This window comes from Nonomuraea turcica (assembly GCF_030718205.1).
Lineage (GTDB): Bacteria > Actinomycetota > Actinomycetes > Streptosporangiales > Streptosporangiaceae > Nonomuraea.
This window is the reverse complement of the sequence record NZ_JAUZQF010000024.1, coordinates 55,643-109,772: the sequence shown is the minus strand read 5'-3', so window position 1 is coordinate 109,772 and position 54,130 is coordinate 55,643. Positions and strand designations below refer to the sequence as shown.

Genomic DNA, 54,130 nt, shown 5'->3' with positions numbered 1-54,130 from the left:
ACTCCGCTGCCTCCTGGGTGATCGTTCACAGGCGTGTCAGTACGGTGTCCTCGGCGAGGAAGAGGCGGCCGTCGGGGTGGACGACCAGATGCTGGGCCGGCCGGTCGACAAGCAGCCGGCTGGTGCGGGTCCTCCCTAGACACACGACTTCGGTCAGGACCGAATCGGGAACTTGGAACGATGGAATGGCCGTCACGAGCCTGAATTCGAGGGGAAAGGCGGTCGTTCTAAGGCGTCCTGTCAAATATCGGTCCACTGACCTGCGAGAACGACTTGACGTTGAGCGCGGTAGAGGGCCGTTGGGTGGTCTCTCGGGAGGATGCGGTACGGCTCCGCGCCGGCGGCCTCGCGGCCGTGCGGGAGTGAACGTCAGGCGGCGGGCTCGGTGAGCCGGAAGGTCCGGCGGTACATCGTTGGGAACACGCCCAGGGCGGCGGTCAGGTGCCGGCGGAGCCTACATCGAAGTGTTTACGGGTCGTCCCTCCTCCGGTCCGATGCCGAAAATTCCGGAAACGGGCAAGATCGAACCCATGGTGACAACCGACGCCCGCTCACGCGGCCGCATGATCGTGACCGGGGTAGGTCTCGCGATCTTCGTCCTGGCGTACGGATGGTTTCTGGTCACGGGTACCACGGAGATCAGGTCCTCAGCCGACCCCGGCGCGCCCGGCGAGAGCCTGTGGGCGGCCCTGCTGCCGGCCCTGGCGGTGATGGCGCTCGCCCGCCTGATCCCGTCCGCGACCGCACCGTCCCCGCCCCTGACCGGTCTGCCCCGGCCTCGGCTCCGGCGTGAGACATGGCTGCTGGTCGCGGCGGCGGTCGCGTTCGCGCTGCTCGTCGCCGGGCGGGCGCGCGGCGACTGGTACCCGCTGCTCAAAGTCCTGCTGCTGCTCGTCTTCCCGCTCGTGATGTTCCGCCTGTCACGCGGCGGCGGCCCTCGGGCGCGTGCGATCCCGCGGCCGGTCGTCTGGCTGGCTCCGCTGCCCGCCGTGGCGGCATGGTTCGCGCTCACCGAGATCGGGCCGTTCGACCCGCCCCTGACCCAGGCACTGCCCGATCCGGTGACCCTCGCCATCACCTCCCTGGTGACCCTGCTGACGGCGAGCGTCCTCGAGGAGATCTTCTACCGCGGCTGGCTCCAGACCCGGCTGGAAGTCCTCTACGGCCGGTGGCCGGCGATAACCTTCTCGGCACTGTTGTTCGCCGCCATGCACGCAGGCCGGGTCGACCTCACCGATCCCCTCCCCGGGCTCTCCTCGATCGTCGCCGTCCAAGGCGTGTTCGGCCTCATGACCGGCTACCTCTGGGCCCGCTACCGCAACATCTGGATTCCCATCCTGATTCATGTGGTGACCAACCTGGTCTATGTGGACCTGCTGCTCGACGGTATCTAAGGGGTGTTTGATTCGAGTAGATTGCGGCTTATGCGACGGGTCACGTGCTGCGCATGTGTACCAGGTTCGCCAGCGGGGCAGGGCTATTCCCAACGATGGCGCGCTTGCGACGGAAGGTGGCGATCGACGTGGCCTCGGGGTTCCGGTTGGAATGGCCGATCACGGAGGACCTCGTCACGTTGCGAGCGGCTGTGCGGGCGTTCGGCACTGGTGCCGGTCTGGCCGACCGGCGGCTGACGGATCTGGTGATCGCGGCGAGTGAGGCCGCCGCCAAGGTGCTGGAACACGGCGGACATGGCTTTTTGATCGCCTGGAGTGACCCGGGCGGGGTGAGCTTGGAGATCGTGGACGCGACTGGCGTGTTGACCATGGCGTATCTGACCGTCGATCCCGATCCCGATCCGGATCCGCTCGCCGGCCGGGGAGTGGCGTTCTGGCTGATGCGCCAGTTGTGTGACGAGATCAGTCTCGACGGCAGCGACGGCATCACCCGTTTGCACCTGCGTTTTCACTATCGAGTCCGGCGAAACGGTGATCGCCGCTTGCCGGTGTGAGGGCGAAGCGCGCAACGTTTTGCCCGGCCGATGTCGTTCGGCCGGGGCTGTGGTTGGGGCGTTGTGTGGCGTCAGCGGTGTCAGTGGGTTGTGGACTTGCAGAACTCGGCCTCGACCGCCTTGGTGAGGGCGGTGATCGGGTCGTTCCAGTCGCCGTTCATGTTGGTGACGATGGTGTGCGTGCCGTCGCGGCTGCCCATGGCGTAGGTGTAGGAGCCGTTGATGGCGCCGCCCATGCCCCAGACGGTTTCACCGCAGGACAGTTGCTGCTGCCAGGTGCCCATGCCGTACCGGGCGCCGGGGATCCAGCCCGAGCCCTCGGTCGAGATGCTGGTGTTCCATATCTCCTTCTGCTGGGCCGGTGGCAGCAGCGTGCCGTCGTGCAGTGCGGTCAGGAAGCGGCTCAGGTCCCCGGTGGTGGAGACGACGCCGCCGGCCGCCCAGGCGTAGGAGGCGTTCTGCTCGGTGACGTCGTAAGTCGTGGCGTCGGGGTCGGCTGACCACAGCTTGGAGTAGTGCCGCGGGTGCGGTCCGCGGATCCTGATCTCCTTGCCCGGCAGGTACGTCCCGGATAGGCCGAGCGGGCGGGCGATCCGCCGGGCGAGCTGCTCGGCGTAGGTTTGGCCGGTCGCCTTCTCGGTGATCATTCCGGCGAGGTCGTAGTTGGCGTTGGAGTAGCGGAAGGCGGTGCCGGGCTCGAAATAGGGCGGGTACGCCATCGCGACCTCGATCAACTCTTCCGGCTTGACCTTGTCGAAGCGATGCTCAAGGAAGCCTGGTCCTGAGTACTTGTAGAGCATCTTCTCGTCCAGATACATGTTGTAGAGCCCGCTGGTCTGGTTGAGCAGCTGCCGGATGGTGATCTTGCTGCCGTCGTTCCCGTTGCCCGTGACCAGGCCGGGCAGCCATTTGTGCACCGTGTCGTCCAGGCTCAGCTTGCGCTCGGCCGCCAGTTGCAGCACCAACGTGGCGGTGAATGCCTTGGTGATGCTGCCGACGCGGAAGCGTTCGGCCGGCATGCGCCGGCGACCGGTGGCGGTGTCGGCCACTCCCGCCGCGGCGAACGTACGCCTGCCGCTGTCGCGCACCTCGGCGACCATGCCCGGTATCCCGGCGGCCACCGTCTGCTCGAGCACGGCCTGGACCGCCGGACGGGTCACGGCGCTCGCCGGGGCGACCGCCACGGTGGTGGCTCCCACCAACGTCACCGCGGCCACGAGCGTTCGCAAGGTCATCAAAGAGGGCATCAGAAACTCCTACTGATCGAAAGGGGGAGGGTCAGGCGGCGGGGCGGAAGGCGGCGTCGAGGACCCCGATGAACAGGTCCATGGGCGGCATGCCCCAGTCGCCGTTGACGTTCTGGGTGACGATGCGCTTGCCGTCGCGCGTGCCGTACAGGTACGACCAGGTGCCGGTGATCATGCCGCCGTGACCGTACACGGTGGTGCCGCAGGGCAGGGTGACCGAGGAGATGCCGAGGCCGTAGCTGTAGCCGTCCAGCCATTTGCCGTCGGGGACTGGGGTCATGGTGAACATCTCGGTCTGCTGGGCGGCGGGTAGCAGCCAGCCGCTGAGCAGGGCGTTGAGGAAGGTGTTGAGGTCTGCGGCGGTGGAGATGATCTCGCCGACGCCGAAGGCCCAGCTGGGGTTCTGCTCGGTGACGTCGTGGATGGGGGCGTCGGCGTCGGGCAGCATGAGCTTGGAGTAGCTGCTGTGTGCGGGCCGCGGAAGCCGGTCTCGCCGCCGGGAGCGTAGGTGCCGGTCAGCTTGAGCGGGCGGGCGATGCGGTAGGCGACGGCGTCGGCGTACGACATGCCGGCCGCCTTTTCGATGATCATGGCGGCGAGAACGAAGTTGGTGTTGAAGTAGCCCCAGTCCTGGCCCGGCTGGAAGTCGGCCGGGTGGGAGACGGCGATCTTCACCAGGTCCTCAGGGGTCAGCTTGTCGAAGCGGTGCTCCAGCAGCTTGGGCGTCCAGTAGCGCTCGAGCATGCCCTCATCCAGGGTGTAGGCGAAGATGCCGCTGGTGTGGTTGAGCAGCTGCCGGATGGTGATCTTGCTTCCGTCGTGGCCGTTGCCACGCCCGCTGAACCGAACCACTGCTGTGCGCCGTTGCGGATCTCAGTGATCATGCCGGGGTAGCCCTGCTCGGTCACGGCGGCGTCCAGCAGGCGCTCGATCTCGGCCTGGCCGGGGACGATCCCGTTCGCGGGGGTGGTGGCCTGGCTGTTCATGGGGTCTCCTTCGGGCTTGTGGGGGCTGATCGGGGCCCCCGTTCTGTTGTCGATCTTCGCGACAAACGAAAAACTACGTTGCATACTCGGGATCGTCAATCACGAATACGCGAAGCAACAGAGAATTAGCAGCTCAGCTGCCAGTATTCGTTGCATGACGGTTGCCGATTGATGCAATACGGGTCATCGCGAGTTGCATGTCGTCGCCCGCTGGATGCACACTGTGCGTCAACCGAGATCCCCTCGGCCGCGCGCGGGCGGTCGAGCGAGCAGGAGGCGGACGCCGTGCCCGGAGACAGGCTCACTCAGCAGGACCGCCGTCAGATCGCCGACGGGCTGGCCGGCGGTCTCACCTACGCCGAGATCGCCCGCCGCCTCAAACGGCCCACCTCGACCGTCACGCGCGAAGTGATGCGCAACGGCGGCCCCGGCGCCTACCGCCCCGACCAAGCCCAGCGCGCCGCCGACCGGCGCGTCCACCGCCGCAGGACCACCCCCGCGACCGCACGCGGCGATGCCAACGCAGGCGAGCGCGACCTGCAAACCGTGCGCGAGGTGGCCGACCAGCTCACCGACCTGCTGGTGCAGGGAGGTATTCCGCAGATGATGGCCAAAGTGCTAGGGGCGTTGTACACCATCGACAGCGGCAGCCTCACCTCCGCCGAACTCGTCCAGCGCCTGCAGGTCAGCCCCGCCTCGATCTCCAAAGCCGTCGGCTACCTCGAAGCACAGGAGCTCATCCGCCGCGAACGCGACCCCCGCAGCCGGGCCGAGCGGTACGTCATCGACGACGACGTCTGGTACCAGGCCATGCTGGCCAGTGCCCGCGCCAATGCCCTGCTCGCCGACACCGCCCGGCAAAGCGCCCACACCCTCGGCCCGACCACCCCCGCCGGGGTCCGGCTGGAGAACATGAGCCAGTTCCTCACCAGCGTCGGCGAGGACCTGGTCCGCTCGGCCGAGCACTGGCGCCAGGTCTACGCCACCCCAAAGACGAGCGAGCACGGGTAAGCCCGGCGCGTGCGGCGCCGGGGCAGAGCTTCTTCGAGCCGGATGGGTCAAAGTCAGTCACGAGAGCACGATTCATCGACGGGAATCGACGTACTGGTCGGCGTACTCCGCCGATGGTGCGATGGGGGTGATGACGTCGATCAGGACCCCGTTGGGATCGGCCACGATGAAGTGCCGCTGCCCGAAGTCCTCGCTGCGCAGTTCGAGTTCGGCGGTCAGTCCCGCGCCGACGACGAGCCGCTCCCATTCGGCGTCCACATCCTCCACCTCGAAGTTCAGCAGCAGCCCGCGCACAGGAAGGCGATACGCCTCGGGCAGCGTCGGGTGGGCGTGGTCGAGCAGCGCGAGCTCATAGGACGGTGTCCCCGGACGCCGCAGGCTGACGTACCAGTCGGCTTCGAATGTCGTCTCGAACCCGAGCAGCCCGGTGTAGAAGTCGCGGGACTCCTCGATCCGGGTGGTGCAGATCACCGGATAGAAGCTGGTCAGTTCCACATGAACCCCTTTCGCGTACCATCGGTACGCCAATATGTATTTGACGTACCATCGGTATGTCAAGGGAGGGAAGCATGGAGACACGCGGCGTCAGAGCACAGCAGCGGGAGCAGACCAGGCAGGCCCTCCTGCGGGAGAGCAGGCGCCTGTTCGCAGCCCAGGGGTATGGCGCGGTGAGCCTGTCAGAGATCGTCGCCGAGGCCGGGGTGACCAAGGGCGCGCTCTACCATCTCTTCGACAGCAAGGCCGCGTTGTTCCGTGCCGTCCTGGAGCAGGTGCAGCAAGAGGTGGCCGAGACGGTGGCGCAGACCGCCGACGTCCACGACGACCTCTGGACGCGTCTGACCGCCGGCTGCCAGGCGTTCCTGACCGCCAGTACCACCCCCGGCATTCAGCGGATCATGCTCATCGACGGCCCCGCCGTACTCGGCTGGAACGAATGGCGCGCGATGGACGAGGCCGCCTCGGCCCGCCACCTGGCCGACGTGCTCACCGTCCTGATCGAACAGGGGACGATCGCGCCTCAGCCGGTCGCACCACTGACCCACCTGCTGTCGGGCGCGATGAACGAGGCAGCGCTGTGGCTCGCCGAGTCGGACGACCCCGCCGATCTGCCGGCCACGCAGGCCGCCCTGGCTCAGCTATTGGACGCACTACGCATCAGATGAGGTGGCCGGCACCGAACGGCCGAACACGCAGCGCAGCGTGTAGTTGAGCGACGGTCCGCGGATTTTGGGAAGGGAGGGCTGACGGTGACCCGCGCGACGGGTTCAGGTAGTCGGGCGTTGGGGGTGGGTCATCCGTGTTCGGCATGCTGCCCGTGGTCGGTGACCTGGGCGTCGAACCAGGCGTGCAGCGCCTTGATGAGAGCCGGGTCGGAGGTGGTGTAGGTGATCTGCGCCCCGGCGGGAGCCTCCGCGTAGCGAATGTCGATCCGGTCATGGCCCGCCTCGAGCTCCTGCAGGCCTGGCATCTTGCCGCCATGGATGGACGCGGGGTCGACGTAGTCGCCCTTGCTGAAGCCCACGGCCTCCTCGGTCAGGTGCTCGCGGATGAGCGTGACCTGCTGGGCGTCGGCGGGGTCGTCCGCGGTGACGGTCTGCAGGCCGCCGGTGGCCCACTTGGTGAAGCGGTGCGTGGTGCGCTCCAGGTCGAACGGCATCACCCGCCGGCTCTTGGCCGCGACCTCCGCCTGGCGGGCGCCCAGCGCCTGAGCCTCATTGCCGCCGTTCTGGCCGCCCAGCGCGTACCCGGCCGACGCGGCGGCGATCACCGCCAGGCCGGCCAGTAGCAGCGGGATACGTCGCTTCTTAAGGATCATCTATGGCCTCCGTGAGGATTTCCAGGGCATGCAGGACGCCGGCGCGTTCGTTCTCCGGCACACGGTCCAAGATCGAGGAAAAGCGGGCCGCTCTGGCCTTGGCCAGTTGCTCGGCGGCGTTCCTTCCGGCGGAGGTGAGCTGGACGAGGACACCGCGCCCGTCGTCCGGGGCCGGGATGCGCTCGGCCCAGCCCCGGTTGATGAGCTGGGTGACCAGGCGGCTGGTGGTGCTCTTCTCCAGGCGCAGCCGGTGCGTCAGCTCGCTTTGCCGCAGGGCGCCGTCCCTGGCCAGCTCGCCCAGCGCGTGCGCCTCCGACACCGGGATGGGCCGCCCGCAGGGGGTCTGGTCGGGCTGATGCAGGCCGAAGGCGCGGACGAACCGGCCCACGGCTTCCTGAAGGTCACGCTCATCCGCCATGGTTCGACCGTACAACCATCTCGTTGTACGGTGCAACTAGATGACGGCGATCACCTTCGCCGTCAAGGAAGGGATGGTTGGCGGCGCCGGCGTGCCGGTCGGCCAGGCGGCGCAGCTCCGCTTCGTCTTCGAAGCCGACCCGCCACGCGAGGGGAATCAGGGGCTCGGGATACCGGTCGAGGTCCTCGGAACTCTGATCATCGCCTCCATCCGCGAAGGCGAAGGCAGCCGAAGCGGCGCCGTATCAGCCGTTCGACGGTGGCGGCGCGGGCCATGCCGTACAGGCTCGCGATGAGGACGACGGGGGTTGGCACTGAGCCTCCAGATGCGCGGACGTCGAAGGCGATGAAAACCGTTATCGTTAGCATGGCATAGGTACGCCAGTAGAAAGGAACCGCTTTGGCGAGAAACGAGGTGCGCCCCGTGATCAAGCTTCGATCGACGGCCGGCACCGGCTACACCTACGTGACCAGAAAGAACCGCCGGAACGACCCCGACCGGCTCACCCTTCGCAAATACGACCCGACGATCCGTCAGCACGTGCTCTTCCGGGAGGAGCGATGAAAAAGGGCATCCACCCCGACTATCGGCCGGTGGTCTTCCGCGATCCCGGCGCGGACTTCGCCTTCCTCACGAGCTCCACGATGACGAGCGACAAGACGATCGTGTGGACCGACGGCAACACCTACCCGGTGGTGGATGTCGATGTGTCCTCGGCGAGTCACCCGTTCTACACCGGCCGCAGCCGCGTCCTGGACACCGCTGGGCGCGTCGAGCGGTTCAACCAGCGCTACGGAAGGACCTGATGTCCGCTCAGTGCCAGCTCACCGGCGTCAAACCGGTCTTCGGCAACAACGTCTCCCACTCCCACCGGCGCACCCGGCGCCGCTGGAACCCCAACATCCAGAGCCGCCGCTACTGGCTGCCCAGCGAGGGCCGCTACGTCCGGCTGACGCTCAGCGCCCGCGCGATCAAGACCGTCGACAAGATCGGCATCGAGCAGGCCGTCGCCCGCATCCGGGCCCGGGGAGAGAAGGTCTGATGGCCAAGAAGAGCAAGATCGCCGCGAACGAGCGGCGCAAGGCCGTGGTCCAGCGTTATGCGGAACGGCGGGCCGAGCTGAAGGAGATCATCCGCGTCGGCACCCCGCAGGAACGGGCGGACGCCGCACGGGAGCTGGCGCGCCAGCCGCGTGATGCCAGCGCCACCCGCGTGCGCAACCGCGACTCCGTCGACGGCCGCCCCCGCGGCCACCTCACCAAGTTCGGGCTCTCACGGGTGCGCTTCCGCGAGATGGCGCACCGCGGCGAGCTTCCCGGCATCACGAAGGCGAGCTGGTAGCTGTGGCCGTACCCAAGCGCAAGACCTCGCGCAGCAACACCCGCCACCGGCGCAGCCAGTGGAAGGCCACCGCGCCCGACCTGGTCCCGATCACCGTGAACGGACGGCAGTTGCTCGTGCCCCGCCGTCTCGTCCGCGCTTACCAGCGCGGATTGATCAGGATCGAATGAGGTACCCGGTCACCGGGCCGCCTCCCGTGCATGACACCATCCGAGTGCGGCAGCATGATGGGGCATCCCGGTGGCCGAGCCACCCCCCGCGGCGACCCGGCATGGCCAACCGGAATGACCTGGCGGTCTCCGAGGTGCCGACGGAAGGGCCTGGACATCCCGGCTACACGTTGGCTCGGTCGCTCACGCCGAGCACCTTCGCACCTGCCGCCTCCACTTCGGCGCGGCCGGCCAGGCCGCGCGAGGCGTCGAGGTCGTCATCTCCCCACACGGCCATGACCAGGTTCGGCTTGGCGGCGAGGGTGGCTCCCTTGGGCGCGACCTTGTCTTCGGCGAGTGCGGGGAGCTTGTCGTAGGCCGCTTTGAGGTCGGCGGGCGGGTCGTTGAACGTCCGCGAGATGCCGACGATCCGGTCGGCCAGGCCGAGGGCGAGCAGGCGGTCGGCATCTGGAGTGCCACACCGTAGTTAATTATGGACAACGATAATGATTTTCATTAGAGTCGTTGTCCATATCGCTGGCGTGGTGGGAGGAATCATGACCGACCAGCCCTTCACCGTGGCGGTCTGCCAGGCGGATCCTTGTCGCCCTCATGACCCCGGCTTCGCGCTCCTGCCACAGCTCGCCGCCATCGTCCGGCAGCGCCCTCAAAGCGTCCTTGTCCGCACCGGATGCCTGCTTCGTGCGCCGCGCTGCCAGCCGGGCGCGGCGCACGACCGCGGGTGTTATCTAGTGGTGCAACCCTGCGACGCCCGTCGACGGCCCAGCGGTGCGGCGATCCCCATCGGACCGGTTCTCACCCGAGCGGACGCCGAGGCCGTGGCGGCCTGGCTGGCAGACGCTGATCTGGACGCCGACCGGCTCAATCCGCGGCTTCGCCTCGGGCGGCAGGCCGCCTAACACTCTGACCGAACACTCGACGGCCTACGGATGCCGTCCTTGCCCGTCGACGGCGACAATGGCCCGTGCCGCGAGCTGAGCGGGAACGGCACGCAGGGCGCTCTCGTCCAGGTCGCACCGCGCGGCAAGCTCAGCGACGGCGTCGGGCACACAGGGCACTGCCGACCGTCTCGACCCGGTCCATCGCCTCGCACATCGCCGTTGAGGACCAGGTCGAGTGCGCGCCCCGCAACTTTCAGTGGTCGTCCCAATGCCCTTCGTGCGAGGCGTGACGGTGTCCGTCGTGAACGTAGTCGACGTGATCGCCGTGCGGCACGGCCACGTGCCCGCACTCGGGCCCGTGCTGGTGGTCATGCGCATCGTGCGCGACGTGCGACTTCGGCTCACACTCGTCCACATGATCCTCATGGACGCGGTGCAGGCAACCGTCGTGGACATAGTCGACATGCTGGCCATGCGGGACGGCCACATGGCCGCAGCCGAGTCCGTGCTCGTGAGTGTGCTCGACGTGCTGGCGGTGTTCGGCAGTCACTGACATGCCCAAACTCCCTATCGGTTCGTCACCGAAGATGCCTCATAGGGCTTTTCTGCCTCTTTTCAGGTTACGCCGGAAGCAGGGTATGGGACAGGTTCGTACTCGGCCCCCGTCCGCTTGATCGCGTGAACCGGAGCCCGGACGCCGACTCTGAGTGCGCTTTCCACTCCCTTCGGAGTTGACGCAGCATACGATGACATCGACAATGATTTTCATTTCGTGCCAAGGAGGCCCTGTGCCCACCCCTGTCGCCCTGGTCGCGGGTCTGCACCGCAGTGCCCGGGCTGCCGCCGTCGAACGGCTGCTGCGCCGTCATCCGGGAGCCGTCGCGATCCATCACGACCTGCGCACCATCGGCGCGGGCCGGGTCGAGCGCGTGGTCCGTGACGTCTCCGGCGTCCTGGACGTTGCCGAGGTACGCCTGGCGCACGGCTGCGTGACCTGCACCGTCCGCGAGGACCTCCTTCCCGAGCTGCTGCGCCGCGCCGGCACGGCGTCCCTGCTGATCGTCGACCTGTGGGACTCGGTCGAGCCGCGCCCGGTGGCCGAGGCCCTGGCCGCTGCGGAGACGGTCCGGCTGGTGTGCGTGCATACCGCGTTGGACGCCGAGCACATGCCCGTGGACATCTGCCGGGGTGACCGTCTGAGCGAGACCGGCCAGGCGGCGGCCGGCGACCAGCGCTATCTGGCCGAGGTACTGGCCCGGCAGATCGAGTACGCCGCCACTCTGTCCCTGCACGGCGGCGACGCCGAGGACACCGAGCTGTCGACTGCCGTGCTGGGCCATCTGGCGCCGCACACGCCGATCGTCACCAGACCGGAGATCGCCGGCGCCGCGTTGTGCGTGCACGAGCTGGCCGAGCGCGTCGACCCGGCCACCGCCCAGCTCCCCGCCGACGCCCAGACGGGCGAGATCACCACACTCGTCTGGCACCGCCTGCGCCCGCTGCACCCGAGCCGGTTGTTCGAGGCCATGGACGAGCTGGTCACCACCACGGTCCGCTCCCGCGGCCGGTTCTGGCTGGCCAACCGGCACGAGCGCATGCTGGCCTGGGATGCGGTGGCCGGGGCGGTCTCCGTGGAGGACGCCGGGCCGTGGCTGGCGGCGCTGCCCGAGGCGGCCTGGGATCTGGTCGCCCCGGCCCGGCGTGCCGCCGCCGCTTTGGACTGGAACCCGATCGTCGGCGACCGCGTCCAGCATCTCGTCTTCACCGGCCCCGACCTGGACCGCGACCGCATTATCTCGCTGCTCGACTCGTGCCTGATCGACCACGACGATGCCCTGCCCGGCGCCGCGGAGTGGGCCGGGCACGATGACCCGTTCGCCCCGATGCTGGATCTCAAGGAGAGTGCATGAAGCCCCGCCGTCCACCCAGGAAGAAGACCAACCCGCTGATCGGGATCGGCTACATCGACTACAAGGACACCGGCCTGCTGCGGAAGTTCGTCTCCGACCGCGGCAAGATCCGCAGCCGCCGGGTGACCGGCGTGACCGTGCAGCAGCAGCGGCAGATCGCCCGCGCCATCAAGAACGCCCGGGAGATGGCCCTGCTGCCCTATTCCTCCCGCGAGGCCAGGTGATCGCATGACGGATCAGTACGAGCGGTCCGCCGAGTTCGTGGACGTGATGCTCGCGCCCCACTGGACGGTCCTGGGTCCGGCGCTCTCCGAGGCGCTTCGCGGAGCCCCTGAGCCGGTCGTAGATGTCGGAGCAGGAGGCGGGCACGGCACGCGGGCGATCACGCGGGCTCTCCCCGACGTGCCTTGGTCGCCATGAACGTCATCGGCCACTTCGACCCCGCCGACCGCCACACGATCTGGAAACTGCTCGACCAACGCCTCCTGCCCGGCGGCAGGGCCGTGCTCAACCTGCAGCCCCCGGCCGAACCAACGACCGTGCCGCAGACCCGCTTCTCCGAACTTCGCATCGGACGCCGCCGCTACGAAGGCTGGGGCCGCGCCGAGCCCGCCGGCCCCGGCCTGATCACCTGGCACATGACCTACCGCGCCATCCAGGACGGCGAGCCGGACGAGGAGGTGGAGGTCTCCTACACCTGGTGGGTCCTTGACCAGGACCAGCTCCAGGCCGAGCTCACCGAGCACGGACTGCAGGCAGCGCCCACCGGCCCCGCCGACCTCGGACTATGGCTCATCACCAGAGCCGTCTGAACGCGGGGCGGCCCGGCCGCCGCTCTTCGGCGAGGAGAGGCAAGGTGGAGAGAGCTCGGTGGGGTCCGATGCTGGAAGCCGCCGGCATCCGGGCGACCAGTCAACGGTTTCTCGTCCTCGACGTCCTGGCGGCCCACCGACTGCCCGTCTCGGCCCAGCGTCTGCACGCAGAACTGCACGACCGCGGCGAGAACATCGGCCTCACCACCGTCTACCGCGCCCTCTCCTCGATGACCGAGGCGGGGATCGTGCACGTCTTCACACACGCGGGCGAGGCCGTCTACCGGCTCTGCGGAACCGCTGGACACCACCATCTCGTCTGCCGCGTCTGCGGGCTCGTGGCTGAACGGCAAGAGGAGAACGTCGTCGACGGCTTCAGAGCCGAAGAGGTGTACGGCGTATGTGCGGCCTGCGAGGGCGGCCAGCGATCAGCTCGTGCGACGGATCCTATCGATACATAATGGAGCCCCCATGTCCGTACGACGGTTCGACACCCGCGCGATCATGACCTGCGCAAGGGCCGGACCGTGGTCATCGTCACCCAGGACCTGCAGCTCGTGGCCGAGCACGCCAGGCACGTCGCGCTGCTGGCTGGGGGACAGCGCATGACAGTACGCGACCCCGCGGCTGAGCAGCATCAGCGCTTTGAGGAGCCGCTGGTCCGCGACCCGTGGACGCCAGGCCTGTTCGCCGTTCGCGGCGCCTGGTCCTCGCCCTGCTCGCGGCCGAGCACGTCGCGGCGGGCACCCCGGTGGTGGCTGGGGCTACGGGCGGGCGCACTGGACATGCGGGTGGGCCAGCCTTCATGACTCTCGCGCGAACAGGTGGGACAGCCGCTCGCTGAGCTCGTCGTAAGTGCCTTCGGCGGCCACGCGTCCTTCCTCCAGGAGCACGATGTGGTCCGCTCTGCGGATGGTGGACAGGCGGTGCGCGATGACGAGCGTGGCCCGGCCGGCGGCGGCCTCCTCGAGCGCCTCGGCCAGGCGGGCCTCGTTGTCGGTGTCGAGGTTGGCCACCGCCTCGTCGAGCACGAGCACCGGCGCGCCCGTGGCGAGCGCCCGGGCGACGGCCACTCTGGCGCGCTGGCCGCCGGAGAGCGTGACGCCCCGCTCGCCCACCGGCACTTCCGGGTCGATGGCGAGCTGGGCGGTACGCAGGGCGCTCGCCACGTCGGCGTCCGGGGCGCAAGCCGAAGGACGTGATCACGCCGGAGCTGCTGGCAAAGGTGTTCGGGGTGGCCGGTCGCGTGGTCACCGACGAGTTGCACGGGACTTCTCGCTGCCTGCTCGACTCGCCCCTTTGACCGCTCGACGGCAGCGGTGCCTGATTGGCGGTACCACGGACACGTGGTGAGACCTCGTCGCTGCCGCCCGCAGGACGAGCGGCAGAAGGTGGGCGGTGTCGATCGTCAAATGTGCCGGATTGCCGACGGGATTCTGGCAAGTCAGTAGGGCTCCCGGTCACACCGCAGGTCCGTGGGATCACCGTCGAAGTGGACAAGATAACCGTCCAATGATCTGACCGCGGCCGCGGGCGGCACAACCGCCCGCGGCTACCAAACGAGATGATAATCATTTCTACACAGAAGGGACGTACTTCACCAACGGGAGAACCTCTATGACACAGGCCGGCATAGGCGCCGTCTTCGACCGTGCCGCCGCCGAGTACGCCGAGGTCTCACCGGTGCTGTGGGATCGCATCGGCGAGGCGACGGTCACGGCGGCCCGGATCCAGCCGGGCGAACGCGTGCTGGACGTCTGCTGCGGCGCGGGCGCCTCAGCCGTACCGGCGGCGAAAGCGACCGGGCCGCAGGGGCACGTCGACGCCATCGACCTCGCCCCAGGGCTACTGACCCACGCCCGCCGCCGCGCGGCGCTCGAAGGGCTGGAGAACGCACACTTCGTCCAGGCCGACGCCACCACTTGGGAGCCTCCCGAAGGCCGCCCTTATGACGTGGTGCAATGCGTCCACGGCGTCTTCTTCCTGCCCGGCATGGACGCGTCAGTCTCCCGCCTGGCCAGGTTGCTCCGGCCTGGCGGACGGCTCGTCATCACCACATGGGCCGAGGGCGCGATGGAGGGTTTCGGCCGGGTGCTCGCCGACGCCGTCGAGCACGTACGGGGAACCCCGCCAGGATCGCCCTCCAGCAGGCAGGCGGCGTCGAGGATCGACACCGAGCCGGAGCTGACAACCTGGCTGACCGCCCGCGGCCTGACAAAGGTCACCGTGACCCGCTCACCCCTGCACATCCCCCTGGACCCACCGCTCGCCTGGCGGTTCGTGCTCGGCAGCGGCTTTCGCGGCATGCTCGCCGGCTTGGAGGAATCCGCCGTCGAACGGGTGCGCACGACCCTCTGGCGCCTCCTCGACGAGCGCAAGCTGAGCGAACTGGACGCCACCTCACTCATCGGAACGGGGACCCGCCACGATCCCCGTTGACCGGCTCCGCGGGGTGGGCACCACCGGCGCCCACCCCGCGGACCTCATCATCGTCCGGTCAAGCCATAGGCGCGGATGATGGTCTGCTCCACGGTGTTGCCTGCCGCGTCACTCCCCTGAACGCGCAGCGAGACGAACCCGCCCCGGCTCGGGTGGTGGGGCCGCACGGTGTAGGAGCCGTTCGCACCGGAGACGTCGGCCGGTTTCCAGGTGGTCCCGTCGTCCATGGAGGTCCACACCTTGGCCTGCGTGATCCGTGGACCCTGCGGGTCGGTCTGGCGCAGGGAGATCCCGAACGAGTACGGCCGGCCACGCGGGGCCCGGTTGTACAGGTCGAGGTCGAGGGCGTAGTCCACCATGACGAGCGGGAGCATGCGTTGCTCATCCGAGGCGGGCTTCTCGGTCGTGAACGTCCACGCGGTGCTGGTCTTCGTCGACAAAGCCCACGAGGCGGGGTCGCGGGCCTGGGTCATCTCCGCCCGGTAGGTGGCCCGTTCCGGCTGCGCCGGGACGTACGTCCCGTTCAGGCCGGACTCCTCGGCGATCAGTTGGCCGTTGCGGTAGACACGTGCCTTCACTTCGCTTTCGTCCACTCCCAAGCTGTGATCCAGATAGTTCGTGGAGTGGTTGGCGTCTCCGTCGAGCGCGGGGGCGATGGTGAAGAACAGGCCGTCGCCGTCCCAGTACGCGCCGGTGCAGTTGCAGAAGGAATGGCCGCTGCCGCGGGTCGTGCCGGGGTGCAGCACGGCGCCGAAGAAGGTCTGGCTGAGCTCCTGGCCTGGCTGGTAGACGCGGTCGACCTCGTACATCGGAGAGAAGTCGATCAGGTCGCCGCCTTCGACGGCGTCGTGCTGCCAGCTGGTGTCGCCGGCGGAGACCCACTCCTCCCTGACGAAGGGCGCCGGGAACTGATCGGCGGTGTCCACGGACAACGGGAAGTCCCACGGGCGGAAGAAGAAGCGGGTGGAGGTGTAGGTGTCGTTGCCCGTGCCGGACGCGGTGTAGCGGCTGATCGTCCTGGCCGCGTTGGTGCGGTCGACGGTGAAGCCGAGGTTTTCGGGGATGCCGCCTTGCATCGGGGTGATCACGTCGTAGGAGTACGGACTGTACATCGTGCCCCGCAACTCCAGCCGCAGTTCCCCAGACCTGGCGCGTTCGAGCAGGCGTTCTCCTTCCTCCTGGCTGGTATAGAAGGCCGGCAGCGCGGCGTCCTCAACTGTCTGCACCAGCCGCCCGGGGCGGTCGTCGTAGACCAGCGCGACCGCCGCCCCGGCCTTCTTGGCACCCGCGATCTGGTCGGCGTACTCCACGCCGTCGGTGCGTTTGATCAGCGCGATGGCACCTTTGATCTTCCTGCTGGGGAAGTCCTGGGGCCGGCCCGATCCGGCGTCCACGACCCTCAGCAGATGCCGCCCATCGAACCCGGCGTGCTCGCCCAGGCCCATGACCCACATCGGAATCGCACGGCCTGCGTCGGTGGCCCGAATCCTCGGGGCCAGCAGGTCGACCTGGGTGAAGAACTCGAAGAAACCCTCGGTGACCTTGGGCGTCGGGGTGGCGTAAACCCGCTCAGTGGAGCCGAGGGGCGCGGCCAGGCGGGTCAGCGTCCGACCACCTGCCTCACGCCGGTAGCCCAGCACGGAATCCTGCACCGTGCTCTCCCGCGGAGTGGAGATCCTGATCTCCTTGGCCTGGCGGGCATCCAGCGTCACGGTGGCGTCGCCGGTGACGCCGAGCTCCGGGTTGCCCAATGCGGACACCTCGAGATCCCACTTACCTGAGGAGTCCAGTGTCGAGACCATCGCCATCAGGCTGTAGCGGCCCGGTGGGACGCGGAAGACCGGCTCCGGGTCGTCGGCCAGCCGTACCTCCTTGGAGAAGCGGGCGTCGACGCCCCACAGCGTCACCGACCCCGAGACGGCCGGCTTTCCGTCCCTGCCGAGCACGGGGACGCGCAGGTCGTACATCTCCTGCTCCTTGGCGGCGCCGATGGCGGTGCGCAGCTCGGTGCCGTCGCCCGCGGTCGCCCTCACCCACCCGCCGAGGGTCCCCGGGCCACTGCCCGCCGGGGTGTAGGTGACCGTCACCTCCGCCGATCCCTGCGCCGGCACCTCAAGAGACGACGCCGACAGGGCGAAGGGCCCGGTGACCTTGTCCAGCGCCAGCGTGAGCGTCACGGGCTGGGCGCCGGTGTTGGTGTACGTGAGCGTCTTGTCGACCGGCTGCTGGGCCGCATCGTACGGCCACGGCAGGAATCCGAAGTCCACCACCCCATGTGACGCGTGCACGCTCTGCCGGTGCGCCCTCTCCGCATCGAGGCGGCCGGCGCCCTGCTCGTAGACCGAGTTCGCGGGGTTGGGCCGGGCGGTGCTCACCAGGGCGGCCTTGAGTCGCTCGCCGCTCCAGTCCGGGTGCTGCTGTTTCAGCAGCGCCGCGGCACCGGCGACGTGCGGGCTGGCCATCGAGGTCCCCCTGGACCTGCGGTAGGGGTTCCACGGCAGGCTCGGGTCGCGGGGATGCGGGTTGGCCGCGTCGATGTCCACGCCCGGTGCCGTGATCTCGGGCTTGATCGCGTAGTCGCCGAGCCTGGGGCCGCGGCTGGAGAAGGAGGCCAGCGCGTCGGCACCGTCGACGGCGCCCACGCTGAGCGCGGCCGAGGCGGAGGCGGGTGAGGTGACGGTCTGGCTCCTGCCGTTGTTGCCCGCCGCGATGACGAACAGCGTGCCGGAGGCCGACAGCCGGTTCACGGCCTGCGCCAAGGGGTCGGTCCCGTCGGTCGGGTCGCCGCCGAGGCTCATGTTCACGATGTCGGCGCCCTCGGCAACCGCCCACTCCATGCCGGCGATGATGTCCGACTCGGTACCGTCTCCGTCGTGGTTGAGCACCTTGCCGATGAACAGGTCCGCTGCCGGCGCCACGCCCTTGTGCCTGTCGCCGTTCCCGGCGATCGTCGAGGCGACGTGCGTGCCGTGGGAGTGATCGTCGTAGACGTCCGGGTCCTCGGTGAAGTTCTTGCTCTTCTTCACCCGTCCGGCCAGATCCGGATGGGTGTCGTCGATGCCGGTGTCCAGGACCGCGACCTGCACACCCGCGCCGTTGAAGCCGGCGGCCCAGACCTGCGGCGCCCCGATCTGCGGCACGCTCTGGTCCAGGACCGCGCTGACCTTGCTGTCCAGCCAGATCCCCGACAGGCCGCCATCCAGCTTGGCGCTGCCCTCACGCACGATCGAGTCCCAGAAGTCATCGGCCTTGTTCTTGGCCACCTCCAGGGCCGCGCCGTTGACGCTGGGCAGACTCTGCTCCTTGACCGCACCCGTGGGCTCGTCCGCCGAGGCGGCCTTGACGCTCCTGCCGTACGTCACCAGGACCGGCAGGCTCGGCCGGGAGGCGTCGTCGTAGCGGGATGCGGCGAGCTCGGTGAGGTTGAACAACTCCTCGTCCAGCACCCCGGCCGCCAGGTACGGCTCGGCCTTGGCCGGAATCGCGTAGACCGCGCCGTCCTGCTCGGTGATCTGCCAGCTGTCGGTGTCATTGTCGACCACCGCGCCCTGCCGGCCGTCGGCGAAAGTCGTCAACCGCACCACGTCACCGGTGACCAGGGTGATCGTGCGCGTTGAGGGCGGTGCGGCCTGACTGCTCGCGGGAGCCGCCGGGTCCTCGGCGGCCGCGGGGCTGACGAGTATTGCGGCGAGGACGGTACCTGCCAGCACTAAGTGAGCCGCTCTCGCGACTGGCTTCACGGGTGTTCCTCTCCATGGATGCTTGCGAAGCCGTCCAAATCCCCCACCACGGACAGCACGGATCATCCTGGACGAAACGATAACGATATTCAAATCGTCCTGCCCGCTTCAGAAGAGGCCAGTGCGGCTGTTGGGCTCATTCGTTCTGACCTTGGAGTCTTTCGGCGTCATCCCGTGTGAGGTCCTGCCTGAACGGGAGGAGCCCTCGAGCAGTGCGGACCATGAGGCCGGGCCGGCGGGCGCTCACATGGTGGCCATTGGAAACGATTATCGTTACTATTTCTTTGTTAGGTCGCTTGGTTTGATCCGGTTCTGTCGCGAAGGGTGCCGTATGTCCACTTCCACGGTCTTATCGACGCAGGGGGCGCCTTCCGTGCTGGCTCCTGCGCGTGCCACCCTGATCGGCTGCGCCGTCCTGACCGCCGTCAGCGCTCTGGCCGGGATAGCGCCGCTGGTGGCCGTCGTGGAGATCAGCCGGCGGCTGTTGCATGGAGACACGGATGTGTGGCCGATCATCGTCGTCGCGCTCGTGGCCCTGGCGGTCAAGCAGCTCGGCACGTTCGGCGCGGGCGTGCTGACGCACCTCGCCGACATCCGGGTGTCGTTCGGCATCCGCCGGGACCTGCTGGCCAAGTTGCGCAGGCTTCCCCTCGGCTGGTTCACCGACCGCAACTCCGGCACCGTGAAGAAGACGGTCGAGGACGACGTCGCGGCGCTGCACCAGCTCATCGCTCATTCCGTGGTGGAGGTCACGGCCGCCGCGGTCCCGCCGCTGGTGGCGATCGCCTACCTCTTCGCCGTCGACTGGCGGATGGCGCTGATCAGCCTGCTTCCACTGGCCGTCGGCCTGATCGTGTACCAGCGGGCGATGGCGGGGGCGAACACGAAATACCCCGAGTTCATAGAGTGGCTCACCCGGTTGAGCGGCGCCGCGGTCGAGTTCGTCAACGGCATCGGGGTCGTCAAGGCGTTCGGGACCCCGGGGGTGGCGAGCCGCCGCTTCCAGGAGGTGTCGCGCAGCTTCGCACGTTTCTTCCTGGACTGGGCCAGGGCGACGACCGCGGCGAGCGTCATCGCGGAGATCCTCCTCTCGCCGCCGAGCGTGCTCGTCGTCATGGCTGCCGCAGGAGGAGCGCTCACCGCGACGGGCGCGCTGCCAGTGGCGAGCCTCATCGCGTTCCTCGTGTTCGGTACTGTCACGACGGCGGGCTTCATGACGATCATGATGTCGGTGCACCCGCTGGTCACGGCTCTGGGCGTGGCGCGCGGCATCCGTGAGGTGCTCTCCAGCCCGGAGTTGCCCGTCCCGGCCCAACCCGTCGTGCCCGACCCGAACGCGCCCGGTCCGGTGGTCAGGATGCGCGGCGTCCGCTTCACCTACGGCGACACGGTCGCGCTGGACGACGTCGACCTCGACCTCGAACGCGGCACGGTGACCGCACTGGTCGGCCCGTCCGGGTCCGGCAAGTCCACTCTCGCCAAGTTGCTGCCCCGGTTCGACGACCCGCAGCAGGGCTCGGTCCAGCTGTACGGCGTCGACCTGCGCCACATCGACCCCGCCGAGCTGTATCGGCACGTGGCCTTCGTGTTCCAGGACTCCGCGCTGCTGCGCATGAGCATCCGGGACAACATCCGCCTCGCGCGCCCGGACGCCGACGACGCGGCCGTCCGCGCGGCGGCCGCCAAAGCGCGGATCCTCGACCGGCTCGAGGAGCTCCCGCGCGGACTGGACTCCGTGGCCGGCGAGGACGCCGAGTTGTCCGGGGGCGAGCGGCAGCGGGTGTGCATCGCCCGCGCGATCCTCGCCGACCGGCCGGTGCTCGTGCTGGATGAGGCGACAGCGAGCGCCGACCCGGAGAACGAGGCGCACATTCAGGACGCGCTGAGCGAGGTCACACGCGATCGCACCGTGCTGGTCATCGCGCACCGGTTGAGCACCATCCGGGGCGTGGACCGGATCGTCGTGCTGGACGCCGGCCGCGTGGTCGAGCAAGGCAGGCACGAGGAGCTACTTGCCCGCGACGGCCTCTACGCGCGGCTGTGGGAACACGACCAGCGCATCCGTGAGGACGCCGTGACCGGGATGGAGACACGCTGATGATCGCCATGATCCGATACCTGTTCGAGCTCCTCGACGAGCGCGGCCGCCGGCATCTGCGCGTCATGCTCGTGGTGCAGGCGGCGCAAGGAGTCCTGCAGGGTCTCGGATTCCTGTTCGTGGCCCCGCTCATCGCCACTCTGACGAGCCCGCCCGTGGACTGGGGCCGGTTCTGGCTCTGGCTGGGGGCGATCGTCGCCGCGGTCGCCGCCCATCACGTGCTGCTGGCCTGGAGCACGTCGCTGGGCTACCTCGTCGGTACGGACGTACTCACCAGCTTCCATGAGCGGATCGGCAACCACCTCGCCACGCTGCCGATCGGCTGGTTCCACGGCGACCGGACCGGGCCGATCGGGCGGATGCTCGGCAAGGGCACGATGGATGTGGCCAACATCCCCGCGCATCTGCTGCGTCACGTCATCGTCGGCCTGGCGGCGCCGGCCACCATGATCGTCGGCAGCTTCCTGCTCGACTGGCGGATCGGCGTCGCCTTCACCGCCGGGGCGGTGTTGTGCGCGCTGGCGCTGCGGCTGCTCATGGTGATCGTGCGCCGCAACGACGACGACTACGAGCACGACATCGGCGTGACCGCATCCCGCATCGTCGAGTACGCCCGCCAGCAGCCGACGCTGCGCGCCTACGGCGTGCTCGACCGGCCGGAGCTCAGCACGCTGGAGGAGTCCCTGGTCCGCCAGCACGGGTCCCAGTCGCGGCTCACGATCCGCGGAGCCTGGGGAATGATCGCGTTCTTCGGCACCCTGCAACTGGTCGTCACGGCCGTCATCGCACTCACGGCCGCCCTCACTCTGCAGAGCACCATCACGGTCCCGGTCATGATCGGCGTGCTGATCGTCACCCTCCGCATGCTCGACCCGATCTCCCAACTCGGCGGGCTCGCCGGTCACGTACAGATCAACGCCGACGCCATCGGCCGGGTGCGAGCGCTGCTCGCGGTGCCGCCGCTGCCCGAACCGGAACATCCCGCCGAACCCGCAGGTGCCGACCTCGAGCTGCGTGGGGTGCGCTTCGGCTACGACGGCCCTGCGGTCATCGACGGGGTCGACGTGAAGATCGCCTCCGGCAGCTTCACGGCCATTGTGGGCCCGTCGGGCTCGGGCAAGAGCACCCTGCTCAAGCTCATCGGCCGCTTCTTCGACGTGGACGAGGGCGCGATCCTCATCGGCGGCCGCGACGTCCGCGAGCTCGGCAGCGCCGGTGTCTCCCGGCTGACAGCGCAGGTGTTCCAGGACGTCTACCTGTTCGAGGGCACGATCGCCGACAACCTCCGCATGGCCGCCCCGGACGCGAGCGACGCCGACCTCGACCGGGTGGCTCGCATCGCCCGGCTCGACGAGGTCGTCGAGCGCCTCCCGGACGGCTGGCACACCCGGGTCGGCGAGGCGGGATCCACTCTGTCCGGCGGGGAGAAGCAGCGGGTCTCGATCGCGCGTGCCCTGCTCAAGGACGCCCCCATCGTGCTGTTCGACGAGGCCACGGCCGCGCTCGACCCGGCCAACGAGGCCGCCGTCGCCGACGCGATCGCCGAGCTCGCCCGCGACCGCACCGTCATCGTCGTGGCCCACCGCCTGTCCACCGTGGTGGCCGCGGAGCGCATTTTCGTCCTCGACCGGGGACGGATCACAGAGCACGGCGATCATGACGCCCTGCTCACCTCCGGGGGCACGTACGCGCGCTTCTGGAACGAGCGCCTCCGCGCCCGCGGCTGGCAACTCGCCTCGAAAGGAACCCCGTGACCGCAATCACCCCGGCCGAGCGCCGCTTCGACGTGCGTATGAGCCCGAAGGACCTCATCAACATCGGCGTCTTCGGCGCCCTCTATCTCGTCGTCGTGTTCGGGATCAACATGCTCGGGTTCATCAACCCGGCCGTCATGCTGGTCTCCCTCGTCGCGAGCATCGTCGCGGGAGGGATCCCGTTCATGCTGTTCCTCACCCGGGTGCGGCACGCGGGCATGGTCACGATCTTCGCGATCGTCACCGCGGGGCTCCTCATGCTCAGCGGGCACCCGCTGATCAGTTTCCTGATCAGCGTCGGCTGCGCGCTGGTCGCCGAGGCGATCATCTGGGCGGGCCGGTACCGTTCCCGCCGCCTGGGAGTACTCGCCTACGGCGTCTACTCCGCCTGGTACGTCGGGCCGATGATGCCGATCTTCTTTGACCGTGAGGCCTACTTCTCCGGCCCCTCGATGCAGATGATGGGAGCCGACTACGTCAGCCAGATGCAGGCCCTGCTCTCCCCTGGGGTGCTCGTCGCGTTCGACCTCTCCACGATCGTCTTCGGCCTGCTCGGCGGGCTTCTCGGCCTGCGGCTGATGCGCAAGCACTTCGAGAAGGCCGGGCTGGCGTGACCGCAACCCCGGTGGCGGTCGGGGAGCGGGCCGCCGCGGCGGCCCGTGCCCGCCCGGTGCTCGGGCTGGACCCCCGGACGAAGGCGCTGCTCGTGCTCGCGACGAGCCTGGTCGTCATGGCGCCGGACGGAGCGTCGTTCATCCCCGCGGCTCTCGTCCTCGGAGTGCTGCTCGCACTCAACGAAGGCGCCTGGGCCCGCGCCGTCGCCCTGCCGGTCGGCGCCGCCGGCATCGCGGCCGTCGCCTATCTGCTGCCGCCGGCCATGCCGCATCCCGCCGTCGGCGTCGTCGCCACCATGGCCGCGTACCTGGTCCGCTTCGTCGCCATCGGCGGCATCGCCCTGCACCTGATGAGCACCACCTCGCCCACCGAGCTCACCGCCGCGCTGCGTGCCGCCCGCGTCCCCCGCGCCATCACCGTGTCTGCGGCCGTGATGCTGCGGTTCCTCCCCACGATCATCGCCGAGGCCCGCGCCGTGCACGACGCCATGCGGCTGCGCGGGATCGGCGGTTGGGGCGGCCTGCTCCGCCACCCGGTGCTGAGCATCGAGCGCTTCACGGTTCCGCTCATCTCCTCCAGCCTGCGCGTGGCCGAGGACCTCTCCGCCGCGGCCCTGCTCCGTGGGCTCGGCTCGACGTCGCGGCCCACCGCCATGCACCCGCCGCGCCTCGGCGTCGCCGACCTCGCCGCCGCGCTCGTCGCGGCGGCCCTGGCCGCGGCCACGGTGCTGTGGTGATCCGCGCCAAAGGGGTGCGCTGGACCTACTCCGGCGCGGACACCCCCACTCTCGACGGGTTCACTTTGCACGTGCGGCGCGGAGAGACGCTCGTGCTGTGCGGTCCGAGTGGCTCCGGCAAGAGCACCGCGCTCAGGCTCATGAACGGCCTCATCCCCCACTTCCACGAGGGCAAGCTCGAAGGCTCCGTCCTCCTCGACGGGCAGGTCGTCGCCGACCTGTCACTCGACCGGCTCGGCCACCGCACAGGGACCGTCCTGCAACATCCCCGCCGCCAGTTCTTCACCGACACGACCGAGACCGAACTCGCCTTCGCGCTGGAGAACTTCGGCGAACCGGCTGAACGCATCCGGGACCGCGTGGCCACGGGGATCGACGAACACGGGCTACGCGACCTCACCGACCGGCGACTGCAGGACCTCTCCGGCGGCCAGCAGCAACAGGTCGCCTGCGCCGCCGCGACCGCCCACCACCCGTCACTGCTGCTGTTCGACGAGCCCACCTCGAACCTCTCCGCCGCCGCGATCGAACGTTTCACCGCCACACTCGCCCGGCTCCGGGCCGGTGGAGCGACCATCGTCATCGCCGAGCACCGGCTGCACTACCTGCGCGGCATCGCCGACCGGGTCGTCGTCATGCGTGACGGCCGTATCGACGCCGAATGGTTCGGCGAGGAGTTCGCCGCCCTCGACGACGACACCGTCCGCGCGAAAGGACTCCGCAGCCTCAGCCCTCCCCCACGCCCAACAACCCTCCAGGTACAGGCGTACGGGCCCAGCATCGACCGCGACGCCGTCCCCACGAGCATCACGACCGGTGTGAACCTACGCAACATCCGCTGCGCCTTCCATGGCCGCCGCGTGCTCGACATCGACGAGGCCCGTCTCCCTGCCGGAGCGATCACCGCCGTCACCGGCCCGAACGGCGCCGGCAAGAGCACGCTCGCCCGCATCCTCACCGGCCTGCAACGTCACGAAGGCGAGGTACTCCTCGACGGGCGCCGGCTCAGCCGGGCACAACGGCAGCGGGCCAGCGCGATCGTCATGCAGGACGTGCAACGACAGCTATTCACCGACAGCGTCGACGCCGAACTCCGGCTCGGCGTGTCCCTCACCAATGAGCGCTCCGGCGCGCTCCTGCACGACCTCGACCTCGCCGCCTTGACGGACCGCCACCCGCTCTCCCTCTCCGGGGGCCAGCAGCAGCGACTCGTCGTCGCCGCGGCCCGGCTCAGCGCCCGCCGGATCGTCGTGTTCGATGAGCCCAGCTCCGGCGTCGACCGCCGCCACCTCCACTCCATCACCCAGGTCATGCGCGATCTCGCCGACGACGGCGCGGTCGTCCTCCTCATCAGCCACGACGACGAACTCCTCGCACTCGCCGCCGACCAAGAACTCAGACTGCGTCCCATCGACGCGTAAAGCACAGCGCCGATGCTCATGGCGAAGTCATGCCGTCGCGCGGGCGGCGCCGGCGTGCCGGTCGGCCAGGCGGCGGCCGACGCGCTGCAAGGGCTGCTCGACCAATCGATGGGTCAGCCAACTGCTCGGCAGCAGCACGCTGAGGAAGGCGACGCTGATGCCGATCTGCAGGGGCATGGGTGACCAGCGCATCTCTCCCGTCAGCTGCATGACGATGAGGAGGATCGGCAGGTGTACCAGGTAGAGGGAGTAGCTGATAGTGCCGAGCCAGGCGAGGAAGGCGGGAACGCGGCGGCCCCGCCAGGCCATCGCGCCGGCGAAGGTGGTGCCGGCAAGGACGATGGTCAGGCCCCACACGTCCGGCTGGACCCACCACCAGCCGGCGTTGGTCGCCCAGACAGGCGTCGACGTCACTAGTAAGGCGGCGATGGCCACCGGCCACAGCCGGCCCTGGCCATGCTCCCACCGGCGGATCGCGGTGCCGGTGAACATGATGGCGAGCATCGCCGCGGCGAACCATGGCACGCGGCTGCTCAGGATCAATGTCAGCGCCATGACGCCCAGGACGCAGGCTCCGGCGGTACCCGCGCGCCCGGAGATCACACAGGTCAGGCCAATGACAAACGCGGCCAGCGACAGCCAGGCCAGCCAGGTGCCCGACAGCGGCGGCCCGGATAGCACGAGGCCTGCGATGAGAGCGATCAAGGCGAACAGAACCGGGAGCGCACCGCGTCTGCCGCGCCAGCCGGTCACGAACAGCGCGACGACCAGCAGATAGAAGAGCATCTCGTACGACAGCGTCCACATGGTGTTCAGCACACCGGCCGCTCCTACCGCGTCCATCAGCATCGTGGCGTGCGCGGCCACCGAAGAAGCGTCGCGGGCCACCTCCGGACGGATCGGGATCCACCACGCCAGGGCCAGGACCAGGCCGATGACCGTGAGGTAGAGCGGGTAGAGGCGGAAAAGGCGGCCGATCCAGAAGGCCCGCACGTCGCCGTGTCGTTCCAGCGAGGTCGGGATGATGTATCCGCTGACCAGGAAGAACACCAGCACGCCGTACATGCCCAGGTTGAACGCGGTGGGCCGTAGCCAGGGCATGGCCCAGGTCGTCAGGTGTTCGCCGACGACCGCGAGCGCACCGATACCGCGCAGCGCATCCAGCCACGCGAGCCTGGAAGGCGCCGCCTGCACGGTTTGGGGGGCTTTAAGGTGGGCGGTCGCCATATGCCCAACGTATCGGAGCGGTGATCCGAAGGCGGACACATCGACCATTGGGGCAAGTATCGACATTACGCAGCGTTCCCAGGGACAACACGACGTCCGATCGCGCCCTCGAAGGACCGGGCGGCTCAGCCCCGCGCCTGGTCAGGCATCGTAGAAGTTTGCTACCCATGAGGGATGGGTGACATGGGGCTGACCGTGGGTGACGTGGTCGGTGAGGTCGGTCTGCGGCTCTGATGGGCAAAGAGCAGTGGAGCCGGCCGCTGGTCCGCCGGGAGCTTAGCGAACTGCTAGGCGGTCAGCAGAGGCAGAGCCGCGAAGTCGTGGTCCCCCCAGTGGTCCGGACCTCGGGTTCGGCGGACTGACGGGATTGTCCTGCGGTCATCGGAGTGCTCCTTGCTGATCAGGCTTGTGGTGTCGGGGGAATCAGATGCCGGGAATCGCGCCGTCCCGGGCGTCCCTTCAGCTCGCCGGAAGCGCGCTGCCAAGCGGTCTTGGAGGCGGTGCCGGGGGCGGGCTCCGGCACCCTCAGCGGAGGGCTACTCGGTGGACGTTCGAATCTGAGGCAGAGCCGGGAAACCGGTGACCGACGCGGCCTTGATGAGGAGGGGCCAGATGGCGGCGGCCAACTCCTCGGGGGTGCCGGGACAGTCGCGGCGGAGCCAGCCGATGACGGCGCCGAGCACGGCGCCGGCGATGAACGCGGCCTCCGGATCGTGGGAAATGTCAGCGGGGTCGTCGGCGTGGGTGGATGGTCCGGTGTGAGTGAGTCTGCGGTTGACGTGGGAGGCAACCGCGATGCGCTGGAGCAGGTGATTGATCACCCGGGCGCTGCCGTCGGCGCCGAGCAGGGTCCGGTAGAGGTGGGCGTGCTCGGCGACGTGGGAGAACATCGGCGTCAGCGGGTTGTCCGCGGGCTCGGTGCTGGATATGAGGTGCAGGCCGAACATGGGGGTGGCGGCGACCAGTTCGTCGAACGTCGCGGTGCACGCGGAGGCGGCCAGGTCGTGCACGTCGGTGTAGTGCTCATAGAACGTTGATCGGTTGACGCCTGCGCGTTTGGTGATGTCGGCGATCGCAATCTGGGTCAGCTCGCGTTCCGCGATGAGCTCCCACAACGCGGCCTCCAGGGCCGATCGGGAGCGACGGGTGCGTGGATCCGAGGGTTGCGCAGGCATGGCGCCATCGTATTACTATCCAACGCATGTTGGACAACCAACGAGTGTTGGAGATTGGTGATTCATTGTGCGCCCGGCGAGGGGAGTGATCATGTCGCGGATCGTTGCGCGGCGAGGGCTACCAGGTCACGCCCCTTGTGGTCGATGTGTCCTCGCGTGAGGAGGTGGCCGCGCCGACGAGGGAGCCGACCTCGGGCCTTCTCAGCATCCGTACCGCGAGCGAACGGGTGGCGACCCGGTCGTCCAGGGTCGCCTCCGTTCTGCCCGGCTCTGTTGCCGCAGCAGTCATGTCACCTCACCTCGTGCCGCCCGCGGCGAACTGCTCCACCGCGGTGACGTTGGTCTTGTCGATGAACGCCGGCCCGGTCAGGGTCGCCTGGCCGCCGCCGATGACGTTGCCGTTGGTCTTGTAGAGCCACAGGCTGTCCACCGCGAGGTAGCCCTGCAGGAAGGGCTGCTGGTCGACCGCCCACTCCACCTGGCCGTTCTTGATGGCGGTCACGAGCTCCTTGTTGGTGTCGAAGGTGACGACCTTGGCCGAGCTGCTGGCGTCCTTGACGGACTTGGCGGCGGTCAGCGCGAACGGCGCGCCGAGGGTCAGCACCCGGTCGATGCCAGGGTCCTGCTGGAGCTTGGAGGTGATGGCCGCCTGCACGCTCGGCATGTCGGTGCCGGTGACGTAGATCTTCTCGGTGTCGGGGAAGGACGCCTTCGTGCCGTCGCAGCGGGCTTCCAAGCCGACGTGGCCCTGCTCCTGGATGACGCACAGCGCCTTCTTCGCGCCGTCGGTCTTCAGCCGCGCGCCGGCCGCCTCACCGGCGATCTTCTCGTCCTGGCCGAAGTATTCGAGCACGCCCATGCTCTTCCACTGGTCGATGCCGCCGTTCAGCGCGACGACCGGGATGCCGCCCGCCAGCGCCTTCTCCACGTTGGCCTTCATGGCGTCGGGCTTGGCCAGGGTGACCGCGATGCCGTCGACCTTCTTGTCGATGGCCGTCTGAACGAGGTTGGCCTGGTTCGCGCCGTCCGGATCCGACTGGTACTCCAGTTTGATGTTGCCCTTGGCCGCCGCGGCCTCGGCGCCCTTGCGCACCAAATCCCAGAAGGTGTCACCGGGAGCCGCGTGCGTGATGAAGGCGACCGTCATCGTCGGCGCGCCGGAGGCGGAGGCGGGCGCGGAGGCCGCTTCGGTGCTCTGCTTGCCTCCGCTGGAACTGCACGCCGCCAACGCGAGCGCCATCATGCCGCTGGTCACCGCTATGGCGATGCTTGATGTGCGGGCCATTGTTCTCTGCCTTTCTGTCCGCCCCGGGGAGTTGAGGGCGGGTCGGGGGTGGGTCATGCTCTCTAGCTGTCAGGTGCTGCCGGCGCCGTGTGCGTCGGCGACGCCTCGTCCCCGCACCCCCCAGTGCGGGATCGTCAGTGGGAGACCGTGGATGATCGGCTGCCGCGGTCACAGGTGTTCGCGATCGCCGACGCGGACGGGGCCGCCGGCGGTGATCGACTCGATGGCTGCGAGGGCGATGGTCAGGGCGGCGCGGGCGTCCTCGCCGGTGACCGCGGGAGTGCGGCCGGTGCGGACGCAGTCGGCGAAGTCGGCGAGTTCGGCCACGTACGCGTCGTGGAAGAGGTCCTGGTCGTAGGTGACGCACTCGGCGGCGGCGCCGTCCGGGCCGTACGCGGTGAGGTGGGTCCTGCGGAGGTCGCCCATGGTGAGCATGCCCGCCGATCCGAAGACCTCGCCGCGTACGTCGTAGCCGTAGACGGCCTGGAAGCTGGCCTCGGCCGTGGCGATGGCGCCGTTGTCGAAGCGGACGGTGACCACGGCGGTGTCGAGCAGGCCGCCGGCTTTGAAGTCGGGGCGGACCAGGGCGTCGGCCATGGCGAAGACCTCGACGGCTTCGGCGCCGGGGTTGAGGTAGCGCAGGGTGTCGAAGTCGTGGATGAGGGTCTCCAGGAAAATCGTCCACGGCGGCACGCGAGCGGGGTCGGCCAGTTTCGGGTCGCGAGTGAGGGAGCGCAGGAGTTGAGGTGTGCCGATGGCGTCGGCGGCGATCTTGTCGTGGGCCGCGCGGAAGCCGGTGTCGTACCGCCGGTTGAAGCCCACCTGGAGAGGCACGCCCGCTTTGGCTGCGGCGGTGATGGCGCGGTCGGCCTCGGCGAGCGTGACGGCCATGGGCTTTTCGCAATAGACGGCCTTGCCTGCTTGGGCGGCCGCTTCGACGAGGTCGGCGTGGGTGCGCGCCGGGGTGACGATCACCACGGCGTCGATGTCCGGATCGTCGAACAACTCGCCGACGTCGGTCGTCACCTTGGGGCAGCCGAGCCGGTCGGCCAGGCGCTGCGCGGCGCCGGGGACCGGGTCGGCCAGCGCGGCGAGCCGGACACCGGGAAGGCGGCGGGCCAGGGTCTCGGCATGAAGGGCGCCCATCCGTCCGGCTCCGGCGAGGCCGATGGCGAGGGGCTGCTGGTTGGTCATGCGCGGTCTCCGTATGTCGGGTTTCAGAGGGTGAAGGCGGAGCGGAAACGCTCCAGGGCCAGGGCGCTGTCGCGGGAGGCCCACGCCTCCATCGCGACCGTGCCGTCATAGCCGAGGTCGGCCAGAGCACGGGCGACGGCCGGGTAGTTGATCTCCCCCGTCCCCGGTTCGCGGCGGCCGGGCACGTCGGCCACCTGGATCTCACCGATCAGGCCCGCGGCATGGGCCCGGCGGACCAGCTCGATCAGGTTTCCCTCGCCGATCTGCGCGTGGTAGAGGTCGAGGTTCATCCGCAGGCCTGGCCTGTCCACGGCGGCGACCAGGGCCAGGGTGTCAGCGGCCGTGGCGAACGGCACGCCGGGGTGGTCGACGGCGGTGTTGAGATTCTCCAGGGTGAACATCACACCGGCCCGTTCGCCCAGCTCGGCGAGGCGGGTGAGCGTGCGGTGGGCGGCCATCCACATCGGTCCGGTGGCCTCGCCGGTCACCGGCGTCACCGGCAGGCCTTTGTCGTCGAGGCCGGTGCCGTGCAGGTTGAGCCGGTGGCAGCCCAGCCGCTCGGCGGCCTTGACCGACTCCTCGGCGGTGCGCAGCAGCTCCGCCGCACCCTCCTCATCGGTAAGGCTGCCGCGCAGGTAGCCGGTCATCGAGGAGAAGACGGCGCCCGTACGCGCCAGCGTGGCCAGGTCGTGCCGGCTCCAGTCCCAGATCTCGACCTGGAACCCGGCGTCATGGATGCGCCGCGCGCGCTCCTGAATCGACACGTCCGTGAAGACCATCTCGGCGCAGACCGCCAACGTGTACATCGTCACCCATCCGTCTATAACGTTCTAGTCTTTTAGCAGTAGGCCAGCAGGCGGACGGCCTTGTCAAGGGTTCGCGGTGCCGGTGACTAGAACGTTGCAGTATGGTGGAGCAGCGTCTTCACAGGACGGTTCCATCGAGGAGGGCAGCAAGTGCCACGAAGCCCCGCGGGCTCGGAGGGGAGACGACCGACCCTGGCCGACGTCGCGGCACGGGCGGGCGTGTCCACGGCGCTGGTCTCCATCGTCATGCGAGGGGCCAAGGGCGCCAGTGCCGACACACGTGAGCGGGTGCAGCAGGCCGCGAAGGAGATCGGCTACCGGCCGGACGCCCGGGCGCGGCTGCTGCGCAGCAACCGCTCACGGCTGCTCGGGGTGCAGTTCGGGCTCCAGCATCCGTTCCACACCGATCTGGTGGAGGGCATCTACGCCGCGGCCGAGCCGGCCGGCTACCAGGTCGCCCTCAGCGCCGTCACGGCCGGCCGCAGCGAGCGGCACGCCGTCGAGACCTTGCTCGCCGATCGGTGCGAGGCCCTGATCCTGCTCGGCCCGCAGGCCCCGGCCGCCCAGCTGGCCGAGCTCGCGACCCAGTTGCCGGTCGTCTCCGTGGCCCGCCGGCTGCGCGGGACGACGGCCGGGGTGGACGTCGTACGGACCGCCGACGACGAAGGCGCCCGCCAGGCCGTCGACCACCTGGTGGCGGCCGGCCATCGCGACATCGCCCACATCGACGGCGGCCGGGCGCCGGGCGCCGCGGACCGGCGCCGAGGCTATCGGACCGCCATGAGCCGGCACGATTTGAACCGCTATATCCGGATCGTGCCCGGTGGGCTGACCGAGGACGATGGGGCGGCGGCCGCGCGCGCCCTCCTCAGCGGCGATCCCCGGCCGACCGCCATCCTGGTTTTCAACGACCGCTGCGCCACTGGCGTCCTGGACACGTTCCTGCGCGCCGGCCTGGCCGTTCCTGGCGAGATCTCGGTCGTGGGCTTCGACAACAGCCACCTGGCCCGCCTGGCCCACATCGACCTCACCACCGTCGGGCAGGACATCCCGCGCCTGGCGCGCCTGGCGGTGGAGCGAGCCATCGCACGACTGGAGGGCAAGCCGGTGGCCGAGAAGGAGATCGTTATCGCGCCGCATCTCATCATCCGCGGCACCACAGCCTCCGCTCCCGCATAACCGCGCCGCAAACTCCGCAGGAGCAGGCCGAACGAGCCGGCCATCCATTCTCCTCGACAGCGCCTACCGGGTCTGGTCGGTGGGGCGGATGAGGATCTCGTTGACCGCGACGTGCTGCGGCTGGGTGACCGCGTACACGACAGCATTGGCGATGTCCTCGGGCTGCAGGGTGCGCATAGAGGTGGCCATCTGCTGCGCGGCGGCCCGCATCGTGGGGTCGGTGATGTGGTCGGCCAGTTCGGTGGCGACGAAGCCGGGCTCGACGACCACGACCCGCACGCCCTGGGCGGTGACCTCCTGTCGCAGCGCCTCGGAGAAGGCGGTGATGCCGAACTTCGTCGCCGCGTAGACGCCGCTGGCGGCCGACGCGATCCGGCCCGAGGTCGAGGAGACCTGCACGACGGCGCCCTTGCCCTCCAGCAGGTGCGGCAATGCCGCGTGGACCGTGTACATCGACCCGAGCAGGTTGGTCTCGACCATGCGCGTCCATTCCGTGGTGTCCGCTCCCGCGATGGGGCCGGCGAGCATCACCCCGGCGTTGTTCACCAGGATGTCCAGGGCGCCGAAGCGCTCGACGGTCTTCGCGACCGCGGCCCGCACCGATTCCTGGTCGGTCACGTCGAGTTCGAGGGCCAGCATCTCGCCGGCCGCCTTGTGCACCAGGGTGTCCAGCCGGTCGGCGCGCCGTGCCCCGACTGCGACTCGGGCCCCTTCCGCTGAGAGGGCCAGCGCAGTGGCCTCGCCGATGCCCGACGACGCTCCAGTGACGAGGGCGACCTTTCCGGCCAACGTGTTGTTCATGTTCTTCCTTTCCGAAGAGGCTCACGTGTTCCGCAGCCCGCTAAGCGGACCAGCCGGTCACCTTAGTTTAGCACCAAACCGGACCGGTTGGTCATCTTAGGAAGTACACTGATGAACGGGAGGGAGAGGCATGACTGGAACGACGTCCGCTGTCCCGTCGCGCAGTGACGCGGTGCGCAACCGTCGGCTGCTTCTGGACGCCGCGGCCGAAGCGTTCGCCGAGTGCGGAGCCGAGGTGTCCATCGGTGAGATCGCGCAACGTGCCGGAGTGGGGAAGGGGACGGTCTTCCGCCACTTCTCCTCCAAGGAGGAGCTACTGGCGGCGATCATGCTCGGCATGCTCGACGAGCTCGTGGACACCGCCACCGCGCTGCTCACGGCCGACGATCCCGGCCTGGCGCTGCGCGAGTTCATGACCGCCGGCGTGGAGACCTTCGTCAGAGATCGGGCGTTCTGCGAGGTCATCGGGCGCCCGTCCCTGCAGAACGCGCAGGTACGTGACGCGATCGATCGCCTGTGCGAGGCCGCGGAAGCGCTCACCGATCGCGCCCGCCAACAGGGCGTCGTCCGCCCTGACCTCACCGGCACCGATGTCGCCCTCCTGCTGGCCGGCATCCAGCACACGGCGGCGCCGCTGCTGACCACCGAGCCGCAGGCGTGGCGCCGGTACCTGGAGCTGATCCTCGACGGCATCACCACCTCAACGGGGCGAAGCCTTCCGCATCCACCGCCACACCGCCTGCCCCTCGCGAACCCCGACCCCGATCGGGGGCGCTGATCAGCTAGATCAAGCGCCCGCGTCGGGTTCGGCTCCTGCGTGCTGCGCCTGACCCTCCCAAGATCGTGGGCAGCCGCAACCGTGGACCAGGGTACGGACTAGGGTCTCCCCAGGGCGCGATGGACAGGCCCAAAGAGCGACTGTGATCGCAGTGGCATCAGCCGGGATGCCGTGTGCGCATGGAGTCGCGAGTGACCACGAAGGTGTTGGAGTCGCACAGAGACGACGCGGCGCAGACCAGTCCGACGGTCTCCGCAGTCGTTGACCAGTTGATCAGCGAGTTTGACACTGCCGCTTCGGTGTTCGTCACCACAGGGCCTCAGGTATTAGCGGTCGCGTGCCGCGTCCTCGGAGAAGCGATCGAGGCCGAGGATCGGAGGGCGGCATGAACGCGCGTGAAGCGGAGGTCGGCGCCGCCGCCGAGTTCGGCCGTTACAGGCTGCGCGGACGACAGCCCGAGGTCGCCACTCTGCGGACCCACTTGGCCGCGCTGTCCTCCGGCAGGGGCGCGACGGTGCTCATCCAAGGCAGTCCCGGCATCGGCAAGACCCGCATGCTCACCGAGGCGCGCCACATGGCCGAGGAGACAGGACTCCGCGTGATGTACGGCGGAGGTGACCCGGACGGGCAGATGATCCCCTTCGGCGCGCTGCTCGGAGCCCTGCACTCCAGCCCCGACCCGATTCTCCCGGCCGACGAGGTCCAGGCCGCGCAGGCGACCGCAAAACGCTACTGGTTGCTGCAGGAGCTCCACGAGCACCTGGAACGCGCTGCCCTGACCGCACCGCTGGTGATCGCCATCGACGATCTCCAATGGTGCGACGAGGGCACCCTCCTGGCACTGCGAACCCTGCCGCAGCGCCTGTCCATGCATCCCATCGCCTGGATTCTCGCCGCACGAACGGGCCCGCTCACCCCGGACGTACGCACCACGATCTCCGCACTGAGTCTGCCGGGCGGCCACCTGCTCACCTTGGCCCCCTTATCGGACAAGGCGGTCGAGGCGATGACCGGCGACCTGCTGACGGCCACCCCGGAGCCAGGCATCCTCCACCTGGCGCAGCGAGCAGAGGGACGCCCGCTCCTGCTCACCGAACTCATCAACGGCATGCTCGATGAGGGGGTGGTCACCATCTCCGATGGCGTCGCGCGGTTGACTCAGCGGCGTCTGCCCCTGCGTTTCCATGTCTCCGTCCAGCACCGCCTGGAACAGGTCTCCCCGCTGGCCAAGAAGGCCGCGCAGATCGCGTCGGTTCTGGGCCGGACCGTCTCCCTCGAGCAGCTTGCCGAACTCACCGGAGAGTCCGCCGTCACGCTGCTTGAGCCGCTGGAGGAACTGCTGTCGGCCGACCTCCTGGCCGAGAGCGACGGCACGCTGCTGTTCAGCCATGACCTGATCCGCGAGGCCATCCAGGCGGCTTTGCCGGCGACGCTCCGCAAGGCGCTCCGCCGCCAGGCCGTGGACCTTCGACTGGCGCACGGCATCCCGGTCACGCAGATCGCCGCCGACCTCGCGGAGACCGCCGAGCCCGGCGACGACACGGCCACCGCACTGCTTCGCCAGGCCGCCCGCGACCTGGCGGTCACCGCGCCGTCGGCCGCCGTGGAGATGAGCCGCCGCGCGATCGAACTTGCCGCCCTTGACCCGCTGCGGCAAGCCGGCTTCATCGCCGAGGCCCTGCCTCTGTTCAGCCAGACGGGCCGCGCCGGCGAAGCCCTTGCACTGGCCGAGACCGCGCTGCGCCGGCCACTGCCGGTCGATGTCGAGGCAGGCATCAGGCTGGGGCTGACGCTCGCGGCCAACCAGTATTCCCTCACCGAGGCCATACGGCAGAGCCGCGCCGGAGTCGCACTGCCCGGCCTGCCGCTCCGCATCCGCGCTCAGTTGATGGCCATGCTGGCCTTCAACCTCGCCCTCGTCGGCGCTGAGGAGATCGTCGAGGCCGAACGACTGCTCCCGGCCGCGCTGGCCGCCGCTGATCAGGCGGACGACCAGGCTTCGCGTGCCACTCTGCTGAGCGTGGGCTCGATCATCGCCAACCATCGGCTCGACGTCCGCCGTGCGCTCGACCTCGCCGACCAGGCGGGCGCCGCGTTGCGCGACGTCCCCCACACCGACGTGCTGTGGATGCCCGGCGTCTGGAAGGCCGGCTTGCTCAGCATGCTGGGGCGCGTGGAGGAGGCGCTGGCCGAGGCCGATGACGGCGTACGTAAGGCCCAGCATCACGGCCAGGCCAACCTGCTGCGGCTGTGGGGCATCGCGCGCTGCCGGGTGTATCTGGACGCCGGCCGGCTGGCCGACGCCCGAGCCGAGGCCGAAGCGGTTCTGGCCATGTCCGACGAACTCGGTCCCCGTTCGTTCGACGACGCCACGGTCCGATACGTGCTCGGCCGCGTCGCCCTGCACACCGGCGACCCGCGGGAACTGGCGCGCGGCCGTGAATTCGCCGACGCCCTCATGCAGGTCGAAGCCGGGCAGACCCGGCGGGCAGGAGCGTGGCTGGCCGCCCAGGCCGCCGCCGACGACGGCGACCACGCCCGGGCCATGGAGCTGACCGCCGAGGGCGGCCGTTCCTACTATCGGCCCACCTCATCACTGTCCCACCCTGCCGACCCGGCCGACGAGCCTGTCCTCGTCCGGATGGCGTTGCGGGCCGGAGACCGCGCCCGCGCCACCCTGGTCACCGAGTTCGCCGAGACGCGTCACCACCACAACCCCGACATCCCGATCTACGCGGCCACGGCCTTGCACGCACGTGCCCTGGTGGACGGCGACGCCGGCCTGCTGGCTCGCGCCGTTGAGCTGTATCAGGACATCCCCCGGCCACTGGCTCTGGCGGGAGCCCTGGAGGACACCGGCACGATCCCCCACCTGGATACGGCACTGCAGTTGTACGAGCAGTCGGAGGCCGAACGCGACGCGGTCCGCGTACGCGATCGTCTCAAAGGCATGGGTGAGCGCCGATCACGCGCCGTTTCCAGCAGGCCGACCGAGGGCTGGGGCAGTCTCACCGCCTCTGAGCTGCAGATCGTCAGGCTGGTCGCGGGCGGCGCGACCAACAAGCAGGTCGCCGACCGGCTCTTTCTGTCCCCTCACACGGTCAGCACACATCTGTGGCATGCCTTCACCAAGCTCGGGATCAGCTCACGCGTCGAGCTGACCCGGCTCGTCCTCGAACACGACGCGGCCATGCAGTGATCGGACCGCTGCCGGCTGTGCCTAAGATCGGGAACTGCCGGAAGCCCTTGCGATCCGGGTTCTTCTCCGCCGCGGTGCCCGGCCCTGCCGAACGGACCCGAGATAGCGCAGGTCGGCATAGCACCATCCCCACAGGTCGCCGGGCTCCAAGGACGCGGTTGCCGGATGGGCGGTGGTCGCCCAGTGCGCGGCGGCGTGTCGGCCGGGCGAGGTGTCACAACAGCCGACATGGCCGCAGGTCAGGCATTCACGCAGTTCCACCCATTGGCCACCCGTCTGCAGGCACTCCTCACAGCCGTCGGCATGACCGGCCGGAACGGGCGGATGTGTCCCCTGCACATGGGGACACGAACCTGGGAGCTCCATGATCATGTTGCGCCTTTCCACGAAGTACGGCCCTGCGGATGAAACGCTCTCTTGCCGCATCGCCGCGCACATCGCACGAAGGCGTGAGTTCTGTGCCTGCCGACCGCTGCCTGGGTGGTCTCAAAAGAATTTCGCGGTAGCTGTCACGAGTCTGGAGGGCTGTCTTGTCTTAGCTACGTCCGGGTAGCAGCACGTGCCCCGGTGGACAGAGAGGATTGGCCATGAGGATTGTGGTAGTCGGCGGGACCGGGCTGATCGGTTCGAAGCTGGTGACGAAGCTGGGCGAGCACGGTCACGAGGCGGTGGCGGCGGCGCCTGACACCGGCGTGAACACCCTCACCGGTGAAGGACTGGCCGAGGTGCTGAAAGGCGCGTCGGTGGTGATCGACGTGTCGAACTCCCCGTCCTTCGAGGAGAAGGCCGTGCTGGAGTTCTTCGAGACCTCCACCCGCAACCTGCTCGCCGCCGAAGCCGCGGCCGGTGTCGGCCACCACGTCGCGCTGTCGGTGGTGGGTACGGAGCGCCCGCCCGGCAACCCCTACTTCCGCGCGAAGATCGCCCAGGAGAAGCTGATCGAGAACTCGTCGATCCCGTTCTCCCTTGTGCACGCCACCCAGTTCTTCGAGTTCGTCCGGCGCATCGCCGACGAGGCCACCGAAGGCGACAAGGTGCGGATGGCGCCCGTGCTCTTCCAGCCCATGGCGGGCGACGACGTGGCGCAGGCGGTCGGAAGGGTCTCGGTGGGCACGCCGCTGAACGGCCGCATCGAGATCGGCGGACCCGAGCAGTCCCGGATGGACGAGTTCTTCCGCGACACGCTGGCGTCCTGGGGCGATCCGCGCGAAGTGGTCACCGACCCGCACGCGCTCTACTTCGGGCAAGAGCTGCTGGAGCGGTCGCTGGTGCCGAATGACGGCGCCGCCCTCGGCACGATCCGCTACCGCGACTGGTCTGCCCAGAACGCCGGGAAGTAGCCCACGCGATGACCGTGGTCATCGCGGCCCCGGCACGCCATGCCGGCCGGACCTGTCTGGGGCCCGGAATCACGTGCCGCCTGGCGGCCGGTGACCGTTCTGCCCTGGCAGGTCGTGGTCGGAGGCGGTGCTGAGCGAGACCGGCCGCCACAGGTCGAGCTCCTGAGCCACGTGCTCGAGGTGGGCTTCGACATGGGCGACGGCGTCGGCGCCGAGCTGCAACCGCAGCGGAGGATCGTCGACGGCCAGGAGGTCGAGGATCGCGGCGGCTGCCTTGCCAGGATCCCCTGGCAGGAAGGGGCCGCGATCGAAGGCCGTCGGCAAGGTGGCGAATCGGCCGAGCTCGACGACGGTCACGCAGACGCCGAGCTCGTCCAGTTCAGCGCGGAGCGTCTCGCACAGCGCCTCGACGGCCGCCAGGGACGCGCCGTACAGACCCGAACCGGCCGGGGCAGCGAACCCGGCGGCCGAGCCGACGGCGATGACCCGCCCGGCCTGCTGCGCGGTCAGCACCGGCAGCACCGCGCGGGTCACCGCGAGCATCCCGAGGACGTTGACGTCGAACAGAGCGTGCGCCTGCGCGTGGGTCGCCTCCCGAAGAGGACCGCGGACGGTCCTGGCCGCGTCGTGGACCAGCACGTCGATCCGGCCGAAGCGGCGCATCGCCTGCTCGACCGCCGCCGCCGGCGCCTCCGGCACCAGCAGATCCAGCTCCAAGGGCAGCACTTCGCCGCCGACCCCGGCGAAGGCGTCCGTGACCGCGGCCAGGTCGCGGCCGGTGGCGACCACCCGGTGTCCTCGCCGCAGCGCTTCACGGGCGACACGGTGCCCGATGCCTCGTGCCGCGCCCGTAACGAACCAAACAGCCATGCATACCCGCCCCGATGTCGGCCTCCCCTGCTGGGAGACGGTGAGGACACCGTGTCAGCGGGCGCGACAGGCCACATCGCACGAATCTGCGATGTTTCGTCAGCGGCTCGCGTCGTCAGCTCGTCAGTGCCTCAAGCTCACGGCGCGCCTCGGCGGCCGGCTCGGTGTCACCGGATGCCTCGAACAGGCGTACCGCCTCCGTCAACGCGTGGCGGGCCTCCTCGACCCGGCCCACCTGCCGCAGTGCGGTGCCCAGGCCGCGCTGGGTGCCGCCCAAGGCCAAGGCAATCGGGTGGGCGCGCAGCTCGGGCAGTGCCTGCTGGAAGGCGTCGACCGCCTCCTCCCAGCGTTCCAGCGCGAGGTAGGCCGAGCCGAGCCTGCCCAGGGCGGTCCCCAGACTGAAGCTGACGATGGCTGGGGAACCGCCGTAGCCGGGGTCACGCAGCATGGTCACCAGTTCCAGGCAGCGCTCCACGGCCTCCTCCACCCGGCCCGCCCGCCGCAGGGCGCTGGTATAGGCCGTCATGGCTTGGGGATAGCCCTCCAGATCCCCGGCCTGCAGCAGGAGATCAGCGGCGCGCCGAATGTAGTCCAACTCACGCTCCAGGTTCGCCGGATCATCCCGGATGGCCCAGGTGGCATACACCAGCGCCCACCCTTGCTGGCGTACGTCGCCGACCTCGCGGGCCAGGTCCAAGGCCCGCAACGCGGCCGCCTCCGCATCCTCTGCACGGCCCTCACACCGATGCAGCGCCCAGGACAGATAGTTGAGATGCACCGCCTCCTGCAGCCGGTCGCCCATGGCTCGCGCCGCGCTGGAGGACAGATCGAACACCTCGCGCCAGTGCCCCCACGGGATCCACTGGTCGGAGAACCAGTGCATGGACTCGGCCACCTCGACCACCGTCGCGTGCTCGCCTTGACGAGCCACCGAGCGCAACGCCTCCAGCCAGGCCGTCCCCTCCGCCTGCAGCCAATCGCTCGCCTCCTGCCGGCTGCGGAGCGTGACCAGCGATCGCCAATCCGGTGCCGGCGCGCCGTACCCCGGCTCGAACCAGCGCCCGGCGACAACTGCCACCTCCAGCAGCCAGGCCTCCATGCGCCGGCGTGCCTCCTGCTGCGCCTCGACCGGCTCCTCCTTCGACAGCTGGGCGCGCGCATACAGCCGGACCAGGTCGTGGAAGCGATAGCGGGCAGGGTAGGGAGACTGCAGCAGGCCGAGCTCGACCAGTTCCTCCAGCGCGTCCTCGGCGTCGTCCAGGTCGAGTTGGGTGAGCACCGCGGCCAGGGGCGCGCCGAAGTCCGGCGCGGCGGCCAGCACGAGCCAGCGGAAGGTCTGCCGGGCGGTCGGGGTGAGCTGGTCGTACGAGAGCGCGAAAGCGGCGGCGACGTGCAGGTCCCCGGCTGCCAGGGCGTCAAGGCGGCGCTCCTCGTCACTGAGCCGTCCGGTGAGCTGTTTGATGGTCCAGCCCGGCCGGCTCTGCAGCCGGTTGCCCGCGATGCGCATGGCCAGTGGCAGATGGCCGCACAGCCGGGCGAGTTCATCGACCGCGTCCGGTTCGGCCGCCGAGCGGATGTCGCCCACGATGGCCCGCAACAGATCGGCGGCCTCCACGTCGGCGAGCTGGGCGAGTGGGACCTGGTGAACGCCCTCCAGCCCGGCCAGCGGGCGACGGCTGGTGATCAAGGTCATGCTGGGTCCGCCGCCTGGCAGCAGGGGGCGTACCTGGCTTTCGCTGGCCGCATTGTCGAGCACGATGAGGCAGCGCCGCTCGTTCAGCAGGGCCCGGTAGTGCCCCGCGCGTTCCTGCTCGTCGGCGGGGATGCTCGGCTCGGGCACGCCCAGCGCCTTCAGCAGCCGTGCCAGACCGTTCCCGCTCTCCAGTGGTGTGGCGTCCATGCCGCGCAGGTCGAGGAAGAACCGGCCGTCGGGGAACAGGTCAGCCAGCCGGCCGGCGGCGTGTACGGCCAGCGCGGTCTTGCCCATCCCCGCTGTCCCCCAGAGGGTCGCGGTGACGGCTGGACCGTCGTCACCGGTGTGCCGGGCGGCCAGCTCGCGCAACAGGCCGAGCTCATGCTCGCGGCCGGTGAAGTCGCCGATGCCCCGGGGCAGCTCACAGACCCCGGCGGTGGAGGGGGCAGGGCGCGGCCGTCCGGCCCGGGCGGCCGCGATGAGGGCGTCGTGGTCATCCGGTGGCAGACGCAACACCTCGGCCAGCGCGGCGACGGTACGGCGTTGCGGGCCGCGGCTGACGCCTCGCTCCATGTCGCCGATCGCCCGCACGCTCACCCCGGAGGCATGCGAAAGCTCCTCGATCGTCAGGTCCGCCGCCTGCCGGTGGGCTCTCAGCAGCGCTCCGAAGGACGCTTCCTCGCTCAACCCCTTGTCCTCCTCATCCCGGAGAGAGGCGGAATCTGCCGGCTACTTCTGCCTGTTGTTCTGCCTCGCCCCAGCGCCACCACGCTTGCTTCCATTGTCCTGTGCACCCAAGCGGATCAGGAAGCCATGACGTCTTCCCTGTCATCCGCCGAGCGGCAATCCACGGAAGGGATGAGCACATGAGCTGCAACGGTACGGCCGCGACGGCCTTCTCCGCGCCTTCCGCGTACATGCGGCACCGGACCCCAGACGCCGCGCCCACGCTGCCGCTACGCGGCCGGGAAGCCGAGATGCTGCTCCTGCGTGACCGGCTACGCACCCTGGCACAAGGGCAGGGCGGGGCTGTCCTGATCGAGGGACCGCCGGGAGCGGGCAAGTCGCGGCTGCTCGCCGAGGTTTCCGGCCTCGCCTTGACCGCCGGTCTACGCGTCCATGCGGGCGCCGGCGTGCCGGGCGGCCACGCCGTCCCCTTCGCCCCTCTGCTGGACGCGTTGCTGTCCGGCTCCGCCCCGCTTATGACACGCGATCGGCTCCTGACGTTGAGCGAAGCGGCGGATCAGCGCTTCTGGCTGTTGCAGGAGCTCCAGCACGAGCTGGAGCAAGCCGCGTCAGCCGCTCCTGTAGTGATCGTCATGGACGACCTGCAGTGGTGCGACGAAGCCACCCACAGCGCGCTGCGCACGCTGCCGACCCGCCTGTCCGGCCGGCCCATCCTGTGGGTGATGGCCACCCGCGAGCACCCCCATACCGGTCGGGCACGCGCATGGCCCATGGACAGAATCATCCTGCGGCCTCTGTCCGCGGCTGCCGTCGCGCTCTTGGCCCAGGACGTCCTCCAGGCCGTGGCCGAGCCCGCGCTGCTGGAACTCGCCGGCAAGGCCGACGGCCGCCCGCTGTTCCTGGTCGAACTGCTCAACGGGATGCGCGAGGAAGGCGCCATCACCATCAAGAAGGGAATGGCACACCTGAGAGCCGCCGGGCGCATCCCGATGCGTTTTCGTTCCTCCGTCCGGCACCGGCTCGACCAGCTCTCTCCACTGGCCCGCGACAGCGTGCGCTTCGCGGCCATGCTCGGCCGCGACATCGACGTCGAGGTGCTCGCCGAACTGCTGCGATGCTCGCCCGTCGAACTCATGGCCCCCTTGCAGGAGGCGCTCCACGCTGACCTGCTGACCGACGCCGATGGACGGCTCACTCTTCGTCATGACCTGATCCGCGAGGCCGTCCAGGTGGGCGTGCCGGCCGCTGTCAAGAACCTCGTACGCCGCCAGGCCGTCGATGTGCGTCTGCGGCGTGGCGCGGCGGTCATGGAGGTGGCCGCCGATCTGGCGGAGGTCGCCCAGCCGGGCGACCACGAGGCTGTCTCGCTGCTGCGCCGGGCTGCCACCGACGTCGCGCCCACCTCCCCGGCCACCGCGGTCGCCCTGAGCAGCCGCGCCCTGGAACTGGCTCCGGCGGACCACGCCGACCGCCCGGCATTGGTCGCCGAGACCATCATCCTGCTGTGGTTGAACGGACACGACGTCGAAGCGCGGACGATGGCCGACAACGCCCTGGCCGGCCTGCTGGAGCCGGAAGCCGAAGCGCAGGTGCGCTACAGCCTGGCCCGGATGTCGAGCCAGCGTTCCTCCACCGAGGCGGTCCGGCAGTGCCGCCTGGCGCTGGCCCTGCCGGGGCTGTCACCGGCGACCCGGGCGAAGCTGCTCGCCCTGCAGGCCCTCGCAATGATCGTGACCGACGACGTGGAGGAGACCGCTCGCGTGGTCGAGTCGGCGTTGCGGACCGCAGCCTCGTGCGGCAGTCGCGCCATCGAGGCCACGGCGATCGCGGTGGAGGCCACCGTCGCCTTCCACCGCATGGACTGGCAGCGTGCCATCGACCGGCAGGACGAGGCGGTGCGGCTGGCGACCGACGCGGGCATCCTTCACTCGCTGTGGGTTCCCGAATCCTGCTGGAAGAGCTCTCTGTGGAGCTCCGCCGGCGAGTCGCTGCGCGGGCTCGAAGAAGTCGACGCCGGACTCCGCGAGGCGCGATCGCGCGGACAAGCGAACGCCGTGGACGTGTGGTCGATGCACCGCGCCCGCATCCTGCTCGACGCCGGCCGCCTGGCCGACGCCCGCACCCAGGCCGAGGCGGTGCTCGCCATGGTCGAGGACCGGGGAGCGGGGAGCGGCGCCGACGTGACCGCCCTCTCCACACTCGGCCGAGCGGCGTTGTACTCAGGTGACCGGCAGGGCATCGCACGCTTCGTCGCCGACGGCCGTCGCATGATGCGCGACGAGGCGCGCTTCGTCGCCAGGACGGGCGCCTGGATGCTCGCCCTGGCAGCCGACGGCGAGAACGATCCGGCACACACCATGAAGTACGCGACGGCGGCGGTCGCGGCCGGCCCCGGCGGCCGGCCCGCGGCCACGCCGTTGGACCCGGCAGATGACGTGGTGTTCGTCCGCATGGCCTTGCGTGCCGGCGAACGGGGAGTCGCCGCGGACATGGTGCAGGTGGCCGAGGACCGCGCCGAGCGCAACCCGGGCTTTCCGTTCCTGGCCGCCATCGCGGCGCACGCCCGCGGGTTGATGGACGACGACGCAGCGTTGCTCGTACGGGCTGCCGAGCAACTCGCGGACTTCTCCCGGCCGATCGTACGCGCGTCGGCGCTGGAGGACGCAGGCCGCACCTTGACGGCGACCGACCGGAAAGCGGCCGTCGACCATCTGGACACGGCGCTGGAGCTGTACGTGCAGGCCGGCGCGCTGAGGGACGCGGCGCGGGGGCGGCGGCGGTTGCGCGATGCCGGGATACGGCGCCGTGGCCGCCGGAGCTCGGCTTCCGGCGCCACTCATGGCTGGGACGGGCTGACCGCCTCGGAGTTGCAGGTGGTTCGGCTGGTGGCCCAAGGCGCCACGAACCGGCAGGTGGCCGAGCGGCTGTTCCTGTCGCCGCACACCGTCAACACTCACCTGCGCCACGCCTACACCAAGCTGGACGTCAACTCGAGAGTCGAGCTGACGCGCCTGGTCGTCGAACACGACGGCTGATCAGATTCATCGGAAAGGAAGCGACGGCTACATGGCCTACCTGCCAGTCGGCGTCGACCACGGCCGTACCCCGGTCGAGCTCTACTGCGAGGACTACGGTCACGGTCGTCCTGTTGTCCTGCTCCATGACTGGCCCTTGTCCAGTCGCATGTGGGAGGCCCAACTTCCCGCGCTGGTGGAGGCCGGGGTACCGCGTCATCGCCTACGATCGCCGCGGCTTCGGCGGCTCCTCCCATCCGTACGACTACGACAGCGTCTGCGATTCTCTGTGTTTACCTGGGTATTTCAGGCAAATCGGGCGGGCGTGGCCGTGGCGGGCCGTCTGCGTACTGTCCCAGGGGAGTACGGGGGTGGCCGCGACGCGGTGGAAGCCGGTCCGCTGGTGAGGATCGCGTACAAGCCCTGCACGGCCTGCGGGTGGGCGGGTCGTCTGGGGTGCTTGGCCCGCCGGACGCTGTCCACTCCCGGCGGGGAGTGGGGCGGGCACCGTGCGCCGGTCGGGCACACGGCTGGAGGTCATCGAACTGTTCTTCGGGGTGCCGGTGGGGCGTTTGGGGGTGGGCCGGTTCTTGGAGCGGTCCCGTGCCTGTGGGCGGGGGTGCAGGTCGGTTCGGGTGCGGCGGGCGCGGATGGGTGCTGGCATCCACCACGAACGTCAACGTCCACTCCCGCGGCCCCGCTGCCACCAGCAGCTCACGCACCCGATCACCATCAATGCGGCCCACGGCCAGCCCGTCATACAAGCTGCCCCAGCTGCGGCGAAAGACCGCTTCCAGACTCAGATACGGCAACGAAGTGATCGTCGGCGCAGACAACACGGCATCGGTGAGCTCGAACAACGCGTCCTTCCGGCTGGTCATGCAGGCATGCCAGCCCGCCCGGAACTCCCTAACCTTGTCAAGCGCCTCGGAACTCGTCGTCGATGCCACTCCCGCACGCAGTGGCGTAACCGTCATACTGGACCCCACGGCCATCGTTTTGGATCTTCGTTTCTTCGCAGAACAGAAGATCAACGATGGCCGCCCTCATGTCACGACGGCATGCCGCTCCGCCTCCCAATCGTGATCAACCAGGACCTGTGACCACCAGCCATAGATGTCACCGGTGTCAGTGCCGGGTCGTAATCTGTCGCGATGATCCGTGGTTGTGATGAGCAACGGGTATTGGATGCCGCCGTTGCCGATGCCGAGGTCGCGACTCTGGAGTTCGAGGGGGCGCGCGCGTGGCTGCAGACCGCCTTGACCGCTCCGATGGAGCCGTTGGGCGCCGAGGTGTGGGTCTTCGACCGCGCCGTGGAGCAGATCGTGCTGGTCAGGCATCGATGGCGGGCCTGGGTTCCGCCGGGTGGCCGGGTCGAGCCCGGCGAGACACCGCGCGAGGGCGCGGCCCGGGAACTGGCCGAGGAGACTGGGCTGCGTCCGCACCTGCTGAAGCGTCCCGCGGCCGTGGCGGTGCGATCGTTTCATCCGAACTTGCCGGTGACGCTCTCGCTGGCCTATGCCGCCATCGCCGACCCGGCGCAGCCGCTGATGGCCGAGAACGGACAGCCAGTCGCTTGGATGCGACTTGACCAGGACTGGGATAGCTACTTCCCCGGAGATGCGGCCCGAATCCGGCAGTACGCGACAACTCTGGCGGCCGATGCCGTCGGTTGAGCACCGATCATCGCGATGGAACCAGCGCCTGTCGCTGACGACATCGGTTCCCGGCGACCTTAAAACGCAAGCGCCCCTGCCTGCCTGGCCAGGACCGGTCACCGCCCGGCATGGCGCAGGGCGTGAAAGCTCAGCGGCGTTACGGGTCAACCCGATCGGCGGGTACCTCACCGACGCGCACCGGCCTGACAGGATGATCCTTCCCAGGACTTCACCATCGCCTCCAACCCGAACACCGCCACGACGAGATCAGGCAGAGACGCTCAGGTTTCATAGCGAATATGAAGACCAGTCCATACCCACCGTGTGCGTTCGCGTCACCGTCGATGGGCGCGGACATGGACGATGAGAGAAACTCCGGCGCGGCCTCGAACCAATGGTCGTGTAGTGGCGTCCAACAAGATCACAGCATCAAAAAGGACCTCATGTGATCATCTGGTGATCCGCAAACGCGCTCCGCGCTCCACGCAGCGAATCGACGTGACCCGCCTTCCCGAAGACGTCGTCGCGCTCATCGACGCCCTCGAGCCTGGTGAGAACGTGGTCCTCACGCGTGACGGCGCGTCGATCGCGACGATCTCCAGCACCATTGACGTGGTCCAAGGCGCCATCGTCGATCGCGACGCGCCAGCTGAGGCCAACGATCAAGCACCGATCGACTACGAGAGCGTGACAGTCGTGGCCACCGCGATGGAGCTGTCGACCGCGGCTCGGGTTGCGCTATCCACCCAGCTCGGGGCGGACTACGTAGTGCTCGATATGCATGCGGCTCCCGCGACAACCGATGTGCTGCTGATACCTCCAGGCAGCCCGCAGCTGATCGCAGCGCTCCGATCGATGTTCCCGAAAGCTCGCGTCATCATCACCGAAATCGAGGACCACGAGCTCGGAGTTCAGTACCACGGCCCGGTCCGACGACTACTTGACGCCGGCGCTGATGCGTATCTACCTCCGGCGACCCTCCCACTCCTGGCCAGGCAGCTTGACTACACGCTGAATCAAGGGCGCGAGATCGCCGGCGGGGCCGCGGCACCATTGCAGATCGCACCGACCGTGGAGCCGGCAAATCCAGACGACGAATGCGGCTCCGTGGAAATCCGTTGACGACGTTGCCTGTCAGCGGTCCGACGACGGGCGGCTCGAAGCAGGCTTCGCCCTCGGGTCGCCGAGCCTCGCGGACACGTCAGCGGCGAGGAGTTCCTCCAATTCGGCGAGATCGCCGTTCTGCGCCGCAGCGAGGAAAACCCGCACGAGACGCCGATGTGCCGCGGCGTCCACCGGCTGACGTCGCTCGGTGGCGATGTGTTCGTGGGCGCGCCGCATGAGCTGCCGCGCATGGTCGGCGCCCAGATGAAGGACTTCGGAGATGCGCCGGTAGGGGTAGTCGAATGCTGTGCGGAGGAGATATACCGCCCGTTCGGCGGGCGACAGTTTCTCCAACAGCAGCCGGACCGCCACGTCGACCGCCTCGTGCCGTTCAGCCGCTGTCTCTAGGCCGGCGCTGCGATCCACCGTTTCGACGAGCCACGGATTGACGGACGTCTCTCGACGCCTCCGGGCGGACTGGACCACGTTGATGGCGAGCCTGGTGGTCGTCATCGCAAGGAACGCGGGCGGACTGATGACGACCGAGCGGTCGGCGCGTTCCCACCGGAGCCACGCCTCCTGCACCACGTCCTCGGCCTCGCCCACGTCTCCGAGGACACTGCGCGCGATCGCGTAGAGCCGGGGCCGTGTGGCGGTGAACACCGTAGCGGCCGCGTCCAACTCGCTGATCAACTGGTCATCAGCTGCGGAGACCGTCGGACTGGTCCGCGCCGCGTGGTCGGTACCGTGGTCCACGGTTGTGGCTGCCCAGGCGGCGGTGGTGTCCCGTGAAGATGAGCGTCGGGAAGACGATCGAGGGCCGCGACCGTGCGACAGCACAATCGTGGGCGCGTCGCAGTAGAAGACGGTCAGGCCATTGACGTCCCCGGTGAGATGGCGGACGGGAATCATCGTCGCCTCCAGATGAGTGATCAGCGCGGTCGATGAACCCAGCCAACGCGTGATGGAATCGGCCGACATCGCACGGATACGTGACATCCCCCGGCGGGGACATGGCAGGTCAGCCGGTAGTCGGTGAGCAGACCGCCGGGCCGACCGGGTCCGGTCCGAGCCGCGAGTCGGCGCTGTGATCTCAAGTCTTCGTGCGATGTCCCCTGCCGTCGCCGCTGGAACGGTGGAGCACGCACCGGTTGAGGCAGCCGCCGGCGGCTGCCCACCGGGTTCCGCTTTCTCCCGAACCGAAAGGCTTTGTCATGCTTCACTTGCCATCCGCTTGGCGGGGCGCCGCCGTCGCACTTGGTCTGGGCGCCATCACGATGTCCACCACCCCCGCCATGGCCGGCACCACCACGCGCACCCTGCCCACAGTGGTGCTGGTCCACGGCGCCTTCGCCGACGCCAGCAGCTGGGACGGGGTCATCGCCCAGTTGCAGCGGCGCGGCTACCCGGTGGTCGCCCCCGCCAATCCGCTGCGCAGCCTGTCGGGAGACGCCGCCTACATCGCGAGCGTCGTCAAGGGCATCAGCGGCAAGGTGGTCCTGGTCGGCCATTCCTACGGTGGCACCGTGATCACCAATGCCGCCCGCCACGCCACCAACGTCAAGGCACTGGTGTACGTGGCAGCGTTCCTGCCGGACAAGGGCGAGAGCACCCAGACCGTACTGGACCCGAAGAAGTACCCGGGCAGCCTGCTCGGCCCGGCCACCCTGGAGCAGCGCCCGTACACCGACACGGCGGGCAAGGGCGTGGACCTGTACATCAAGCAGTCGAGCTTCCCCAAGGTGTTCGCCGCCGACCTGCCCATCGCCAAGGCCCGCCGCATGGCCGCCGCCCAGCGTCCCTTCGGTGTGGCCGCCTACTCCGGCCCTTCTGGCGCCCCGGCATGGAAGAAGATCCCGGCCTGGGCCGTCATCAGCACCCAAGACAAGGCCATCTCGCCTGCCGGGCAGCGGTGGATGGCCAAGCGCGCCAAGGCTCACGTCATCGAGGTGAAGTCCTCGCACGCCATCTCGGTCAGCCACCCGGTCGCCATCGCCGACACCGTCGTCCAGGCCGACCGCCGTACCCGCTGACGCCCCGGCAGCAGGACCGGCCCGCCTGTCGCCATGGGCGTGCCGGTCCCGCTCACCTGGGCGCACCACACCCATCTCAGGCATTCGTGCGATGTCGAGAATCCCGCGGATCAGCAGATTTGGGTCATGCCCGCACGAGCGACGCCCTGCTCGACTTCCTCAAATGACCACCCTTCGTGGCGCCGTTCGGAGGGGGACGGCGCCACCCTCACCCCCGCCACGACGAAGAGAAGGACTCCCGCCATGTCCCGACGCCAGAAGACCACCTTCGCCGCCTTACTGGTCGCCCTGAGCGGCGCACTGGTGGCGCAGCCGGCGAACGCGACCGGTGCCAAGCCCACTGTCGTCCTCGTTCACGGCGCCTGGGCCGACGCCTCGGGCTGGAACGGAGTCGTCTCCCAGCTCAGGCGCGATGGCTATCCGGTGCTCGCCCCGGCCAACCCGCTGCGCGGCCTGGCCTCCGACGTCGCGTACCTCAACAGCCTGCTCGCCACCGTGGACGGGCCCCTCGTCCTGGTCGGCCACTCGTACGGCGGCTCGGTCGTGACCAACGCCGCGAACGCCGACCCCGACGTCAAGGCCCTCGTGTACGTCTCAGCCATCATCCCCGACCAGGGTGAGAGCGTCTTCGGCCTGGCCGGCAGGTACGAGGGCAGCAAGATCAACAACGACACGATCAAGACTGTGCCCTTGGCCTCCGGCGACGCCGACGTCTACCTCAAGACCGAGAGCTTCGCCGACATCTTCTCCGCCGACCTGCCCCGCTCCACCAGCGCGCTCCTGGCCGTCACCCAGCGGCCGATCACCTTCAGCGCGCTGAACGATCCCTCCGGCACACCCGCCTGGAAGACCGTCCCGTCCTGGGCACTGATCTCCCAAAACGACCACGCCATCCCGGTGCAGGCTCAGCGCTTCATGACCGCCCGTGCCAAGTCCCACACGGTCGAGGTGCCGGCCTCGCACGCCGCACTGATCATCGATCCCGGCGCGGTAACCCGTCTCATTGAGAACGCAGCCCGCGCAACCGACTGATCATTTCTCCATGGCCAGCCCCCGTTCGACGAGGGCTGGCCAATCCGTGCCAGGCGTCCGGTCATGGCCTTCTTTGTTCGTGGCCTGGGGATTCCTCGCGGAAGCCGATCTCCCGATGGGTGCCGTCGCACAGCGGTTTGTTGCCGGAGTGGCCGCAGCGGCACAGCGTCATCCGGTTGCGGGTCTCCAGCGGCCGCCCGTCCGCTCGCAGGACCGGCACTCCGCCGGTGACCCACAGCGCGCTGGCCAGTCCGTCCTCCTCCTCAAGGACCGAGATGGCCGGCGGAAGGTCGGGCTCGATCGTCTCGCCGCCGCGTTCGAGGGCGTAGCTGTAGGAACCGGACGGGCAGTGGTCGATGCGGCCCATGATGGCGGAGCGCACGTCGCTGTCGGCGGTGTCAGCGAGCATCGCGGCGATCGGCCTGGTGCGTCCGAGGCAGAAGGCGGCGTGGATGCACAGCTCGCCCACCCGCTGGGCCGAGATGCCCACCCCGTCGTGCACGTGCTGCAGCTCCTTGTACGGCCGCATTTCCGTGCTCTCCGTACCGTCGAACCCGATCACGGCGTGGGTTCCGTCGCAGAACGGCTTGGACCCCGAATGGCCGCAGCGGCACAGCGCGTAGGTGTCCTCGGTCTCCAGCGGCTCGCCGGTCTTCCAGGTCAGCGCGTTGTTCTCGGCAGAGACGATCTTGCGTTTGCGCCGGAGAGGAACGCCGCCGTACACGACGTACGGGCCGTCGCGGAGCACGACGATCCGCTGGTGGTCGCCGACGCTCCACCGGCGCCGTTCGGGTGCGACGTATTCGAAGGTGGGGCCGGCCGTGGCGCCCTCGCCGTCGGGCATCCGCATCAAGGCCTGCGCTTGGGCTTTGAGCGCGTACATGGTGCCGGTGGCGACCGCGAGCAGCTTCGGGTTGCCGTTGAACGCCAGCTCCAGCAGGTGCAGGATGGCGCAGTAGGTGTGGTTGAACTCCTCCTGCGCCGCACCGATCGCACTGCCCGGGTCCGCAGGTCGCGGGTTGCGCCTCATCGGAAGTACGCCGGCCAGATCCATGGAGATCTTTTCCCCGGTGGGTCCGGACTCCGGGGTGTCGCCTCGCCGATAGCGGCGGCCGAGCTTGAGCTCCTGGAAGCGGTAGTAGTGCGCGACCTCGTCCCGTTCCGGGTGGAAGACGTCCTGGTCCCCGTCCCAGACCTCGCCGCGGGCGGTCCCCTCACCCTGCTCGACGATCTCCTCCAGCGCTGCCAGCGCGGAGGCCAGACCGTCGACGGCGATCAGCCGCCCGGCGGTGCGCCGGAAATGGGCGGCGCTCACCTGGCGGGCCGGATCGCCGCAGAAGACCGCCTGCTCGCCGAGGCGGTCGCACAGGTGGCGCAGTCGCTGTTCGATCGCGGCGTAGAACTGCCCGATCGTCTCGTATGCGTCGCCCTCCGCCGGAGCGCTGGGCGGCGCGGGTTGTTCGATCCGCAGGAACATCTCGAGCGCTTCCGCGCCGAAGGGAACCAGGGACAACTTCAGGGAGCGGTCGCCGTGCGGCAGGGTCCGGGGATGCCCCGGCAGCATCCGCGGCGTATCCAGGCGCGGCCGGCCGCCAACGGCGTTGAGCAGGTTCGCGGCCAGGGCAAGGTGCAGCATCTCCTCGGCGAAGACACTGCCCACCACCTGGACGGCTTCCGGGTTGCGCTCGGGGTCCAGCGAGTACAGCGCGCACAGGTACGGCGGCAGGGTCGCGTGCTCCAGCTCGACCGCCCACTGCAGGTGCTCACGCAGACTGTCGAGCGTGGCGATCCGCGTCTCAAGCAACGTCGCCGCCAGGCCGGGCATCGTCCTCCAGCACCTCGATCGCGTCGCGCAGACCCCGCAGGCCGATCTCCTCGCGCTCGGCGTCCGTCGGATCGAACAGCCAGTCGGTGACCGGCAGTCCTTCCTCTGGCTGCCTTGCCTCGACCTCGGTCAGTTCGATCTCGACCTCGGCCTCGAGCTCAATCAGGAACTCGTTCTCGCCGCTTGGGACGCTCATGTTTCCTCCATACGTGGTGTGAGTGGATGTCCGGCAGGCCGGCTGACTGCGTGGATCAGCCGCACGGCGATCTGTGTCCCTATGGGTGGACGTGGATGATCGCCACCGGGCAGGTGGCGTGGTGCAGGACGGCCTGGCTGACCGAGCCGTGCATGAGTGCGCTGAGCTCGTGGCGGTGGTGAGAGCCGACGACGAGCAGGGACGCCTGGGACGCGGCGTGCATCAGTGCCTTGTCCGGCTGGCCGGTGAGAGTTTCCTGGTCGATCGTGACCGTGGGGAAGCGCTCCTGCCATCGGGCCAGGTCGCGCTCGGGCAGGGGCGAGCGACTCCCACTGGCTGGTCCTTCGTCGCCGACATGCGCCAGTATCAGGGCATTCGTGGTCCGGGCGGCATGCGCGAAGGCGAAGGTGAGCACAGCCTCGCTCTCGCCACGGTCGGCGATGCCCACCACGACTGGTCCGTGTGGCGTGACGGGCCCGCGCACGACCACGACCGGGCAGGCCGCCTCTGCCCCAAGCCGGGCGCCCACCGAGCCCAGCAGCAGACCGCCGACTTCGCCGAGCCCGCGGCTGCCCACGACGAGAAGCCCCGCTTGGCGGGAACGGTGCAGCAGTGCGGTGACGGGCTCGCCCTCCGGCAGGCTGGTGGTCACCTCGACGTCGGGCGCAACCGCGTGCGCACGCGCCAGTGCGGTGGCCAGGATGCGTTCGGCGGCGTGCCGGAGGCCGCCTTCGGGTGGCGCTCCTGGCGCCCGTCCAAGGGGTACTCCGAGGAGGGGCCAGATGAAGGCGTGGAGGATCTGCAGCGGCTGCCGGCGGCGTTCGGCCTCGCCGGCGGCCCACTCCACAGCCCGCAGGCTGTCATCGGAGTCGTCCACGCCTACGACTACAGCGCTCATCAGTGTCGTCCTTTCGAGAAGAGGCCGCGTCCGTTGCTGGTTGCCGGCTACTCGACGAGCTTTCCGACGGTGGATACCTCGCGCATGAGCGCCGCGATCTCGCCGGGAATCGGCGGGATGGCCTCCCGCTCCACCGATCCGGGACCGGACCACACGAGGTTGACCTGCAGCGCGGGGTCGAGGTCCGGGTAGTCGGAGCGGTTGTGGCAACCGCGGGTCTCGCGACGCTCGCGTGCGGTCTCGATCGTCGCGCGTGCGGCGAGCGCCGCGGACTTCAGGTCGAAAGCGTGCGCCAGGTCCTGGAAGCCGGCGAGGTCCGGATGCACACCGACGTCGGCGATGCGCGCCTCTACCGCGGCGAGTTCGGCGAGGCCTTTCCGCAGGCCACCCTCGTCGCGCACCACGCCGGCATGCTCGGTCATGACGTCGCGGAGGGCTCGCTGCAGTGAGCGCACGTTCTCGGGGCCGTCGGCGGCCAGGAGCTCGTCCACCTCCGCCCGCGCCGCGTCGAGCGCCTCGGCCGAGCGGCGCTGGGCGTCGAGGCCCGCGGAATACTCGGCCGCCGCCTGTCCGACGATGCGGCCGAAGACGAGGAGTTCGATGAGGGAGTTGCCGCCGAGGCGGTTGGCGCCGTGCAGGCCGCTGGCGGCCTCGCCGATCGCGTACAGGCCGTCGACGCCCGTGCCGTGGTCCTCGGGGCGCACCCACACGCCGCCCATGGAGTAGTGCGCGGTCGGTGCGATCTCGATCGGATGCTTGGTGATGTCGAGCATCTGCAGTTCCAGGAGCGTCT

The 54,130-nt window shown here is 69.3% G+C and carries 58 protein-coding genes and 1 pseudogene (1 of these 59 only partly in view); 35 read left to right on the top strand and 24 right to left on the bottom strand.

The window, feature by feature from the left end; translation table 11 throughout:
- Window positions 1-25: 25 nt before the first annotated feature.
- Complete coding sequence (locus Q9G87_RS45800) at window positions 26-196, bottom strand: hypothetical protein (protein WP_305922931.1); 171 nt, start codon at window positions 194-196, stop codon at window positions 26-28.
- A 334-nt stretch (window positions 197-530) separates the two neighbouring features.
- On the opposite strand from Q9G87_RS45800, the gene Q9G87_RS45795 reads away from it, so the two are divergent.
- Complete coding sequence (locus tag Q9G87_RS45795) at window positions 531-1,394, top strand: CPBP family intramembrane glutamic endopeptidase (protein WP_305922930.1); 864 nt, start codon at window positions 531-533, stop codon at window positions 1,392-1,394.
- 116 nt (window positions 1,395-1,510) lie between these two features.
- Window positions 1,511-1,948 carry an ATP-binding protein gene (locus Q9G87_RS45790; protein ID WP_305922929.1) on the top strand — a complete coding sequence of 146 codons (438 nt, stop codon included), beginning with the start codon at window positions 1,511-1,513 and terminating at the stop codon, window positions 1,946-1,948.
- A gap of 80 nt (window positions 1,949-2,028) precedes the next feature.
- On the opposite strand, the gene Q9G87_RS45785 is transcribed toward Q9G87_RS45790, so the two are convergent.
- From Q9G87_RS45785 to Q9G87_RS60975, 3 genes and pseudogenes are all read right to left on the bottom strand, one after another.
- Window positions 2,029-3,195: a serine hydrolase domain-containing protein gene (locus Q9G87_RS45785; RefSeq protein WP_305922928.1), complete on the bottom strand. Its 1,167-nt coding sequence runs from the start codon at window positions 3,193-3,195 to the stop codon at window positions 2,029-2,031.
- 31 nt (window positions 3,196-3,226) lie between these two features.
- Window positions 3,227-3,643, bottom strand: a complete 417-nt coding sequence (locus tag Q9G87_RS45780) for a serine hydrolase (RefSeq protein WP_305922927.1) — start codon at window positions 3,641-3,643, stop codon at window positions 3,227-3,229.
- Window positions 3,644-3,696: 53 nt separating this feature from the next.
- Window positions 3,697-4,047, bottom strand: a pseudogene (locus tag Q9G87_RS60975) (serine hydrolase domain-containing protein); the annotation flags it as partial.
- Between the two features lie 419 nt (window positions 4,048-4,466).
- Here Q9G87_RS60975 and Q9G87_RS45770 point away from each other — a divergent pair.
- Window positions 4,467-5,192, top strand: coding sequence for a GbsR/MarR family transcriptional regulator (locus Q9G87_RS45770; protein ID WP_305922925.1), 726 nt, complete (start codon window positions 4,467-4,469; stop codon window positions 5,190-5,192).
- Between the two features lie 72 nt (window positions 5,193-5,264).
- Here Q9G87_RS45770 and Q9G87_RS45765 read toward each other — a convergent pair whose 3' ends face one another.
- Window positions 5,265-5,687 (bottom strand): VOC family protein, encoded by a 423-nt coding sequence (locus Q9G87_RS45765; RefSeq protein ID WP_305922924.1) that lies wholly within the window; start codon window positions 5,685-5,687, stop codon window positions 5,265-5,267.
- A gap of 74 nt (window positions 5,688-5,761) precedes the next feature.
- On the opposite strand from Q9G87_RS45765, the gene Q9G87_RS45760 reads away from it, so the two are divergent.
- Window positions 5,762-6,355, top strand: coding sequence for a TetR/AcrR family transcriptional regulator (locus tag Q9G87_RS45760; protein ID WP_305922923.1), 594 nt, complete (start codon window positions 5,762-5,764; stop codon window positions 6,353-6,355).
- A 128-nt stretch (window positions 6,356-6,483) separates the two neighbouring features.
- Here the strand turns inward: Q9G87_RS45760 and Q9G87_RS45755 are convergent, their stop codons facing one another.
- The gene (locus Q9G87_RS45755; RefSeq protein WP_305922922.1) at window positions 6,484-7,008 is read right to left on the bottom strand and encodes a hypothetical protein; all 525 of its coding nucleotides are present in this window, start codon (window positions 7,006-7,008) and stop codon (window positions 6,484-6,486) included.
- Window positions 6,998-7,426, bottom strand: coding sequence for a MarR family winged helix-turn-helix transcriptional regulator (locus Q9G87_RS45750; protein ID WP_305922921.1), 429 nt, complete (start codon window positions 7,424-7,426; stop codon window positions 6,998-7,000). Before Q9G87_RS45750 ends, Q9G87_RS45755 begins: the two co-directional genes overlap by 11 nt.
- Window positions 7,427-7,466: 40 nt before the next feature.
- Between Q9G87_RS45750 and Q9G87_RS45745 the strand changes: the two genes are divergently transcribed.
- From Q9G87_RS45745 to Q9G87_RS45680, 14 genes are all read left to right on the top strand, one after another.
- Complete coding sequence (locus tag Q9G87_RS45745; protein ID WP_305922920.1) at window positions 7,467-7,721, top strand: hypothetical protein; 255 nt, start codon at window positions 7,467-7,469, stop codon at window positions 7,719-7,721.
- 104 nt (window positions 7,722-7,825) lie between these two features.
- A complete protein-coding gene (gene rpmG, locus Q9G87_RS45740; protein WP_305922919.1) occupies window positions 7,826-7,990 on the top strand; it encodes a 50S ribosomal protein L33 in 165 nt (54 codons plus the stop codon).
- Window positions 7,987-8,232 (top strand): type B 50S ribosomal protein L31, encoded by a 246-nt coding sequence (locus tag Q9G87_RS45735; protein ID WP_305922918.1) that lies wholly within the window; start codon window positions 7,987-7,989, stop codon window positions 8,230-8,232. The genes rpmG and Q9G87_RS45735 overlap by 4 nt, the downstream gene beginning before the upstream one ends.
- A complete protein-coding gene (gene rpmB, locus Q9G87_RS45730) occupies window positions 8,232-8,468 on the top strand; it encodes a 50S ribosomal protein L28 (protein WP_305922917.1) in 237 nt (78 codons plus the stop codon). The genes Q9G87_RS45735 and rpmB overlap by 1 nt, the downstream gene beginning before the upstream one ends.
- Window positions 8,468-8,767, top strand: a complete 300-nt coding sequence (gene rpsN, locus Q9G87_RS45725) for a 30S ribosomal protein S14 (RefSeq protein ID WP_305922916.1) — start codon at window positions 8,468-8,470, stop codon at window positions 8,765-8,767. Before rpmB ends, rpsN begins: the two co-directional genes overlap by 1 nt.
- A 2-nt stretch (window positions 8,768-8,769) precedes the next feature.
- Window positions 8,770-8,937 carry a 50S ribosomal protein L32 gene (gene rpmF / locus Q9G87_RS45720; protein ID WP_305922915.1) on the top strand — a complete coding sequence of 56 codons (168 nt, stop codon included), beginning with the start codon at window positions 8,770-8,772 and terminating at the stop codon, window positions 8,935-8,937.
- Window positions 8,938-9,473: 536 nt separating this feature from the next.
- On the top strand, window positions 9,474-9,836 hold the full coding sequence (locus Q9G87_RS45715; protein ID WP_305922914.1) for a hypothetical protein: 363 nt from the start codon (window positions 9,474-9,476) through the stop codon (window positions 9,834-9,836).
- A 283-nt stretch (window positions 9,837-10,119) separates the two neighbouring features.
- Complete coding sequence (locus Q9G87_RS45710; RefSeq protein ID WP_305922913.1) at window positions 10,120-10,371, top strand: hypothetical protein; 252 nt, start codon at window positions 10,120-10,122, stop codon at window positions 10,369-10,371.
- Window positions 10,372-10,606: 235 nt separating this feature from the next.
- On the top strand, window positions 10,607-11,728 hold the full coding sequence (locus tag Q9G87_RS45705; RefSeq protein WP_305922912.1) for a CobW family GTP-binding protein: 1,122 nt from the start codon (window positions 10,607-10,609) through the stop codon (window positions 11,726-11,728).
- A complete protein-coding gene (gene rpsR, locus Q9G87_RS45700; RefSeq protein ID WP_305922911.1) occupies window positions 11,725-11,952 on the top strand; it encodes a 30S ribosomal protein S18 in 228 nt (75 codons plus the stop codon). Before Q9G87_RS45705 ends, rpsR begins: the two co-directional genes overlap by 4 nt.
- Window positions 11,953-11,956: 4 nt before the next feature.
- Window positions 11,957-12,148, top strand: coding sequence for a hypothetical protein (locus Q9G87_RS45695; protein ID WP_305922910.1), 192 nt, complete (start codon window positions 11,957-11,959; stop codon window positions 12,146-12,148).
- Window positions 12,145-12,540 (top strand): hypothetical protein, encoded by a 396-nt coding sequence (locus Q9G87_RS45690; RefSeq protein WP_305922909.1) that lies wholly within the window; start codon window positions 12,145-12,147, stop codon window positions 12,538-12,540. Before Q9G87_RS45695 ends, Q9G87_RS45690 begins: the two co-directional genes overlap by 4 nt.
- Before the next feature lie 68 nt (window positions 12,541-12,608).
- Window positions 12,609-13,001, top strand: coding sequence for a Fur family transcriptional regulator (locus tag Q9G87_RS45685; RefSeq protein ID WP_305922908.1), 393 nt, complete (start codon window positions 12,609-12,611; stop codon window positions 12,999-13,001).
- Between the two features lie 66 nt (window positions 13,002-13,067).
- The gene (locus tag Q9G87_RS45680) at window positions 13,068-13,349 is read left to right on the top strand and encodes a hypothetical protein (protein ID WP_305922907.1); all 282 of its coding nucleotides are present in this window, start codon (window positions 13,068-13,070) and stop codon (window positions 13,347-13,349) included.
- On the opposite strand, the gene Q9G87_RS45675 is transcribed toward Q9G87_RS45680, so the two are convergent.
- Window positions 13,344-13,709: an ATP-binding cassette domain-containing protein gene (locus Q9G87_RS45675; protein WP_305922906.1), complete on the bottom strand. Its 366-nt coding sequence runs from the start codon at window positions 13,707-13,709 to the stop codon at window positions 13,344-13,346. The two genes, Q9G87_RS45680 and Q9G87_RS45675, sit on opposite strands and share 6 nt — an antisense overlap.
- Window positions 13,710-14,157: 448 nt before the next feature.
- On the opposite strand from Q9G87_RS45675, the gene Q9G87_RS45670 reads away from it, so the two are divergent.
- Window positions 14,158-14,979, top strand: coding sequence for a class I SAM-dependent methyltransferase (locus Q9G87_RS45670; RefSeq protein WP_305922905.1), 822 nt, complete (start codon window positions 14,158-14,160; stop codon window positions 14,977-14,979).
- 47 nt (window positions 14,980-15,026) lie between these two features.
- On the opposite strand, the gene Q9G87_RS45665 is transcribed toward Q9G87_RS45670, so the two are convergent.
- Entirely contained in the window at window positions 15,027-18,689 is a 3,663-nt protein-coding gene (locus tag Q9G87_RS45665; protein ID WP_305922904.1) for a S8 family peptidase, read from the bottom strand.
- 361 nt (window positions 18,690-19,050) lie between these two features.
- Here Q9G87_RS45665 and Q9G87_RS45660 point away from each other — a divergent pair, with 361 nt between their 5' ends.
- From Q9G87_RS45660 to Q9G87_RS45640, 5 genes are read left to right on the top strand one after another with little or no spacing between them, the layout of a single operon-like run.
- The gene (locus tag Q9G87_RS45660; protein ID WP_305922903.1) at window positions 19,051-20,817 is read left to right on the top strand and encodes an ABC transporter ATP-binding protein; all 1,767 of its coding nucleotides are present in this window, start codon (window positions 19,051-19,053) and stop codon (window positions 20,815-20,817) included.
- The gene (locus tag Q9G87_RS45655) at window positions 20,817-22,571 is read left to right on the top strand and encodes an ABC transporter ATP-binding protein (protein ID WP_305922902.1); all 1,755 of its coding nucleotides are present in this window, start codon (window positions 20,817-20,819) and stop codon (window positions 22,569-22,571) included. The genes Q9G87_RS45660 and Q9G87_RS45655 overlap by 1 nt, the downstream gene beginning before the upstream one ends.
- Window positions 22,568-23,185, top strand: coding sequence for an MptD family putative ECF transporter S component (locus tag Q9G87_RS45650; protein WP_305922901.1), 618 nt, complete (start codon window positions 22,568-22,570; stop codon window positions 23,183-23,185). Before Q9G87_RS45655 ends, Q9G87_RS45650 begins: the two co-directional genes overlap by 4 nt.
- Window positions 23,182-23,922: an energy-coupling factor transporter transmembrane component T gene (locus tag Q9G87_RS45645; protein WP_305922900.1), complete on the top strand. Its 741-nt coding sequence runs from the start codon at window positions 23,182-23,184 to the stop codon at window positions 23,920-23,922. Before Q9G87_RS45650 ends, Q9G87_RS45645 begins: the two co-directional genes overlap by 4 nt.
- Entirely contained in the window at window positions 23,919-25,343 is a 1,425-nt protein-coding gene (locus tag Q9G87_RS45640; RefSeq protein ID WP_305922899.1) for an ABC transporter ATP-binding protein, read from the top strand. The genes Q9G87_RS45645 and Q9G87_RS45640 overlap by 4 nt, the downstream gene beginning before the upstream one ends.
- 27 nt (window positions 25,344-25,370) lie before the next feature.
- On the opposite strand, the gene Q9G87_RS45635 is transcribed toward Q9G87_RS45640, so the two are convergent.
- The 6 genes from Q9G87_RS45635 to Q9G87_RS45610 form a co-directional block, all read right to left on the bottom strand.
- Window positions 25,371-26,570 carry an acyltransferase family protein gene (locus Q9G87_RS45635; RefSeq protein ID WP_305922898.1) on the bottom strand — a complete coding sequence of 400 codons (1,200 nt, stop codon included), beginning with the start codon at window positions 26,568-26,570 and terminating at the stop codon, window positions 25,371-25,373.
- A 536-nt stretch (window positions 26,571-27,106) separates the two neighbouring features.
- Window positions 27,107-27,745, bottom strand: coding sequence for a TetR/AcrR family transcriptional regulator (locus tag Q9G87_RS45630; RefSeq protein ID WP_305922897.1), 639 nt, complete (start codon window positions 27,743-27,745; stop codon window positions 27,107-27,109).
- Window positions 27,746-27,863: 118 nt separating this feature from the next.
- Window positions 27,864-28,034 carry a hypothetical protein gene (locus tag Q9G87_RS45625; protein ID WP_305922896.1) on the bottom strand — a complete coding sequence of 57 codons (171 nt, stop codon included), beginning with the start codon at window positions 28,032-28,034 and terminating at the stop codon, window positions 27,864-27,866.
- Window positions 28,035-28,040: 6 nt separating this feature from the next.
- The gene (locus Q9G87_RS45620) at window positions 28,041-29,030 is read right to left on the bottom strand and encodes a substrate-binding domain-containing protein (RefSeq protein WP_305922895.1); all 990 of its coding nucleotides are present in this window, start codon (window positions 29,028-29,030) and stop codon (window positions 28,041-28,043) included.
- A 168-nt stretch (window positions 29,031-29,198) separates the two neighbouring features.
- A complete protein-coding gene (locus Q9G87_RS45615) occupies window positions 29,199-30,224 on the bottom strand; it encodes a Gfo/Idh/MocA family oxidoreductase (RefSeq protein ID WP_305922894.1) in 1,026 nt (341 codons plus the stop codon).
- A gap of 23 nt (window positions 30,225-30,247) precedes the next feature.
- Window positions 30,248-31,030, bottom strand: coding sequence for a TIM barrel protein (locus Q9G87_RS45610; RefSeq protein ID WP_305922992.1), 783 nt, complete (start codon window positions 31,028-31,030; stop codon window positions 30,248-30,250).
- A 150-nt stretch (window positions 31,031-31,180) separates the two neighbouring features.
- Here Q9G87_RS45610 and Q9G87_RS45605 point away from each other — a divergent pair, with 150 nt between their 5' ends.
- On the top strand, window positions 31,181-32,209 hold the full coding sequence (locus Q9G87_RS45605; protein ID WP_305922893.1) for a LacI family DNA-binding transcriptional regulator: 1,029 nt from the start codon (window positions 31,181-31,183) through the stop codon (window positions 32,207-32,209).
- A 63-nt stretch (window positions 32,210-32,272) separates the two neighbouring features.
- Here Q9G87_RS45605 and Q9G87_RS45600 read toward each other — a convergent pair whose 3' ends face one another.
- Window positions 32,273-33,010 (bottom strand): SDR family NAD(P)-dependent oxidoreductase, encoded by a 738-nt coding sequence (locus tag Q9G87_RS45600; RefSeq protein ID WP_305922892.1) that lies wholly within the window; start codon window positions 33,008-33,010, stop codon window positions 32,273-32,275.
- Between the two features lie 130 nt (window positions 33,011-33,140).
- On the opposite strand from Q9G87_RS45600, the gene Q9G87_RS45595 reads away from it, so the two are divergent.
- The 3 genes from Q9G87_RS45595 to Q9G87_RS45585 all read left to right on the top strand — a co-directional run bounded on the left by Q9G87_RS45595 (window position 33,141) and on the right by Q9G87_RS45585 (window position 36,987).
- Entirely contained in the window at window positions 33,141-33,788 is a 648-nt protein-coding gene (locus Q9G87_RS45595; RefSeq protein WP_305922891.1) for a TetR/AcrR family transcriptional regulator, read from the top strand.
- Window positions 33,789-33,979: 191 nt separating this feature from the next.
- Window positions 33,980-34,177, top strand: coding sequence for a hypothetical protein (locus Q9G87_RS45590; RefSeq protein ID WP_305922890.1), 198 nt, complete (start codon window positions 33,980-33,982; stop codon window positions 34,175-34,177).
- Window positions 34,174-36,987, top strand: coding sequence for a helix-turn-helix transcriptional regulator (locus Q9G87_RS45585; RefSeq protein ID WP_305922889.1), 2,814 nt, complete (start codon window positions 34,174-34,176; stop codon window positions 36,985-36,987). Before Q9G87_RS45590 ends, Q9G87_RS45585 begins: the two co-directional genes overlap by 4 nt.
- Window positions 36,988-37,008: 21 nt before the next feature.
- On the opposite strand, the gene Q9G87_RS45580 is transcribed toward Q9G87_RS45585, so the two are convergent.
- A complete protein-coding gene (locus Q9G87_RS45580) occupies window positions 37,009-37,353 on the bottom strand; it encodes a UBP-type zinc finger domain-containing protein (RefSeq protein WP_305922991.1) in 345 nt (114 codons plus the stop codon).
- Between the two features lie 221 nt (window positions 37,354-37,574).
- On the opposite strand from Q9G87_RS45580, the gene Q9G87_RS45575 reads away from it, so the two are divergent.
- On the top strand, window positions 37,575-38,327 hold the full coding sequence (locus Q9G87_RS45575; protein ID WP_305922888.1) for an SDR family oxidoreductase: 753 nt from the start codon (window positions 37,575-37,577) through the stop codon (window positions 38,325-38,327).
- A gap of 69 nt (window positions 38,328-38,396) precedes the next feature.
- On the opposite strand, the gene Q9G87_RS45570 is transcribed toward Q9G87_RS45575, so the two are convergent.
- Together Q9G87_RS45570 and Q9G87_RS45565 are read right to left on the bottom strand one after the other, a co-directional pair.
- A complete protein-coding gene (locus Q9G87_RS45570; RefSeq protein WP_305922887.1) occupies window positions 38,397-39,197 on the bottom strand; it encodes an SDR family NAD(P)-dependent oxidoreductase in 801 nt (266 codons plus the stop codon).
- Between the two features lie 115 nt (window positions 39,198-39,312).
- The gene (locus Q9G87_RS45565) at window positions 39,313-41,577 is read right to left on the bottom strand and encodes an ATP-binding protein (RefSeq protein WP_305922886.1); all 2,265 of its coding nucleotides are present in this window, start codon (window positions 41,575-41,577) and stop codon (window positions 39,313-39,315) included.
- Between the two features lie 179 nt (window positions 41,578-41,756).
- Between Q9G87_RS45565 and Q9G87_RS45560 the strand changes: the two genes are divergently transcribed.
- The 4 genes from Q9G87_RS45560 (at window position 41,757) to Q9G87_RS45545 (ending at window position 47,371) form a co-directional block, all read left to right on the top strand.
- On the top strand, window positions 41,757-44,612 hold the full coding sequence (locus tag Q9G87_RS45560) for a helix-turn-helix transcriptional regulator (protein WP_305922885.1): 2,856 nt from the start codon (window positions 41,757-41,759) through the stop codon (window positions 44,610-44,612).
- A gap of 714 nt (window positions 44,613-45,326) precedes the next feature.
- The gene (locus Q9G87_RS45555) at window positions 45,327-45,677 is read left to right on the top strand and encodes a hypothetical protein (protein ID WP_305922884.1); all 351 of its coding nucleotides are present in this window, start codon (window positions 45,327-45,329) and stop codon (window positions 45,675-45,677) included.
- 68 nt (window positions 45,678-45,745) lie between these two features.
- Window positions 45,746-46,267: an NUDIX hydrolase gene (locus tag Q9G87_RS45550; protein WP_305922883.1), complete on the top strand. Its 522-nt coding sequence runs from the start codon at window positions 45,746-45,748 to the stop codon at window positions 46,265-46,267.
- A gap of 438 nt (window positions 46,268-46,705) precedes the next feature.
- A complete protein-coding gene (locus tag Q9G87_RS45545) occupies window positions 46,706-47,371 on the top strand; it encodes a hypothetical protein (RefSeq protein ID WP_305922882.1) in 666 nt (221 codons plus the stop codon).
- Between the two features lie 12 nt (window positions 47,372-47,383).
- On the opposite strand, the gene Q9G87_RS45540 is transcribed toward Q9G87_RS45545, so the two are convergent.
- A complete protein-coding gene (locus tag Q9G87_RS45540; RefSeq protein ID WP_305922881.1) occupies window positions 47,384-48,334 on the bottom strand; it encodes a sigma-70 family RNA polymerase sigma factor in 951 nt (316 codons plus the stop codon).
- Window positions 48,335-48,567: 233 nt separating this feature from the next.
- Here Q9G87_RS45540 and Q9G87_RS45535 point away from each other — a divergent pair, with 233 nt between their 5' ends.
- Together Q9G87_RS45535 and Q9G87_RS45530 are read left to right on the top strand one after the other, a co-directional pair.
- The gene (locus Q9G87_RS45535) at window positions 48,568-49,386 is read left to right on the top strand and encodes an alpha/beta fold hydrolase (RefSeq protein ID WP_305922880.1); all 819 of its coding nucleotides are present in this window, start codon (window positions 48,568-48,570) and stop codon (window positions 49,384-49,386) included.
- A gap of 243 nt (window positions 49,387-49,629) precedes the next feature.
- Window positions 49,630-50,418: an alpha/beta fold hydrolase gene (locus Q9G87_RS45530; protein ID WP_305922879.1), complete on the top strand. Its 789-nt coding sequence runs from the start codon at window positions 49,630-49,632 to the stop codon at window positions 50,416-50,418.
- A 61-nt stretch (window positions 50,419-50,479) separates the two neighbouring features.
- On the opposite strand, the gene Q9G87_RS45525 is transcribed toward Q9G87_RS45530, so the two are convergent.
- The 4 genes from Q9G87_RS45525 to Q9G87_RS45510 all read right to left on the bottom strand — a co-directional run.
- Window positions 50,480-52,243 (bottom strand): ferritin-like domain-containing protein, encoded by a 1,764-nt coding sequence (locus Q9G87_RS45525; RefSeq protein WP_305922878.1) that lies wholly within the window; start codon window positions 52,241-52,243, stop codon window positions 50,480-50,482.
- Window positions 52,215-52,439: a hypothetical protein gene (locus Q9G87_RS45520; RefSeq protein WP_305922877.1), complete on the bottom strand. Its 225-nt coding sequence runs from the start codon at window positions 52,437-52,439 to the stop codon at window positions 52,215-52,217. The genes Q9G87_RS45525 and Q9G87_RS45520 overlap by 29 nt, the downstream gene beginning before the upstream one ends.
- A gap of 79 nt (window positions 52,440-52,518) precedes the next feature.
- Window positions 52,519-53,337 carry a universal stress protein gene (locus Q9G87_RS45515; protein WP_305922876.1) on the bottom strand — a complete coding sequence of 273 codons (819 nt, stop codon included), beginning with the start codon at window positions 53,335-53,337 and terminating at the stop codon, window positions 52,519-52,521.
- Window positions 53,338-53,384: 47 nt separating this feature from the next.
- Window positions 53,385-54,130 carry the final stretch of an L-aspartate oxidase gene (locus Q9G87_RS45510; protein WP_305922875.1) on the bottom strand. It continues 985 nt past the right edge of the window, so the window shows 746 of its 1,731 coding nt (coding positions 986-1,731); the start codon falls outside the window, past its right edge; the stop codon is at window positions 53,385-53,387.

Excerpts from the sequence above, each read along its gene's own strand:
- Q9G87_RS45795 (WP_305922930.1), top strand. The coding sequence starts at position 531 with ATGGTGACAACCGACGCCCGCTCACGCGGCCGCATGATCGTGACCGGG.
- Q9G87_RS45785 (WP_305922928.1), bottom strand. The coding sequence starts at position 3,195 with ATGCCCTCTTTGATGACCTTGCGAACGCTCGTGGCCGCGGTGACGTTG.
- Q9G87_RS45780 (WP_305922927.1), bottom strand. The coding sequence starts at position 3,643 with ATGCTGCCCGACGCCGACGCCCCCATCCACGACGTCACCGAGCAGAAC.
- Q9G87_RS45760 (WP_305922923.1), top strand. The coding sequence starts at position 5,762 with ATGGAGACACGCGGCGTCAGAGCACAGCAGCGGGAGCAGACCAGGCAG.
- Q9G87_RS45755 (WP_305922922.1), bottom strand. The coding sequence starts at position 7,008 with ATGATCCTTAAGAAGCGACGTATCCCGCTGCTACTGGCCGGCCTGGCG.
- Q9G87_RS45750 (WP_305922921.1), bottom strand. The coding sequence starts at position 7,426 with ATGGCGGATGAGCGTGACCTTCAGGAAGCCGTGGGCCGGTTCGTCCGC.
- Q9G87_RS45745 (WP_305922920.1), top strand. The coding sequence starts at position 7,467 with ATGACGGCGATCACCTTCGCCGTCAAGGAAGGGATGGTTGGCGGCGCC.
- Q9G87_RS45735 (WP_305922918.1), top strand. The coding sequence starts at position 7,987 with ATGAAAAAGGGCATCCACCCCGACTATCGGCCGGTGGTCTTCCGCGAT.
- rpmB (WP_305922917.1), top strand. The coding sequence starts at position 8,232 with ATGTCCGCTCAGTGCCAGCTCACCGGCGTCAAACCGGTCTTCGGCAAC.
- rpsN (WP_305922916.1), top strand. The coding sequence starts at position 8,468 with ATGGCCAAGAAGAGCAAGATCGCCGCGAACGAGCGGCGCAAGGCCGTG.
- Q9G87_RS45715 (WP_305922914.1), top strand. The coding sequence starts at position 9,474 with ATGACCGACCAGCCCTTCACCGTGGCGGTCTGCCAGGCGGATCCTTGT.
- rpsR (WP_305922911.1), top strand. The coding sequence starts at position 11,725 with ATGAAGCCCCGCCGTCCACCCAGGAAGAAGACCAACCCGCTGATCGGG.
- Q9G87_RS45695 (WP_305922910.1), top strand. The coding sequence starts at position 11,957 with ATGACGGATCAGTACGAGCGGTCCGCCGAGTTCGTGGACGTGATGCTC.
- Q9G87_RS45690 (WP_305922909.1), top strand. The coding sequence starts at position 12,145 with ATGAACGTCATCGGCCACTTCGACCCCGCCGACCGCCACACGATCTGG.
- Q9G87_RS45685 (WP_305922908.1), top strand. The coding sequence starts at position 12,609 with ATGCTGGAAGCCGCCGGCATCCGGGCGACCAGTCAACGGTTTCTCGTC.
- Q9G87_RS45670 (WP_305922905.1), top strand. The coding sequence starts at position 14,158 with ATGACACAGGCCGGCATAGGCGCCGTCTTCGACCGTGCCGCCGCCGAG.
- Q9G87_RS45660 (WP_305922903.1), top strand. The coding sequence starts at position 19,051 with ATGTCCACTTCCACGGTCTTATCGACGCAGGGGGCGCCTTCCGTGCTG.
- Q9G87_RS45655 (WP_305922902.1), top strand. The coding sequence starts at position 20,817 with ATGATCGCCATGATCCGATACCTGTTCGAGCTCCTCGACGAGCGCGGC.
- Q9G87_RS45635 (WP_305922898.1), bottom strand. The coding sequence starts at position 26,570 with ATGGCGACCGCCCACCTTAAAGCCCCCCAAACCGTGCAGGCGGCGCCT.
- Q9G87_RS45630 (WP_305922897.1), bottom strand. The coding sequence starts at position 27,745 with ATGCCTGCGCAACCCTCGGATCCACGCACCCGTCGCTCCCGATCGGCC.
- Q9G87_RS45625 (WP_305922896.1), bottom strand. The coding sequence starts at position 28,034 with ATGACTGCTGCGGCAACAGAGCCGGGCAGAACGGAGGCGACCCTGGAC.
- Q9G87_RS45620 (WP_305922895.1), bottom strand. The coding sequence starts at position 29,030 with ATGGCCCGCACATCAAGCATCGCCATAGCGGTGACCAGCGGCATGATG.
- Q9G87_RS45615 (WP_305922894.1), bottom strand. The coding sequence starts at position 30,224 with ATGACCAACCAGCAGCCCCTCGCCATCGGCCTCGCCGGAGCCGGACGG.
- Q9G87_RS45610 (WP_305922992.1), bottom strand. The coding sequence starts at position 31,030 with ATGTACACGTTGGCGGTCTGCGCCGAGATGGTCTTCACGGACGTGTCG.
- Q9G87_RS45600 (WP_305922892.1), bottom strand. The coding sequence starts at position 33,010 with ATGAACAACACGTTGGCCGGAAAGGTCGCCCTCGTCACTGGAGCGTCG.
- Q9G87_RS45595 (WP_305922891.1), top strand. The coding sequence starts at position 33,141 with ATGACTGGAACGACGTCCGCTGTCCCGTCGCGCAGTGACGCGGTGCGC.
- Q9G87_RS45585 (WP_305922889.1), top strand. The coding sequence starts at position 34,174 with ATGAACGCGCGTGAAGCGGAGGTCGGCGCCGCCGCCGAGTTCGGCCGT.
- Q9G87_RS45580 (WP_305922991.1), bottom strand. The coding sequence starts at position 37,353 with ATGGAGCTCCCAGGTTCGTGTCCCCATGTGCAGGGGACACATCCGCCC.
- Q9G87_RS45575 (WP_305922888.1), top strand. The coding sequence starts at position 37,575 with ATGAGGATTGTGGTAGTCGGCGGGACCGGGCTGATCGGTTCGAAGCTG.
- Q9G87_RS45570 (WP_305922887.1), bottom strand. The coding sequence starts at position 39,197 with ATGGCTGTTTGGTTCGTTACGGGCGCGGCACGAGGCATCGGGCACCGT.
- Q9G87_RS45560 (WP_305922885.1), top strand. The coding sequence starts at position 41,757 with ATGAGCTGCAACGGTACGGCCGCGACGGCCTTCTCCGCGCCTTCCGCG.
- Q9G87_RS45555 (WP_305922884.1), top strand. The coding sequence starts at position 45,327 with ATGCGGCCCACGGCCAGCCCGTCATACAAGCTGCCCCAGCTGCGGCGA.
- Q9G87_RS45550 (WP_305922883.1), top strand. The coding sequence starts at position 45,746 with ATGATCCGTGGTTGTGATGAGCAACGGGTATTGGATGCCGCCGTTGCC.
- Q9G87_RS45540 (WP_305922881.1), bottom strand. The coding sequence starts at position 48,334 with ATGTCGGCCGATTCCATCACGCGTTGGCTGGGTTCATCGACCGCGCTG.
- Q9G87_RS45535 (WP_305922880.1), top strand. The coding sequence starts at position 48,568 with ATGCTTCACTTGCCATCCGCTTGGCGGGGCGCCGCCGTCGCACTTGGT.
- Q9G87_RS45530 (WP_305922879.1), top strand. The coding sequence starts at position 49,630 with ATGTCCCGACGCCAGAAGACCACCTTCGCCGCCTTACTGGTCGCCCTG.
- Q9G87_RS45525 (WP_305922878.1), bottom strand. The coding sequence starts at position 52,243 with ATGCCCGGCCTGGCGGCGACGTTGCTTGAGACGCGGATCGCCACGCTC.
- Q9G87_RS45520 (WP_305922877.1), bottom strand. The coding sequence starts at position 52,439 with ATGAGCGTCCCAAGCGGCGAGAACGAGTTCCTGATTGAGCTCGAGGCC.
- Q9G87_RS45515 (WP_305922876.1), bottom strand. The coding sequence starts at position 53,337 with ATGAGCGCTGTAGTCGTAGGCGTGGACGACTCCGATGACAGCCTGCGG.